The sequence below is a fragment of the Flavobacterium fructosi genome (assembly GCF_042787335.1).
GTDB lineage: Bacteria > Bacteroidota > Bacteroidia > Flavobacteriales > Flavobacteriaceae > Flavobacterium > Flavobacterium fructosi.
Genome location: NZ_JBHZQA010000004.1, coordinates 115,344 through 173,014, shown reverse-complemented (window position 1 = coordinate 173,014; position 57,671 = coordinate 115,344). Strand labels below are relative to the sequence as shown.

The following is a 57,671-nucleotide window of genomic DNA, read 5'->3' as shown; positions in this document are numbered from 1 at the left end:
CGGCTTGTATTTTTATGACAATTCGGTGGTGGAAATAGCCAAAAATATTAAACCAAGTGCTCGTGGGGAATATGAAATTACTGATGTGAATAAAGTATATTTGGAAAAAGGTGCGTTGAAAGTGGGCATTTTAAGCCGAGGTACGGCCTGGCTAGATACCGGAACTTTCAATAGTCTGATGCAAGCGGGACAATTTGTACAGGTTATTGAAGAGCGTCAGGGACTGAAAGTGGGCTGTATTGAAGAAATTGCCTGGAGACAGGGTTTTATTTCAGAGCTAGAACTGAAGGATTTAGCTGAACCTTTGAAAAAATCAGGTTATGGGGAGTACCTTTTGGGCTTGTTGAAACACAAGTTGTAAGCATTTCGGACGCAGTTTTTAGATAATTGATTTCAGGTTATAGATTACATATAGTTTAAGATATGGTATACATTGCATTAATTATTTTATTGGTTGGTACTGAACTTGTTTATTTCAAAATTGCGGATAAATACAATATCATTGATAAACCCAATAGTAGGTCATCCCACACTTCCATTACTTTAAGAGGAGGAGGGATTATTTTTCCGATAGCTATTAGTATCGCTTTTTTTTTGGGATACGTTTCCTGGGCAGTAACCCTTGCGGTAGTAATGGTTGCGGTGGTTAGCTTTATTGATGACATTAAGCCGTTATCCCAATTGCCTCGATTTGTATCGCATTTTATCGCAGTTGGCTTGGTTTTTTATGAGTTAAACTTGTTTTCAGAATCCCTTTGGATGCTTCCAGTTGTATTTGTATTACTGATAGGTTGGGTAAACGCTTTTAATTTTATGGACGGCATTAACGGAATAACGGTTTTATATGCATTAACCGCAATAGTCAGTTTTTCTTTTTTACCCCTAAATGAAGCGAGTTTACCTTTGTTAATTACCATGGGATTATCCTGTGTTGCTTTTGGATTTTTTAATGTTCGAAAAAAAGCTAAAACATTTGCCGGAGATGTAGGCAGTATCAGTATGGCCCTGTTTCTGGGTTATTTTATGATAAAAACAATTATAGAATCCGGACAGTTCGGATTTACACTTTTCTTTGCTGTTTATGGGATTGATGCTGTTATTACCATTATCAGCCGTTTGCTTAAAAAAGAAAATATATTTCAGCCGCATCGTTCCCATTTGTATCAATATCTTGCCAATGAAATGGGTTATTCGCACATTCTAGTTGCCTTTATTTACGCAGCACTGCAATTAATAATTAATATACTGGTTATTTATATGGACGCCAGAGGATGTTTGACCCTGCTCTTTATGGGTGGATTTCTAGTACTATTAACCTTTATGTATTTACTGGTCCGAAATTTCGTCACTCGTAAAATGGTTTTGAGAAATTATTAATTCGTTTTTCGCTTGGATTTTTTATCATGGTAAAACGTTTCTTTGATATTATTTTCTCCCTCTTCATACTTCTCTTCTTTTTTTGGGTTGTATTGGTTTCTTGGCTGCTCGCAGTTATAGATACCCGTACCAATGGAATCTTCCTCCAGGCGCGTATTGGCCAATTTGGTATCCCATTCAAAATTTACAAACTCCGTACCATTCAAGTTTCATCGTCTTCCGGCGATGCCCGTATTTCAAAAATAGGGAAGTTTCTTCGTGGCTATAAACTAGATGAGTTGCCTCAGCTCTTTAATATTTTAATAGGGGAGATGAGCGTTGTAGGGCCACGACCAGATTTGCCTGGTTACTATGATTTATTAGAAGGTGAAAATCGAAAAATTTTGGAATTGAAGCCAGGATTAACAAGTGAGGCGGCTTTAAAATACAATAATGAGGCCCAATTGTTAGAAAAACAAGTAGTGCCTTTACTGTATAACAATAAGACCATTTTTCCGGATAAGGTGCAGTTAAATTTAGACTATTATTGCCATCGCAGTTTTTGGGGAGATATCAGGATTATTTTGAAAACAATTTGGTTTATTTTTTTTTAGAAAGGTTTAGTGTAACCAACAGTTTAGAATATAGAATTGCAATGACAGTTGTAGTTTAATTTTATTTAATTTAGCATAATACGATTGTATCGTTTTTATTTTAAGAAGATGCACAAAGACAAAATTTGGCTATCGTCCCCACATATGGGAGGTGGCGAACAAAAATACATACAAGAAGCATTTGACTCGAACTGGATTGCTCCTGCAGGCAATAATATAAATTCTTTTGAGCAAGACTTGGAAACTTACCTAGGTTCTGACAATGTAGCGGTTTTGAACTCCGGTACCGCAGCAATTCATCTAGGTTTAATTCTTTTAGGGGTTCAGTCAGGGGATGTTGTACTATGTCAAAGTTTGACTTTTTCAGCATCGGCAAGCCCCATTTTATATCAAGGGGCAACACCTATTTTTATTGACAGTGAGACTGAAACTTGGAACTTATGTCCAATTGCGCTGGAAGAAGCTATCATAAACAGTATAACTAAAGGTAAAAAACCAAAAGCAATAATAGCGGTTCATCTGTATGGTGTTCCTTATAAAATTGATGCTATAAGAGCGGTGGCCGACAAGTATTCCATTCCCATTCTTGAAGACAGTGCAGAAGCTTTGGGAAGTAGCTACATGGGTAAAAAGTGTGGTACTTTTGGAGATATTGGCATTTTTTCTTTTAATGGAAGTAAAATAATAACCACGTCAGGTGGAGGAGCGATTGTCACTCACTCGAAAAAAATAAAAGACAGGGCAATTTTTTTATCTACACAGGCAAGGGATGCTGCGCCACATTATCAGCATAGTGAAATAGGCTATAATTACAGAATCAGTAATATCTGCGCCGGTATTGGTCGCGGTCAAATGGAAGTTTTGCAGGATCATATTGACTTGAGAAGAAATATGCATGCATTTTATGTCGATTTATTTAAAGACATAGAAGGCGTTACCGTGTTCAGCGTGCCCAATACTAATTATTTTTCGAATTACTGGTTGAGCACTATTTTAGTGTATCCCATGGAAACCAATGGGATAAGCAGGGAAACTTTGCGACTGGCATTAGAAGCAGCAAATATAGAATCCAGACCTTTATGGAAACCGATGCATTTGCAACCTGTTTTTTGCAGTTATTCTTATTATGGTAGCACTATTTCTGAAACACTTTTTAACAATGGCCTTTGTTTGCCTTCCGGTTCCAATCTTTCTGATGGGGATCGAGATCGGATAAAATCGGTTATTGTAAATTTATTTCGACGCTAGAAATAAGAACTTTATTTTTAAATAAAACATAAATTTTAACTAATCGTAATAAAGTGATGTTCATCTTTTTTCTTTTTTTTTAATCAAAAAAAACGAAATGGATTGCTTCATTTTCCTTTATTAACTTATTTAATCTTATTTTTGTTGATACAAAGGCATTAATCTTTTAAAAAAAATAAATTTTGGATACCACTGAAAATACTAGTTCATCATCGGTAAAGTCAAATTTTTTTTCAAGAGCAAATTTGAAATTTAACATTTACAACTTAAGTTATCTGCCCAGGTGGGTAATTGTTTTGATGGATTTCTCCGTCTTAGTATTGTCCTTTTTTTTTACTATATTGATATTTAAGGGAACGGGATTAGACTATGTCATCACACCGCACACGGCTATGTTTATTTGCGCTTTTTTTAGTGTTAACCTTTTCTTTTTCTGGTTGTTTAGAACCTATTCCGGAATTATCAGACATTCTTCTTATATTGATGCGGTGAAGCTTTTGTTTTCACAAATGGCTGTTCTGGTGCTATTTCTTTTGTTTAACTTGGTATATGAATTTTTATATGGTGTAAAAGCATTTTTAAATACTGCTTTTTTTATCAATATTGTGCTTTCCTTTTGCGGCTTGTTCTTGTATAGGGTCATAATTAAACAAACTTTTGAGGCTTATTTCTCTGAAATTGGAAAAGAAAAATTAATACGGACTATTATTTATGGTACGGATGCCAATGCCATATCCGTAGCGAATGCCCTAAAATTTGAAACACCTTCTCGTTTTAAAATTGTTGGATTTGTCGATAAAAATAATCAGAACGCTACAAAACGAATGTTGGATCTTCCTATATTAATTAAAAAGAAAAAATTGCCACCACTCATGCGTTCCGTAAATGCTCAGGCAGTTATCATTGCCGATAAAAGCATGTCTAAAGAAGAACAATTAACCATCGTAGACCAGTGTTTAGAATTCAATTATAGTGTTTTTACAGTGCCTCTTATTTCAGATTGGCAAAATCAAAAAGAGATATCACAAAAAGTAAAGAGCATCCAAATTGAAGATTTACTGGAGCGAAAACCTATTGTATTAGATAATAAATCAATATCTAAGCAGTTGAAGGATAAGACTGTCCTGATTACCGGTGCTGCCGGGTCTATTGGAAGTGAGATTGTGCGACAGGTATTAAGTTTTAATCCTAAAACAATCATTATCTTAGATCAGGCTGAAACACCGTTGCATCATATGTATTTAGAAATGCAAAATACAGGTTCCAATACAAAAATACACACTGTAATTGCGGATGTAAGGAATAAAAGTGCCATGAATATGGTTTTCAGAGCGCATCTTCCTCAGGTGGTATACCATGCCGCAGCCTATAAGCATGTGCCTTTGATGGAAGAGAATCCCTCACAAGCGATTCTTACCAATATAGAAGGGACTAAAAACATTGCCGATTTGTCCTGTTTGTATAAGGTTAAGAAATTTGTAATGGTCTCTACTGATAAAGCAGTAAACCCAAGTAATGTAATGGGGGCCAGTAAAAGAATTGCTGAAAAATACGTCCAGTCGTTGCAGTTAAAAGTTCAAAATGAAGGAGATAAAAATGTTACCAAATTTATCACCACCCGTTTTGGAAATGTTTTAGGTTCTAATGGGTCTGTAGTGCCTTTGTTTACCAAACAAATCGCTGCAGGAGGTCCTGTGACGATTACTCATCCGGATATTATTCGGTATTTTATGACTATACCTGAAGCGTGTCAATTGGTTTTAGAGGCGGGGTCTATGGGGAACGGAGGGGAAATTTATATTTTTGACATGGGGAAACCGGTTAAAATTATTGATTTGGCTAAAAAGATGATCAAGTTGGCCGGATTTATACCGGATAGGGATATTAAAATTCAAATTGTTGGTTTAAGACCAGGGGAGAAATTATTTGAGGAATTGCTTAATGACACTTCAAAAACAGTAGCTACGCATCACGAAAAAATTATGATCGCCGAGGAAATTCAAGATGAGTTTGAAACATTACATACTGATATTGAAGAACTTATAGAAAAAGCAAACTCTTTTGGAAATGATGAAATTGTAATGCAAATGAAAAAAATTGTACCTGAATTTATAAGTATGAATTCTACTTTTCAATTATTGGATAAGTAATATAAAACAAAGGTTTTGAAAAAAAGTCTGTAATGAATTAGTTCTTTGCAGACTTTTTTTGTTTACACCACGCCTAAAGGGTGTTGTTATTGTTTTTTGCTATTCACTAATTTTTTCTTTTGTCTTGATTGCAGATGAGTTAGTACTTTATTGGAGTTCGTGAATCTATGATTTTAAAATAAGCAAAAGATGTTTGTGGCTTATTATTGTTTTTTGGCATTCATGAATCTTTTCTTTTGTCTTGATTACTCACCTGGTAATACTTTATTGGAGTTCGTAAATATTTGATTTCAATAGAAACAAAAAATATTGATGGGTTATTATTGTTTTTTGGTATTCATGAATTTTCGATTTCAAGCCTGAAAATAAAAAACTTAAAAACTACCTTAAAGTTCCGCTCCGCACCCTGAGCCGTTTGTCTTGAGGACTTAACTCGAGGAGTGCTACCTTCACTTCTTCGTTGTTTTTTAATGCTTTTTATGTAAGGGCGAGTTAAAAAAGTTTACGTTTAGATAGATAGTACTTTATCTGTCGGCTAGGTGGTGACTCCCTGCGGCTAGCGCTGAAATTGCTATTTCACTAACTTTTTTTCTATTTTTAAACTAGATAGTTATTATTATAAGATTCAAAGCAGTAATTACAAGAGGGATGTATTGTTAAACTTCTATTAAAAGCAATAGTAGTTGAACTGTAATTTACACTAACTTGAAAAACTGATTGTTCGTTATTGCTTCTTTTAATGGGGCCAAGTCTTTTATTTTTACTTTTTGATCAAAAGCAGCAATATGATTGTTATGATGTACATCGGAGCCTACATACGTGTACATTCCTTTTTGTAGCAATTGCTCCGATATTTTAGTGATTTCGGCGCCATAGTAGCCTACAACCGACAGTAAATTTAATTGAAATAAACAACCCGCTCTTTTTAATTTTTCGTATTCACTGAAATTATTATGGTAAAAGAGATAACGCTCCGGATGGGCTAGAACCGGAATATAGCCTGCCACCTGCAAGTCAAAAAGTATGGAATACAATTGGATCGGTGCATTGATGTAAGACATTTCGACTAATACATAATTAGCTTTCAATGTTAACAATTCGTGAGATTGGAAAAGATGTACAAACTGATCATCCATCAAATACTCAGCTGCAGCATTAAAGGGAACCGTGATTTTGTTTTTTTCTAATTTTAAAACGGTAGTTTCTTTATTGGAATGGATTTGATCATGAGTGTTGTCCCAAACATACTGAATAATATGAGGTGTAGTAATAAACTGGGAAACCCCAAAGCCCTGTAGTGCTTGTGTAAGCCGTAACGTATCCTCAAAAGTTCGAGCACCGTCATCAATACCCGGCAAAAGATGGGAATGAATGTCGATATGACCATCAGGAATTAAATCTTTAAGTACGGGTTTTGATTTGAAGAATGTAAACATTAGACAAAGGTAGAAAAAAATGTTTAGTGTTCCGTTTTTAGTGTTCCGTGATCAGTATTCAGTGATTACTATTCGGGGTTTACTGATTGGCTTGAATTAGGATAGGTAATTAGGGTTGCGGTGTTGTTTTTGTGGTGCAGAAATTTGTGTTTTTTTGGTTTATGTATTACTATAAAATTTATTTAAAACAGTATTAATATTTAGTCTAAATAAGTTTGCTGATATAAAAATGGAACTTTATATTTGTGATGTTATTTTTAATTATTCTAAATAAATGAATGAAAAATACTTTTTAATTGGATTAGTAGTCATGATAACACTATCTAGTTGTACTTATGATTCCGAATATGTACCTGTTGCTAACAATAAAACAGCGATCGGAAAATTAATTTTCTTCGATAAAAACCTCTCCAATCCTATTGGTCAAGCGTGTGTTTCTTGTCATGCGCCTGAAACTGGCTTCAGTGATCCTTTGCACAAAGACATTTCAGAAGGCGCTGTAACAGGAGCTTTCGCAAACATCAATTCTCCAAATTTAGCCTATAATGTATTTTCGCCGGAGCGTAGCTACAATACTACAGATGAGACTTATATTGGAGGCTTATTTCTTAATGGAAGATCTCCAAACCTAAAAGAACAACTCATTCATCCCTTTATTGGTGCAGTAGAAATGAATAATGGTAGTATTGCAAATCTTGTTTTCAAAATAAAAAAAGCTTCTTACTTTTTTGAATTAGAAAAGGAGTACGGTGTAGCAAAGACAGATGAAGAATTGATATCCTACATTGCCGATGCATTAGCATCTTTTGAAACATCAAAAGAAGTGAATTCTTTTACCTCAAAATTTGACTATTTCAACAAACAGTTGATCAAATTTACGGAGGATGAAAAGAAAGGATTAGCCATTTTTCAAGGAAAAGGAAAATGTGCACAATGCCACGTTTTAGAACCTGACGAAAGAACGGGGAAAATTTTGTTTACGGATTTCAGCTATGATAATATAGGAGTGCCCAGAAACGAAAAAAATCCATTTTACAACCAATCAACAGCCATAAATCCTGCTGGAGCTAACTTTATTGATTTGGGCATCGGCGCTGTCGTTTCGCAACCAGAACACAACGGAAAATTTAGGGTTCCAACATTACGAAACATTGCTATTTCATCGCCATATTTTCATAACGGATCCTTTAAAACCTTAAAAGAAGTCATTCATTTCTATAATGTTCGAGATGTAAACCCAAGCGAATTTGCTACTCCCGAAGTACTTGAAAACGTAAATAGAGATGAATTAGGTAATTTAAAAATGACTGCCCAAGAAGAAAGTCAACTAGAAACATTTCTTGGAACGCTTACCGATCATTACCGAAAATAATTTTTAATACTACAAAAACCACAATATGAATTTCAATAAAATAATTTTTACCTTTCTCACTTTAATGGGATTACAAACCATAAAAGCACAAGAAAATACCGAATACTCCCTGAAAGAAGTTATTGTCAAAGGCTTTAAAACCGTAAATGGGATTGGTCACTTGCCCGATAGTAAAGACGGAATCATTTACGCTGGTAAAAAAAGTGAAATCATTCTTGTTGACAGTCTCGATGCCAATAAAGCAGTCAATAATACCAGACAAATACTAGGAAGAATCCCCGGTTTAAATATTGTAGAAACAGAGAGTAGCGGGTTTACTGCCAATGGAATTGCAACACGTGGACTTAATCCGTCACAAAGTGTAGAGATGAATACCAGACAGAATGGGTACAACATCAGTGCTGATATTTATGGTTATAATGAATCGTATTACATTCCGCCAATGGAAGCTGTCAATCGTATCGAAATGGTTAGAGGTGCCGCATCGTTGCAATTTGGATCACAGTTTGGGGGTTTAGTCAATTATGTTACTAAGGATGCTCCAAAAAACAAACCTTTTGAATTTATCACCTCACAAACAATAGGGAATTATGGATTGTTTAATTCCTTCAATTCTGTTGGCGGGAATTATAAAAAAATAGGTTACTACGGTTTCTTACAATACCGTAATATGGAAGGGTACAGACCCAATAGTCAGCAATCGCAAGTTTCGGGATTTGGGAAAATACAATACAATCATTCTGAAAAATTAAATTTTGGTGTTGAATATTCTTTGCTTCGAAATAAAATAAAAATGCCTGGAGGTTTAACTGACAGTTTATTTTATGCTAATCCAAAAGCTTCTACAAGAGCACGAAACTGGCTAAAAAGCCCTTGGAATATCATTACGGCTTACGCCAATTATACGCCTTCGGAAAACAGTACTTTGAGCATTAAATCTACCTATTTATTTAGTGGTCGTTCTTTGGTTTGGAGAAATGAAGATGGAGGAGCCGAAGCCACAGATGGTATCGACCCAATAACGGGAACCTATGTCTCAAGAGAAGTAGGTATCGAAAAAATGAACAATACTACAACCGAAGTACGCTATTCCCAAAATTATACTTTAGGGAGTCAAAAATCAACTTTTGCTGGTGGTGTCCGTCAAAGTTATGCATGGTTTAAGCGCCAAGGAGGCGGAGAAGGAACGACAAATAGTGATTTTGATTTATCCATAACAGGCGATTGGGGGTATGACTTGGATTTTAGTACTGCAAATCTAGCTCCGTTTGTAGAAAATATTTTTAAACTCTACAAAAATTTTACCATCACCCCTGGCTTTCGATTTGAATATTTAAGAAGTAGTGCCAAAGGACATAAAGAAGTAGAAGGCGACGTACAGCTTACAGATGAAGTTAGAAATAGAACTTTTGCACTGGCGGGGCTTGGATTGGAGTTAAAACCAGGAAAAAATACTAGTCTTTATGCCAATATTTCTCAGGCATACCGTCCGATAGATTACAGCCAGTTAGAACCTTTTGGCACGAGTTCAAGAATAGACCCTAACCTGAAAGATGCAAAAGGATTTAATAGTGATTTAGGCTACAGAGGAACCATCAGGAACTACCTTAATTTTGACATTGGAGGATTTTACATGGCGTACAACAACCGTATCGGGGTAACATTAGCAACCGATCCAATTACTGGAGATTATTATTCTATCAGAAAAAATATTGCCAATAGTGTACACCAAGGAATCGAAAGTTATATCGAGTTTAACATTCTAAAATACTTTAACTCCCAATCTGATTTTGGCTTCAGTATTTTCAATTCCTTTTCCTATGTAGATGCCAAATACACCACAGGAGAATTTAAAGGAAAAAGAGTTGAAGCCGCCGCCAAAACGATAAACCGTGTAGGTTTAATTTTTAGCACTGGTAAATTATCGACAACTTTACAGTACAATTATGTTGGAGATGCTTTTGGAGATGCTTCCAATGTCATGACTAGCGAAGATCCGGTTGCGGGTTATATTCCTGCCTACACGGTTTTGGACTGGAGTGCTTCCTACAAATTACAAAATTTCGCAATCAAATTAGGCGCTAATAATTTGGCAGACAAATCCTATTTCACTCGCAGAACCGATGAATATCCTGGGCCAGGTATTATACCCGCCGTGGGACGAAGTTTTTATCTTGGATTTACAGCTAAATTTCAGTAAACAAAGTACTTATATTTCAATTTTTAAACACACATTTCTTTTTTGATATGCGTGTTTTTTATTTCAGAAAGGTATCGATATACTTTGATGTACCATGTTTGCCCAAAGTCCGCTGTCTTGACGCGTTGGTTTACTTGCTCATTATATATTTTTTTAGCGATGGTTGCTGCGTTAAAAAACTGCAAATGAGCAAGCCATACTTTGGATAAATTTAACTCGTAACGCCACATTAAAAACTCGTCCTTGAAGTGGTGCATATACTTGTCTAAAGGTCGGTGTGTCTGTTGGTGGAATTAAAATGTTTTAAAATCGGGTTTGCCGAATATCAAGCAAATTTTTACGATTGGTGATGATGCTGATATAGTTGAAATATTTTTTTGCAATCAACACAAAAGTTACACAATCCTTTTTGATAAGTCTTACTTACCGCTATAAAATAGAAAGAGATGCCTAGGCATCTCTTTTAGAGTGTTATTTATCCGTCGTTGTTTCGTATTTATATCCAAACCGTTACAATCTAATTTTAATTCCGCCATTCAATATAAATCCGTCTGTTGGCGTGTAAACTTCTCTAAATTGTGGATTTTGAATTGTTCCCGAATACATGTTTTCCCATTTCGATTGTCGGCTGTCCAAAAAGTTTTCAAGATTCAAAAATATGCTGAAATACTTTAATTTGGATTCTCCAGAAACTCCCATAACCCAATAATCCCCAACTTTTTCGTTATTTGTCAAATACTGATTCCCAACATAAAAAACTTCGTAAGCGATTCGCAATTTCTCTTCCCGTTCATACATTACATTTGCATTTATTCTATGTTTTGCCGTTAAAGGGTTTATAGTTGTTGTGTTATTAAAATTTCTATTTGCGTCAATGTAGGTATAACCAATGTAACAGGAAATATCTTCAAAACGAAGCTTTACGTTTGTTTCAAATCCTTTAGTTTCTATAATTCCGTTGGCATTTTTAAAGGCATAATTTATAGAAAACGGAATTGGATTAAGAACCAACGGGTTTTTGATAATGGTGTAAAAAACCATTTGGTTTATGGCAAAACTTAGCTCTTCAAAAAGGATAGTTTTGTAATTGACATCTGCATTTAATCCATATGATTTTTCAGAATTGACTTTTGAAAAGTCCAGTGAATTTATATTTTGAAACGCTTTTTCTTCGGTTTCTTCCGAGAAAATGGTAGGTGATTTGTAGCCTAAACCACCGCCAAATCTTGAAGATAATTTTTCGTTGATTTTGTACAGTAACGACAAACGAGGCAAAACAAAAACATTACTTCTGTTTGTAATCTCTAAACGTAAACCGCTTTCCAAAATAAATTTTTCAGTTATATTCAGATTGTTTTGAGCAAAAACTCCTAAAGCTGCATTGTAATAATCTAATTTATCAGCGATTAAATTAATTTGTTTGAAATTATCCGAAACTAAATTGGCTCCCAAATTCCATTCTGATTTTTCGTTTGGAATGAGATAATTGGCTTCTGTAAAAGTGGCTACTTGCTGACCCTCAAAATTATATGCTTGCTTCTGAATTTTGCGATTAAAATAACCAATACTATTTTTAATTGTCAATATATTTTTATTGACAAATGTTTTTTCAAACTTTGCTTGTGTTGAATATCGGTTACTATTGTTTCGCTCAAAAAAAGTATGTGTAGCATCTGTATTATTATTATAAATCACTTCCATATCTCCACCTATTCGGTTTTCAAATCCTGCATTAACACCGAAGCTAAATGTTGTTTTTTCGTTTGGATAATAGAAAAATTTTGGGTTTATCGTAAATCTCTCGAATTTTGGAATATCCGAAAAGCCATCGTAATTTACATCGGTTGCTTTTTGAGAATTACTTGAAGCATAAATTGTAAGTCCGGATTTCTTGTATTTTTCAGTATAAAAACCACTTAAATCCAACGCTTGAGTTTGATTTATATTCGCCAAAAATGAAATTTCTCTTGTGTCGGTTGGTTCTTTTGTAATCAAGTTTATCAATCCCGCAATGGCTCCGCCACCATAAAGTGTTGAAGTGGAACCTTTGATAATTTCTACCCGTTTTAAATTCAATGGTGGAATTTGCAAAATACTCAAACCACTTGCAAAACCTGAATACAAAGGAAATCCATCTTGTAAAAGTTGCGTATATTTTCCGTCTAAACCTTGAATACGAATACTCGCACTTCCTGAAACTTGGGAAGTTTGTTGCGTTTGAATTCCTGTACTTTCAGTAAGCAACATTTTTATATTCCCTGGTTGCATTGAAGATTTTTCTTCTAATTCGCCCGAAACAATCGCTTCGATTCGAGTTGGAGTGTTTTTTATTGTTCGGCTACTTCTTGTTGAAGTAACTTTAACTTCTTCTAATTCTTCCGATGTTGGTTCTAAAAATATTTCAATAGTTTCATTTTGAGGGAATAAAATATTTTTTTCCATTTTTAGGTAACCAAAAGAGCTGAAAACAATTGTTTGCTTACCGCTGGGAATGTTTTCAATTACTACCAATCCTTTTTCATCAGAAGTGGAGCCGTTTTGAGTTCCAGTTAGAAATACGGAAACGCTGTCAAGTGCTTTTTTTGTTTTTTCATCTTTGATGATGGCTTTAAAAGTGTTTTGGGCTGTTGCTAAAAATGGAAATAGCAAAAGAAGGAATATTATTTTTTTCATTTTGAATTTAAATAGAATTGTTCTGAAATAGTGAAACCGACAACTGCGTAGCAATTGCCAAAAAAGTCAAATCAGAAAATCATCAAATCAAGAAAGAAGAATATAGAATAAAAAACTTATCCCGTTCTGGAAAGAAAGAGCTTTTATAAAATGATATGCATTTAGATGCAGGTATAATTCCATTTAAATGAAATTGAATTGGCCTGTCATAATTAATGACGCAATGCGGCATACTTTGCGCTACACTGTTTACAAAAATCTGGTTATTAAATTGTTGAATATAGGCGTGGCTTTCATTTTCAAAATTAGCCTTCTCCTCGATATCTGAAAATTCAAATATGGTATTGGCATAGCAACACGATATCAGAATTAGAAGTACTATCTTAGTATAACTTTTCATTGCCACAAATGTACAAACTATAATTTTATTTTGTTGGTACATTGACCGCAATTCATAAATGAAGGATTAAGTTATAATCATAAACGATTTTCTAATCAAAACATACAGATGCCTCTCCGCATCTTTTATATATCTGTACGCTAAATTATCACAACTCCTTAACAGGCCAAAAATCTTTTGGAGGACAATTAAAAATTTCAGTGATTTCATTTGAATGCTTACTATTAGACTTAGCATTTTTACATTATGATTCAATTTTACCCATAAAACTGACGCCTTTACCTAATTTTAGAAATATTTATTCTTTTGCGAGATTATTGGCTTTTCTCATTTCTTTTACCCTTTGAATAATATACTTTTTTATTTCTGTTAAGTTATTTTCCAAACAGTACAAATATATAATAAGCATCTATTTTATATGTATTTATAAAAATACAAGCTCGTAAACAGTTGATCTTTTCGGGGATATTACTTTTCGCATAATAACAAAAGTGCGCACTTATTAAGAGCGCACTTTTGTTTTAGACAAGTTTTTGATTTTTTTTAATAAAATCTATTAACTAAATAAAAAGAGTCATTTAAAAATGATTTCAGATGTTTTTTTACACTGGGTTGATTTTTAAATTACACAATAAATAAATTAGCTATTGTAACCGTTTCTTGCGTTGTTAATGGCTCGTCAAATGATTCTGTTCCTGCATCAACACCAAATAATGCTGCGGTATTGAAACCTGCCTGGTTGGTGTTTTCCTCCCCATTATATACAGGTTGGGCCTGAACCGGTAAACCGCCACGATCATTGCGGATAATCCATCCTTTTTGACCACGTAATCGTCTTACTTCAGAGGCATGACGCGCTTCGACAGAATGGATCTGCAAGGCTGCGGTCAGTAAATCAGGCGTTGAAATTAAATTTCCAGCTTGTCCTTTGTATGCTCGTACGCCAGTATCTTCAAAAGCTTGTGCCAATGCCAAAAACGTTGCGTAATCACTAAATGGCTGAAAAAGTCCACCAACTGTAAAGTCAAATGTCGGTTTTGCAACAACGTTCGGACTTCCAGGGCCACCTAACGCGTTTATTAAGAAGGTAACATGATCTGTTTCATGTTCTGATATTTGCATAAAAACTTTTTGATCTCTTCCGCCTGTAGGGATCACACCCGAATCTAATCCCATAATATAATATTCTTTTTCAAGGTATTCTAATGTCAGAGCAAGTTGTAAAGCACCAGTTGGTGTACTTGGCGTAGGGCTGATGTCTGCAGCATAGGCAGCATTTGTAAATGTTGACAATCCAAATGGAATAGCTGCTAAAGCTAAATTTTTCCCCAACTGACCAAATTGTGTAAAACTTTCTCTTCTGGAGCCTTTACTTTGCATTAAACCTTCATTAGCAAAAGACTCTATAAATTTTAATATGTTCATAATTTCTATTTTTAAAAGTTAATTGTTTTACGGTAAGTATAATGCAGTGAATGGAGTTGTAATAAATCCATCAGCAATGGCGAGGACTTCCGAAGGATTTTTCTTAACATCCAGGCCTGTTGTAGGATCTACTACATCATCCCCGGCAAAATCTTTGGAATTGGGATTAATTAAACTTCTGATTGCAGAAGCATGTCTTGCTTCAACCGAAACTATTTTCCCTGCTAATAACAAATATTCCGGATTTGAAATTAATCTTCCCGCACCGTTATAAGCGGCAACTCCAGTATCTTCCAATGCTTTAGCTGTAGCTAGAACTTGACTGCGACTACTAAAATTTAAACCTCCATAATCAAAGGCTAAATCAGGAAGTAATTGTTTTTTTGGATTTGGAAGCGCTGCGCTCAGAGTTGCTTTAAAGAAGTCTCGGTGTATTACTTCATGATGATACAAATCAATCAAAACCAGCTGATCTTCTGCTGTAAAATTTGAAGTAAAACCACTAGCATTTACGACTTTAGTATAAAAATCGGCTTCTAATTGTTCCAGAGCATATGCATAGGTCAACACTCCCAGATCGTTCCCGCCCAAATCAAATACACCATCTTTTAGCCCAGGGAAATGACCACCACCATATTTTGCCGTTAAATTACTGTCATTAGGGCTAATAAAGATATCGTCGTCTTTGTTACAACCGGTTAATAATAAACCTGTGCCCACAATAGTGAGTCCACTGATTTTAAGAAATTTCCTCCTGTCGGTAAAGGAAGGTTCTACTTCTTTAATCTTTACTAAATTTTTCATAATTTAAACAATTAAAAGGTTACTAATGATATTAATAAATGATACAGTAGGTGTGTTAGATTTGAGAAGAATATTAAACTTATATTATCAAATTACATATAAGGGTTAAAATTTTAATTATGCATTTAAGTTTAAACTTGTTATTATTTATTGTTTATAATTTCGTTTATTTTGCCCCGGTTTTTTTCATAACTTTCATTACATCTTCTTTAGTTAATCCTGTGGTATTTATGTCTGGATCTGCGGTGTTTTCTTGTGTTGAGAAAGTTAGCTTTTGCATATATATTGGGTTGCCTCCATTCATTTTTTCTTTTACAATATCTCCATATGCTTTTCGTGCTTCTTCAACAGATTTTTTACCTATAATAATATCATTAGCCAGGTTTAATGCTAAGAAGTTATTCCCTTCTTTATCGCAGCGTGCGCTCATAGTTCCTTGTGTACGATCAAATGTTACACTACCATCAAATTTACCAAGTTCGTCCATTATTTCCATAGGTACTTTGTAACTTATGGTGGTCTGCATCATATCGGTATGCTCTATGGGGAAACTATGTTTGGTTTCTTTTTTACTGATGCAGATTTTTTTCCAAACGCCTTTCTTCATCCAGATAAGTTCGTCTTTTGTAATCCCGTCAGGTTTACCGTATTTGTCGTTGATTTCTTTTACCGCCATACGGGAAGCTTCAGGCCAGTTGCTTACATTGGTCATCATCATTAATGCTTTATCCTTAGACATTTTGTTGTCCTGTGCTGATAATTTTCCTAATCCTGCAATGAAGATTAGCGAAAGAATTACTAATGTTTTTTTCATTTTGAATGTTTTTAAAGTGAATCCTGCTTGTCTAAGAATGCTATTTTAAAATTAGTTACGCTTTTACTTTGTGACATTGACAGAAGGATATGCATCATTTTTCCTTTAATTATATCTAAAACTTGTATTTAGAATTGTTACAAAAATCAAGTTTTATTTTAATGCTTTTTTTATTTCAGAAGCTGCTTGTAATAAAGCTGATTTAGCTCCGGGAATTGTACTTATTGGATTTAATAACCCCCAATCGTGAATCATTCCATTATAACGTGTTGCTGTAACTTTTACCCCTGCTTCGTCTAATTTTCGGGCATACGCTTCGCCTTCATCTCTTAAAATATCATTTTGTGCGGTTTGCACCAATACTGGTGGCAATCCTTTCAATTGACTGGTTGTAGCCTGCAAAGGTGCGGCATAAATTTCTTTACGTTGTTTTGGGTCAGTTGTATAATTATCCCACATCCACATCATTAAATTTTTAGTCAGGAATCGATCTTTAGCAAATAAATTATAGGATTCGGTTTCAAAATTAGCATCGGTAACTGGCCAAAACAAAACCTGCAATTTAATAGTAGGTCCTTTTTTTTCTTTAGCCATTATTGCAACCACTGTAGCCATGTTTCCTCCGACACTGTTCCCTGCAACCGCTAGTCTTTTTCCATCAACTCCAATTTCTTTTCCGTGTTCAGCCACCCATTTTGTAGCGTTATAGGCTTGGTTAATAGCTACTGGATAGTGCGCTTCAGGCGATGGCGAATAGTTAACAAACACTGCAGCGGCGCCAGATTCTACAACTAAATCTCTAACCATTCGTTGATGTGTAGGAAAATCGCCAAGCACCCAACCTCCACCATGGAAAAACATAAATACCGGCAATATGTCTTTTGCATTTTCAGGTTTGATGATGTTTAGTTTAATATTTTGACCATCCACAACAATCGTTTTCTCGGTAACAATTATTCCAGATATATCAACTTTTATAGATGATTGTAAGCCACTCAGTACTGCCCGACCTTCTTTAGTTGGTAATTGTTCTATAGGCTTACCAGTTCCTGAATTAAGGACTTTTAAAAAACCTCTGATATTGCTTTCAATGTTCGGATCTTGTGAGGCATCTTTTGTTTGTGCAGCTACTTCACCAGAAAAAGCAATAGCTAACAATAATGTCCCAACTTTTTTTAGTTTTGATTTCATTATATGTGTTGTAAATTTAATGATAGAAATAGAATCTGTAATAAATTCAATGGAATGAAAAATGAGGACTTTTTGTAGCATTCAATCACAGGATATGAATTCTAAACAAAAAATTTACGGTATTTTCAAAGATTAAATGGTATTGCTAAGCTCGATTTGGGGTTTTCAAGCATTTTTTTCCAAAAATAAGGAGACATCACTTAAGAATTCAATTTTTTACTGGAACTATCTTTCTGCTCATTCCAGTTTCCTTTTTACTTTTGGAGTTTTTTATTTTGTTTTGTTTTTTCGAAAATTAAAATTACTAATAAAAATAATATATTACGTTGTTTTACAGATAATTAACAAAAATTTAAATAATAATTTCATTTGGTCGTTTTCTTTGAAAAGATATTTCTTTCTGGAAAAAAGAGGCAACTCTTTCAAATAGCTCTTTTTGATAAATTAGTTTTTTTTAAATTATTGGATTTTTAAATTAAAAATAGAAAGAAAAGGATACTTAGGTATTTTTTTTGTTTTGTAACGATATTGTCATCTCAACGAAGGTGAGATTACACAAGTATCGAGATAATTTAAATGAATCTGATTTATTACTGCTTTAATGAGTAGCGATTTTTTATTTGAAAGCAATTTTTTATTTTGTTCTAATTACTCATAGTTAATAATTTATTGGAGTTCCTGAATCTACGATTTAATGCCACAATATTTTTATCCCAAAATCATCTGACGAATTTTCCTCTTGTGACCCGAGACGCTTGTCTATCCCCTGACTCACAATGTATGTTTCTCATTGAAAGTCATAATATACCATTAGCACATCAGGTTTGGTACTGAAATTACACTTAAAAAAAATCAAATACAAATCACTTTACATATTTATTTAAAATATAATGTGTTACCGGTTTTAAAGCATTGTCATTTTCAGGATGTCTTCCATGAGTATTGAAGAACTCAATTCCATTTTCTGTTTTCGCATACCAAATAATTGCTTCTCCATTTTTAAAAAATACGGTAGTATCACAAATATTAATTTTCTGAAGATCCATGAGGTTTTTATCGAAAGGTTTTATTGTATTAAAATTAACAAGATCATTATCGGATAACTCGCAATCTACCAATTCATAATGATCATCAGACCATTGCATGCATTGTTTTTTTTGAAAAATAAAATAAGAGGTGAATGCGAAGCTTAAAACTATTAAGACAATCAATACCATTTTTTTGGATATTTTTTCTAAAAAGGTATGCTTAAGCGATTGCTCCGTATGTTTAAGGGTATAAATTTCTTCCTTTTTTTTATTGAATCCTGGAAACGCTCCCATTTTCGCAGCATCTTTATTCCAATCACTTTTCGAAAATTTCAAAAATGGCCGTGGTTGAAAATCCACCAAAATTGCTGCTAGGTTTATAGCTTCAACATCTACCAAGTTAGTTTCTCCTTTAAGGAAGGTTTCAATAGGTCTAAATTTATCTGTTTGCTCTTTTAATTTACCACTACAACTTGGACTAAAATCAAATTTAAAAAATGAAGAAAAAACATTTAAATCGTTTTGATTTTGATTCGATTTAAAAATTTCTAAACACAAACTTCTTAATCTTGCCCGAGAAGGACTAATTAAAACGCTTGAATGCGTCCCCTTTTTTTCGATCTCATATTTTGCTTTAACGGCTATTTTATAATCTTCTAAAGTATTGTTCTCCATGAGCTTTTGGGAATTTTTAGGAATATAAAGGAATATTACGGCATTGCAGGAATTCTAGGAATACCCGGTTAATCTATGCGAAAAAGCATCTTTACTTTGCCTCAGAATTAGTTCCTGTTCTATTTCGCGATAGGAACAAATGTACAAAACTAGTTCATAATAGTGTAGCCGAATCGAACTGATAATTTATCCGGGAAGTATAAAACATTCTTTACGGTTTAGGCGCACTACACTTCCCAACAAAATTTGGTATTGCCATTAATAAAATTCAGAAACTATCTGGACGGTACTACTTACGTCTAATTTTAAATTCATAAAAAAATGAAAAAAATATTTCTATTGGGAGCGTTTGCGCTATTAATTTCTACAATCTTTTCCTGCACAGCAGATGGTGTTCAAACAGATAATAAGACCACGGGAATAACAGTGGCAAAAAAGAGTATAAATCAAGCAGCTGTTGGAACAGGACAAGCAAATGCTGTAGACGGCCCTGGAGATCAACCAGTGATTATTACTCCTCCAAAATAATAATGATTTAAAGTACATAATAAATAATTAATTGCTATTTTTCGGGGAAAGTACCTTTCATGCTGCGATCCCCGTTTTTTAGTTTACTTATTTTTCTTTTTATCCTCTCCTGTAAAGAGAAAACAACGGTGTCGGTTACACCAAATCCTATCAAAAAGCAAGCATCCCTTATGCGGGAACATGCTTTGAATAATTTTAATAAGAAAAACTTTAATGGCGCTTTTTATTACTTTAACAAATCAAAAATAACATTTGAAATAATAAAAGATAGTGCCAATATTGCCTATAATCTTATCCAAATGGCTTCTATACAACAAATAAATGGAGACTATTATGGAAGTAAAGAAACTTTGACTGATGCATTACCTTATATACAAAATGACAATAATTATCTTACCGCTGCAAATAATTTTTTTGGAATTGCTGATAAAGAACTTTCCAATTATAATGACGCTATTTTTTATTATAACGAAGCCATAAATGATTCAAAAGATCTATTATCCAAACAAGCCCCTTTAAACAATATCGCCGTTGTTTATATTCAACAAAAAAAATACGATAAGGCTATAAAAGTTTTAAAATCAATCTTAAATAAAAAAATATTAGATAGTGAATCGCTTGTAGAAAGTAAAGCTAGAGTTGTAGATAATCTTGGTTTTGCATATTTCAAAAAGGGAATGGCTGAAAAAGGACTTGCATTAATGAAGGAAGGGATCAAAATGCGAAATCTAATCAATGATTCTTATGGAGGGATTGAGAGTAATCTGCATTTAGCGGAATATTATGCGAAAATTGATTTTCAAAAATCGAATCAATATGCCAAAACTGCCTATCAAACAGCTACAAAATTCAATAGTATTGATGAAAGATTAAAAGCATTATCCTTTATAATTTCGAACGATTTTGGTTCTACAAATGTTCAATATGTCCAAAAATACATTTTTTTAAATGATAGTATCATAAAGATTAGAAACAATTTTAAAAACAAGTTTGCCAAAATTAAATATGATGCCAAGAAAGAGAAAGATGAAAATCAGAAACTTCGTTTAGAGAAAGCAGAGAACTTATTGTATGTGCAAAAAGTAAAATATCAAAGAATCGTATTTGCAATTGGGATTATTTTTCTTGTCATTTTAATACTATATATGATAAGGTATTTTCGTAACAAAAACAGGATTGAAAAAATACAAACTTCCTATAGTACAGAAATAAGAATTGCAAAAAAATTACATGACGAACTTGCCAATGATGTTTATCATACCATCTCATTCGCCGAAACAAAAGATTTAATGCTGGCTGAAAACAAGGAGCAACTGCTCGTAAATCTTGATGCTATATACAAACGAACTCGTAATATTTCAGGCGAAAATAGCAATATCGATACCGGAGATAAATTCGAAATAAATCTCAAAGCTATGCTGTCAAATTATTCAGGAGATACCATAAATGTTATTCTTAAAGATAATCATGATATCAATTGGCTAAAAATTCAGCCTGAAAAAAAAATTGCAGTATACCGTGTCTTGCAGGAATTAATGGTTAATATGAAAAAGCACAGCCAATGTAATTATGTTATTATTGGCTTTGAGACATTACAAAAGTTTGTTCAAATTAGTTATTCAGATAATGGAATTGGGTTCAGTAAAACCATTAAACATAAAAATGGACTGCAAAATGCGGAAAACCGCATAAAAGGTATAAAAGGAACATTTACTTTTGACTCAGAACTTAACAAAGGAATAAAAGCAAAAATTTTATTCCCTAAATAATTTTAAATATGTTTATAAAAGTCTTAATAGCTGAAGATATCGATTTCAACAATATTGCTGTAGTGCAAGTGCTTGAAGAATTGGCGGTTTCAAAAATTGACTACACTAAATATTGTGATGATGCTTTGACAAAAATCAAAAAAGCATATCTCGATCAAGAGCCCTATCAACTGTTAATTACCGATTTATCTTTTAAAGCTGATTACAGAGTAAACAAACTTGATTCTGGAGAAGAATTAATTGCCGCTGTAAAACATTTATATCCAGAAATAAAAGTAATTGCCTTTTCTATTGAAAATAAATCCTTTCTCATAAAGTCACTTTTTGAAAAATTAGACATTAATGCTTTCGTCATGAAAGGACGCAATAGTATTCCAGAACTAAAGAAGGCAATTTTGAACACTTTTCAAAATGATGAAAAATACATATCACCTGAATTAAACCACATACTGCAAAACAAAACGGTTCAAGAAATTGACAATTACGACTTAGAATTAATCAAGTATCTTTCGATTGGAGTTTCTCAAGAAAGCATGGAAGCAAAATTTAAAGAGGTTGGGATTAACCCCAGCAGCAAAAGTACTATTGAAAAACGCATCACCAAACTCAAAATTTACTTTAATGCAAACAATCCGACCCACTTAGTCGCTATTGCAAAAGATTTAGGGCTCGTTTAGTTATTTCTTTTTCGCTCTTCTTTTTTAAATTGGTTTTGAGTTCGTGAATCTATGATTTCAAAAGAAACAAAAAATATTCATCGGTTATTATTGTTTTTTGATATTCATGAATCTTCGATTTCAATCCTGAAAATAAAAAGCTTAAAAACGATTGAAATTAAAAGGAGGACTGCCACTGGCAGTCCTCCTTTTAATTTCAACTATTCCGCAGCCCGAACCGTTCGTCCTGCGGACTCAACTCGCGGAGTGCTGTCACTTCACTTTTCGTTGTTTTTCTTATTCTTTTTATTTAAGGGCTGTCGACGGTTTGTCATCTCGACAAAAGAGCGATCGCACAAGTAGCCATAATTCTAGTTAATTTGATTTATTTATCCCAAAAATCATCGGACAAATTTCTATATCGGGACCCCAGCCGTTTTTATTTCAAACTCGACTCGGTGGTTCAAAGCTGAAATTCTTACCGTGATTTTCTGGTTCGGCAATTATACATTCAGGCGAAAAATAGAGCGTATCTAACCAAAAAAGTGAACAGTATTTTTGACTTAATCTCAGTGTTTATATGAGTTGAGGAAGATAGTAAAAATAAAAAAACCCATCAAAATATTGATGGGTTTTTCTCAGTAGCGGGAACAGGACTCGAACCTGTGACCTTCGGGTTATGAGCCCGACGAGCTGCCTACTGCTCTATCCCGCGATGTGCGTTTGTAATTTCAATAAAATTATTAGTAGCGGGAACAGGACTCGAACCTGTGACCTTCGGGTTATGAGCCCGACGAGCTGCCTACTGCTCTATCCCGCGTTGTTTCGGGTGCAAATCTACAACGAATTTCTGTATTTCCAATATTTTTTTTTTAAAAATGTTTTATTTCATCTATTGACTTGATATAACTACCTTTGCACAATAAATTATAATAAAAATGTCACATAAAGCAGGTTTTGTAAATATCATAGGGAATCCAAACGTTGGGAAATCAACATTAATGAATGCATTTGTTGGAGAACGATTGTCAATTATTACATCTAAAGCACAAACAACGCGTCATAGAATTCTAGGAATTGTAAACGGCGAAGATTTTCAAATGATCTTATCGGATACACCAGGAATCATTAAACCTGCTTATGAAATGCAGGAATCGATGATGAATTTCGTTAAATCGGCTTTTGAAGATGCGGATGTTTTGATTTATATGGTGGAAATAGGAGAGCAAGATTTGAAAGATGAAGCTTTTTTTAATAAAATTATTCATGCTACTATTCCAGTACTACTTTTGTTAAACAAAATTGATACTTCAAACCAAGTGCAGTTAGAAGAGCAAGTTGCTTTTTGGGCCGCGAAAGTGCCTAATGCGGAAATTTTCCCAATATCAGCATTGCAGAATTTTAATGTACCGGAAGTTTTTGGACGAATAATAGAATTGTTACCGGAATCTCCGGCTTATTATCCAAAAGACCAGTTAACGGATAAACCGGAACGTTTTTTTGTAAATGAAACGATCCGCGAGAAAATCTTATTGAATTACAGCAAAGAAATTCCATACGCTGTAGAAATTGTTACAGAAGAGTTTTTTGAAGACGAGAACATCATCAGAATTCGTTCCTTGATTATGGTGGAACGTGAAACTCAAAAGGGAATCATCATTGGGCATAAAGGAGCTGCTTTGAAAAAAGTAGGAATGGAGTCCCGCACCGATTTAGAAAAATTCTTTGGAAAACAAATTCACATTGAGTTGTACGTGAAAGTGAATAAAAACTGGCGAAGCAACGCTAATATGTTAAAGCGTTTTGGGTACAATCAGTAAATCCTAAATAACTTAAAATTGTTTAAAATCAATATTGGAATTCGTTTTCCGGTATTGATTTTTTTTTTAGTCCAGATCGAAAAGAAAACTCCAGAGTGAGAATGCTGTTTTTTCTTGAGTTTTCAGAGCGACCAAAGGAAGCTCCTGAAAGCGTATTAGAAAAAAAGCTTTTCGAAAGAGGAATTGTAGTGAAGTGCTGGAATTGCTCCTAATGTAACTAAGATTTTATAATTTTTAAGAATAATGTTTCTAATTCATTCATTTGATTATTACCGTTTTGCCTGATTTGTTTTGCAATGAGGTACATTAAAAACCAGGAGAAAACCATAAGTACCATGACTGTCAAATCGAATGTTACGGAATTTTTTAAAATATAATCAGAATAGGCTATGCCTGCAAAAATTATAAATACACCGGCAATTATAAAATGAAGAAACATGAAAAAGGTCCATAATGTGGGATCAGGACCAAATAAACCTCTTATGTGAGTTTCAGTGTCGCCTTTAGGTTCTAATTGTAAGTGTAAGTGAGGGGAATAGTACACTTTTTTCGGACCTTTTATATCGAGCCAAATATGTGATCTTTCGATTTTTATCGAATAATCCTCGGAGATTTGTTGTGTGTGATTCTTGAATTTAAGGCACAAATTGTCAACGTTTTCAGGAACATCTTTGTAAAATCGGAGGCGGAGTCTTAGTTCATTATTGTTATCCATAATAATATTATTGTAAGAATTAAATGAGAAGGTATTGCTAATATACCAAAAAAATTGATAATCATGGTATTAAACACTACCTTTGCAAAATATTTGAATTTAGTATTATGAATAACATTGTTGCGATAGTAGGAAGACCTAATGTAGGGAAATCAACCCTTTTTAATAGGCTGATACAACGAAGAGAAGCTATTGTAGATTCAGTATCTGGGGTGACCCGAGATAGAAACTATGGTAAAAGCGAGTGGAACGGAAAAGAGTTTTCTGTGATTGATACCGGCGGATATGTACGTGGTTCTGATGATGTTTTTGAAGGAGAAATCCGTAAACAAGTGGAACTTGCTATCGATGAAGCTGATGTTATCATTTTTGTGGTTGATGTGGAAGAAGGGATTACTCCTATGGATGATGCTGTAGCAAGATTGTTGCGTAAGGTGACGAAACCTGTTTTACTTGCTGTAAACAAGGTGGATAATGCAATGCGTGAAAAAGATGCTATTGAGTTTTATAACCTTGGTTTAGGTGAATATTACACATTTGCGAGTATTTCAGGAAGTGGAACCGGAGATTTATTAGATGCATTGATTGATGCTTTTCCTATAAAGCCAGAGCCAACTCAGGAAGAAGTTACATTGCCTCGTTTTGCAGTTGTAGGGCGTCCCAATGCAGGAAAATCAAGCTTTATCAACGCTTTAATTGGTAAAGAACGTTATATTGTTACAGACATTGCAGGAACAACGCGCGATTCTATTGATACCAAATTTGACCGTTTTGGCTTCGAATTTAACTTAGTCGATACGGCAGGAATTCGTCGTAAAGCGAAAGTAAAGGAAGATTTAGAGTTTTACTCCGTTATGCGTTCGGTTCGTGCAATTGAACACGCAGATATATGTATCTTGATTATTGATGCCACTCGTGGATTTGAAGGTCAAGATCAAAGTATTTTTTGGTTGGCTGAGAAAAACCGTAAAGGAGTTGTAATCTTAGTAAATAAATGGGATTTAGTTGAAAAAGAAACGATGTCAACTCGTGATTATGAAGCTAAAATTAGAGAAGAATTAATGCCATTTACGGATGTGCCTATTCTTTTTGTTTCGGCTTTAACGAAACAACGTTTACTGAAAGCATTAGAAGCAACCGTAAAAGTTTTTGAAAACAGACAACAACGTATCGCTACGTCAAAATTCAACGAATTTATGTTGAAAGTTATTGAAGCGTATCCGCCACCAGCAACAAAAGGGAAATATGTAAAAATTAAATATTGCATGCAATTGCCAACGCCAACCCCACAATTTGTGTTTTTTGCTAATATGCCACAATATGTAAAAGAACCATACAAACGTTATCTGGAAAATAAAATAAGAGAAAATTGGGATTTTTCAGGAGTACCAATCGATATTTATATTAGAGAAAAATAAGAGAAAATCCCGAGAAAATCGGGATTTTTTTTTGCTTAAATTATTTGATAAGAAATAGAATAATTCTAATTCTCTTCTTCTTCTAAAGTTTCCATTGGATGGTCGCCGTACCAATCTTTAAAAGTTCGTAGCGTTGTGTAATCGTCATGCAGTACTGTATAAACCATAAACAAGATTAATGGTAAACCAGTGCAATATAAGGACAGTATTACCGGTAAAGTAACGTTCGTTTGACATAAACCGGCAAATATAAAAACATAAATGGTGGTAAACCACACAAGTTTGATTGCAAAATTTTTCATGGCTATATCTTTTATTAAATTTAAGCCAGAAAATGTAAATATTTAGTTAACGTGTTATTAATCAATGCTTAAAACTGAAGTGAAAGCAAAAATTTTTTAGAAAGATTTTTCTTTAATGATTTCTACAAAAAACACTATGATTTAGATGTTAGTATGTTTTTTAAAAAAAAGTCCTGATTTTTCAGAACTTTTTTGTGGATTGTGCTTTTTAAATGTTTTAATATTTAACTTAAGAAACCTTTTACATAATCTTTGGTTAGTTTCTCTTTTGGGTTTAATAGTATTTCTTCCGTTGGACCAAATTCTATTATTTCGCCCATATACACAAATCCAATATAATCCGAAACCCTACGCGCTTGACGAAGTATGTGTGTTACCAATACAATGGTGTATTTTTCTTTTAGTTGCAAAAATAATTCTTCGATATGCTGCGTAGAAATTGGATCTAGCGCTGATGTTGGTTCGTCACCTAAAATAATTTCGGGTTCGATCGCAAGTCCTCTGGCCAAACACAATCGTTGTTGTTGCCCAATAGATAATCGAGTGGCAGGAGATTTTAAGCGGTCTTTGACTTCGTCCCAAAGATTGACACCTCTAAGGTGTTTTTCTACAATTTCGTCAAGGTCTTTTTTGTTGTTATTTCCATGAATTCGTTGTCCGTAAGCAATGTTGTCATAAATGTTCATCGGTAATGGAAATGGTCTTTGAGAGAGCAATCCCATTTTTTTACGAATGTGGGTTACTTCCACTTTTGGATCATAGATATTTTCGCCATCAACTAGTACTTTTCCTTCAATACGTACATCCGTTTGTCGGTCGAGCAGACGGTTCATCGTTTTAAGAAGAGTTGTTTTTCCACAACCGGAAGGACCTATTAATGAGGTAACTTTTTTGTCTGGAATGTCCAGATTGATGTTCTTTAGGATATGGTTTTCTCCAATATATACGTTTAAATTTTGGATGCTGATATGTGGTTGAGTGATCATATTTTATTTTTTGAAAGGTTTTTACTCGCAATTTTTGCAGCAATACTAATGATTAAAACTATTGTGGTAAGAATAACTGCCGCTGCATACGCTCTGTTTTGAACTTCTTGAATCGGACTACTCAATTGGAAAAATATCGACAAGGGTAAGGTTGCTGCAGGTTGATTAAGAGATGTTGGAATACTATCTGTAAAACCAGCAGTGAAAAGCACACAGGCTGCATCGCCAATCGCTCTGCCAAAGGATAATAATATCGCAGTAATAATTCCAGGGATTGATTGTCGTAATAAGATTTTTGCGGTTTCATAACGCGTGCCACCAAGAGAATATACGGAGTTGCTCATATCTTCAGGTACGACTCTTACCACTTCGTCTATGGCTCGAACCAATATGGGAATAATCATTAGCGTTACCGTTATTATTCCTGCTAAAAGGGACGTTTTTAATCCCATATAAACCATTATGGCGAAACCAAAAGCCCCATAAACAATTGAGGGAATCCCGAACAAAATGTCATAACTCAATCGGGTGATATTCGCTAATAATGAATTTTTTTTTGCATATACGTTGATGTAAATGACAATTGGTATACTCACTAAAAGCCCCCATAAGGTTGAACCGAAAGTAATATAGACAGATCCAATTATAGCGTTCAGAATTCCACCGCCTTTGCCAATATAAAAGCCTCCCTCCGGTATTTTTGAAATCATATCCCAACTCAACGATCCAACACCTCTTGAAAAAATGGTGTATAGAAGCAGGAATAAGGTGCTACTAATGATGATTGTACTAAGTATCATCAAAAATTTAAATATGTTTTCTTCTGTTTTTTTCATTTTTGATGGGTTTTAGTTGGTTCTTTTTTCAATTCTGAATAAAATAATTCTAGAAATCGCATTAAACAAAAAGATAATGACAAACAGGAGTAAAGCGGCAAACATCAGCGCCGAGTCATACATGGGGATAGACATCATTTCTCCGTAGTTATTGGCAATAAGAGCAGGTAAAGGATATCCTGAATCGAATACACTTTTAGGGACTTGTGCCAAATTTCCGCAAACCATCAGAACGGCTATAGTTTCACCAAAAGCTCTCGAAATTGCCAGTACTACTGCAGCTACAATTCCATCAATTGATTTTCTTAGAAGTACTTTTTTAGTGGTTTGCCATTGCGTTGCTCCCAGCGCCAAAGACGCATCTCTTAATTCCTGTGGAACGTTGTCAAATACCTCTATCAGAATACTTATAATCAACGGAAAGATCATAATGGCTAAAACAATTCCTCCTGCTAAAACGGAATATCCTGTGGTAAATTCAATAAAATGGGGTGCAATTTTATCCTGAATTAAAGGAACGATTACCAATACGCCCCAAACTCCAAAAAGAACCGGTGGAATTCCTGAGAGTAATTCGATCAATGGTAAAACCAATTTCCGAACCCTGATGTTTGCATACTCCGAAAGATAGATTGCAGTAAGCATGGATAGTGGTAAAGCTATAATTATGGCAATTCCTGTTACCCAAAATGTACCCACTATAAAAGGATAAAACCCAAAAGCTTCCTTAAACGGTTTCCATTCGGAGGACGATAATAGATTCCACAATGAGGTGCTATGCAAAATAGGTAATGATTTGTAAAATAAACCAAGACCCATTAAAACTACTGTAGATATGGAAAGTACGGTGAGAGTTAAAAAAGCTTTACTGAGGAAACGATCTTTTAGTAATCTTATATTTTTCATTTTAATTGTAGTGAAACCACCTTAACCAACTGCGTTTTACTCCGCTCGTGGTTTTAAGGAGTTTTATTAGGATAGATATTGGATATTTAAAAGAGTATTATTTTACTTTTTCTAACTCTTTTGCAATTTTGTCTTTGGAAAACTTGATATAACCTGCTTCCTGAACAAATTTCTGCCCATCAGTAAGAATGTATTTTATAAATTCTTTTACGATTGGATTTTTTGGTTTTCCCACAGTTACAAAATACAGATCTCTTGCTGGTGGTGAAGGATATTTTCCGGCAACAATAGCCGCAATCAACTGATCGATATCATCATAAAAATTTTCATCTGGATCTAATTTTCCATTGTTGTTAAAATCAATTGGAACAGGAACTACTCCGTTAGTTGGTTTATTTGTTTTGGTATCATAGACATACACAATATTATTAAAACCTAATCCTGACGGGTCTCTTTTTACAGCTTGCGCCAATCCAGGATCACCAAATACCGCTACTCCTTGTAAATCTTCTTGTTTTTTATTGAAATATTTTGCCCAAGTTTCTGCTGCTCCCGATGCATCTGAACGTGTATAAACATGTATTGGAGCTTCACTTTTAAAACCTAAAGTATTCCAGGTTTTGTATTTACCAGTAATAAATATATGGTTGAAAGCATCTTTTTTCACTCCTTTTTCATACAACACTTTTCTGTACGGACTCGAAGCGCTGATAGTGGGAATTACAGCATCTTTAGTTACTGCCACGGCAAAAGCACCTTTTTTATACTCTGCTGCATTAAGGTCTCGAGAAACCAATCCTATGTCTGTTACTTTAGATAATACATCGGTTATTCCTTTTCCTGCTCCTCCAGCTTGAATATCAATTTTAACATTTGGGTTAATTTTCTTAAATTCTTCTGCCCATTTTACCGTAATTGGATACAAGGCAAAAGCCCCAGAAATGCTTATATTTCCTTTTAAATCTTGTGCAGTTACTTTTGTGGTACTGGCATTTGCCAATAATAAAATTACTACGGCTACGAACGATATTTTATATGTTTTCATTTTGTTTCTTTTTAGAATTTTTAAAAATTAGAATTTTAATTGCAATTGTGCTATAATTTCGTCTTTATTGATTGAAAATCCTTGTTCCCTTTTATGCTTGTAGTTGACTTGAAATTTTACAAAACTGTTTGGATATAAATTAGCACCAAGAGTGTAGAATGAGGTAATATCATTTTTCGGATTGTTTTTTGTTGGGTCGAATGTATCGTATTTAGCTACAAATTGAAGTTGCTTTGGTAGAATAAAATAACCCACTTGTGCATACCAACCGTCCTTAAGAAGATCTCTATTTACTCCGTTTACAATATAAGTACCTTGTTGTGCTTGTAAATATTCAGCTCTAAATGAGAATTCATTATAATTTACCGATACATCTACGCCAATGCGAATTTGATCTTGGTTTTTAGCCGGTGTTGACCAGGAATCGTGTCCATTAGAATAGGAAATGCCGAGATCTAAAAACTCGTAAGGATGTGCCACAACTCTGGCAGCAATATCTTTAGATTCGTTTTTATCGGCAGCAATGTTTATTCCTTGGCCATCAAAATAAGCCAAATAATAATCTAAAATATAATGGTTTGAGGTTGTTTTGAATAAGCTACCACTAGCTTGCAGTCCGATATCACGACCATTTTGATCTCCTATTGCATCTTTATTTCGACCTGTTAATCCACTTATTTGTGCACGATCTATTGTCTCTAGTGAACTATCAGAAGTAGTGCTTTCTAAAGAATTTGGAATTAGAAATTGTCCAGCGGTTATTTTTAAGTAATCAAAAGGTTTATAGACAAAATACGCATCGATTATTTTTGTATTGATAGCAAAATCAGTTTGTAATCGGTATTCCCATTCTGGTGAAAAATTACCTTTAATGTCTAATCTTGCTCTTCTTATATCAAAGCCATCAGCTTTTTCGGGTTCTTGCAAGGATTGATAGCGTACTTGTATAGCGCCACCAATATTTATGTTCCGACTGGAAAGGACATTAAATAATTTTTGTTTTTCTTTTACTTCTTGTTGTTTGAAAGCATAATCAGCACGAATCGAGTCGGCATCATTTTGTTTAACCAACCCTTTTTGGATTAATAAATTAAGTATATCATCCGATGATTGTGCTTTCGTTATTCCAATAGTAAAAATTGTTATTAGTAGTAATAGTATTTTCTTGATTTTCATTTCTAAGTTTTTTTAATTTTAATTCTACGTGTTTGTTTTTCTATTAATTTGATGGATTTTGTTTTCAAACTAAATGCCACTAAAGTGTTTTTATGCCCGAGGGCACATATAATAGAAACTGCACATATTTTTTAAATTAAAAAAAATGGTGGTATTTAAATCTAGGTTTGGCAAACCTTTTTTAAGAAGAATAATAGTCATTATTATATAAATTATATGTGATTAGTCGAGTTTAAGTTAATTTTTTTTGCTGGCACATAAACATCATGTGATTACTCTTTTCTTTACTTGCAATTAGTTGTTTATTTCCTTTTTGTTCACTTAAAATAACGAACGTGTTTACATGCGTTTTCATATGTTTAAATTTGGATTGTTAATTAAATATTAAATTCATGGCAAATATATAACTAATTCTATAAAATTAGTCGAGTTTAAAAAATATTTTTTTATTTTTTCACTAATGAAGCTATAGTTATTCCTTGCATAGCTTTCAAAGTCTCGTCTCTAATAGTCATAAGTCCATGTCGTAATAGGCATTCTGATTCACTTGTGCAATCAGAACAACGCTCGTAAAAATTTAGGGATGCACATGGAAGCAATGCGATTGCGCCATCAAATAACCGATGAATATCAGCTAAAGTAATGTCGTTTTTAGATTTTAAAAGATAATAACCGCCAAATTTCCCTTGTTTGCTCCCAACAAAATGGCCGCGTTTTAGGTCCAATAATATCTGCTCCAAAAACTTTTTTGGAATGTTAGCAGCTTCAGCGATTTCAATAGTTCTTGAAATGTGATTTTCGTCTTGTTGCGCTAAAAACAATAATGCTTTGAGCGCGTATTTGGCTTTATGTGAAAGCATTTATTGTAATTGATTTATGTATTTTGAATTGATTGTAGTCTTTAATTTTTAAAAATAAAAGTATTATAATTTAAAAGAACCTTTATTTTTTTGAATTAGTAATTTTTGATATCGATGTGTTTATTTCCCAGAAAAAAACGAGAAAGTTAGACTAAGGAATATTGTCATTTACCAATCTCCGCCAGAACCACCACCAGAGAAACCTCCACCGCCAAATCCACCGCCAAATCCACCTCCGCCACCGCCAAAACCTCCACCGGAAGAACCGCCAAAGCCCCCACCGCCACTGTTTCTGCCAAGACTGCTAAGAATAAGAACGTCAAGTAAACTTGGTCCGCCACTTCTGTTACCAGAATTTCCTCCACCGCCACCTTTATTTCTTGAAATTAGTACAAGAATAACGATGATGATAACTATAAACGGTATAATTGGAAAACCTTTTTCTTTTCCTTTAATTTGTCTTCGTTCTCCTTTATATTTTCCTTTAAAAACATCAATTAAGGCATCAGTTCCTTTGTCAAGCCCTTTGTAATAGCTTCCCGCTTTAAATTCAGGAATGATAATATTTCGAGTAATTTCTCCACCAATACCGGCAGTTAGTCGATCTTCAACACCATATCCTGGTGAAATCCATATTTTTCTTTCGGCTTTAGCCAATAAAATAAGGACACCATTATCGTCTTTTGCAGTTCCGCCAATTCCCCATTGGTGTCCCCATTTTGGGGTAAGAATACCTATGTCTTCGCCTTTAAGGGTTTCAATGGTAATTATCACAATTTGAGTTGTGGTCGAATCAGAATATTTAATGAGTTTTTCCTCTAATTGTGCTTTTTCGCTTGCACTTAAAACATTAGCATAATCATAAACAGAAGTTTGTAAACTTGGTTTTTCAGGAATGGTAAATTGTGCAAAACTAATTTGTGTAAGTAAAAAACAAACTAATAGCTTTAGAAAAATTGAGTTATTCTTTTTTAGTAATAGCATTATCCTTTAGATATTTCGTTTGATAATTCATTAGTATCGCCTTCTTGCCAAGGGAAATATTTCTGTAACTGCTCCCCAGCCATTAAAATCCCATCAATGAGTCCTTGTTTGAAATTTCCGTTTTTAAAATGGTTTTTCATAATTTCTTTTGTGGTTTCCCAAAAATCATCTGCAACAAGATCATTTATTCCTTTGTCTCCGCAAATCACAAATCTTTTATCGGCAATGGCAAGATAAATCAAAACGCCATTTTGAAGCTGGGTTTCGTCCATTTTGAGTTCATGAAAAACTTCCAAAGCCCTGTCAAAAGGTTCTTCGGAAGTTGTTTTTTCTATATGTACTCTAATCTCGCCAGAAGTATTTTTTTCAGCCACGCGAATAGCTTCAATAATTGCTTGTTCTTCTTCTTGGGTTAAAAAACCTTCTACTTTTGACATTGGAATATTTTTGAGTTAAGATCAAAGATTTTTGATTTCAGAATTTTTTAATCTGCAATCAAAAATCTTTTATTTTTAAAGGTTGTCTCTTAAAATTAAATTTATTTTTTCCTCCTAAAAAGTTACCTTTAGAATTTTACTTCAACAGGTTTGTCTGCACCTTCAACAGAATTAAAATATGCTTTTTCTTTGAAACCGAACATACCAGCAAATAAAGAATTTGGAAACGTTTTAATGTGTGAGTTGTATGGTTTTACCGCTTCGTTAAAACGAGTTCTAGCCGTTAGAATTTGATTTTCAGTACTAGCCAGTTCATCTTGCAGTTTTAAGAAATTTTGATTGGCTTTCAAATCAGGATATCGTTCTACCGTAACCAATAATCGAGATAATGAACTGCTAACACCGCTTTGCGCTTTATTGAATTCTGCTAATTTTTCAGGTGTAATATTTGTTGGGTCAATTGTAGTTGAGGTCGCTTTGGCACGTGCTTCAATTACTGCCGTCAAGGTTGATTTTTCGAAATCAGCAGCTCCTTTTACGGTGTTCACCAAGTTTCCAATTAAATCGTTTCTTCTTTGGTAGGCCGTTTGTACATCTCCCCAAGATTGCTCAACATTTTGGTTTAAAGTTACTGCCGTATTGTTAATTCCTTTAACCCAGCCATAAATTCCGATAATTACAACTATTGCGATAATCCAAGGTAAAAATTTTTTAAAATCCATTTTTTTTTAATTTAAAGTTTAGTGTTTATTTTTATAAAATCTGCAATTTGAAAATTGTTTCTCTGTAATCCGAATGCTACAGTTGATTTTTAATATTTGTTAAATGTGTTCGTATTGTTTCCAGTTTTCGAATAATTTCAAATTTATCTAAGGTTTTCTTCTGACCTTCTTTTAAATGCGTTTTGGCGCCTTCCAGCGTAAAACCTCTTTCTTTTACTAGATGGAAGATGAGCTGTAAATTAGTTATATCTTCAGGGGTGAACATACGATTGCCTTTTGCGTTCTTTTTAGGCTTCAGAATGTCAAATTCAGTGTCCCAAAAGCGGATTAGCGAGGCATTGACATCAAATGCTTTGGCTACTTCGCCAATGCTGTAATATCTTTTGTCTTTAGATAATTCAATATGCATATCTGTTTTTTATTTTTTGTCCAGTTGAATTGTCACTGAACACTATTTTATGATCTTTTATCTAAACACTACGAACCGAACACTGAAGACTATTTTTATATTAGTCTAATGATTGATTCTCCTGATTCGCTAATTTTGAAATGGCTACATACTCAATTGCAGAAATATTTCCGTAGTAAAAATTGAGCGGATTCACGACATTTCCGTCTTTGTGCACTTCATAATGCAAATGTGGCCCTTCAGATCTTCCGGTGCTACCTACATAACCTATAATGTCACCGCGTTTCACTCTTTGTCCGGCTCTACAATTATATTTACTTAAATGGGCATACAGTGTTTCGTAACCATATCCATGTCTAATTACAACGTGATTTCCAAATCCCGACGTATTGTTATCTGCATTTTTGACTACTCCGTCGCCAGTTGCATAAATAGGAGTTCCTATATTTGCTGAAAAATCCATTCCTTCATGCATTTTTCTTGCCTTTGTAAAAGGATCTGTACGGTACCCAAAACCGGAAGCCAAACGTTTTAAATTCTCGTTCCTTACAGGTTGAATAGCAGGGATTGCAGCCAATAGTTTATTTTTAGCTTTGGCTAAATTTAAAATAACATCCAATGATTTCGACTGAATCACTAATTCTTTGGATAGTATTTCAACTCTTTTCGTTGTATTGATTACCAATTGTGAATTATCATAACCCTGTAGAGCCTTATATCGATTTATTCCCGGCAAACCTGCTTTTCGTACCGAGTCCGGAATTGTGGAGGTGTTAAAATATACCCTATATATATTATTATCCCTATCCTCAATTGCCTCAACGACATCATCAACCTGATCCATTTTTTTATTTAAAATAGAAAAATTCAACTTCAAATTGTCAATTTCGCGCGCTTGTAAACGATCTTTTGGCGTTTCAAAATAAGGGGTGTTCAATAATACAATGAAACACAAAAATCCAAACAAAGCCGATGCCACTAAAAATAAGGCTGCAACACCAAATTTCTTTCTTTTTCTTATTTTTATTTTTCGGTATGCTAGATTTTCGGAATCGTAATAATATTTTACTTTCGCCATATTTTAAAATACCCTATTTTTGCACCTCGTAAAAGGTTAGTCGAACAAATTTAATAAATGTTTCATTTGTTCAACCCTTTTTTTAGGAATAAATAATATAATGTGCCTATTCCAGCTATTCGTTGCATGTTCTCGTCTTGAAATCTTTTTTTCTTATGAGCCAGCAGGAGCTTCCTCGGGTCGCTCTGCCATCTCATGAAAAAATAAATTTCAAAACCGCGAAGCTTTTCACTGTTATCTGGGGCAAAACAAATTAAAAGATTCAATTCTAAATAATCTTTAAATTTTTGAATCTTTAAATATTTAAATTAAAAAAATGACATCACAAGACGTACGTAAACAATTTCTAGATTTTTTCGCATCAAAAGGACACTTAATCGTTCCATCGGCACCCATAGTTCTAAAAGATGACCCAACCCTGATGTTCAACAACTCAGGAATGGCACAGTTCAAAGAATATTTCCTAGGAAATGCCACGCCAAAAAGCAATAGAATTGCCGATACACAAAAATGTCTTCGGGTTTCAGGAAAACATAATGACTTAGAAGATGTAGGTTTTGATACGTACCATCATACCATGTTTGAAATGCTGGGAAACTGGTCTTTTGGCGATTATTTCAAAAAAGAAGCGATTAACTGGGCTTGGGAACTTTTGACAGAAGTCTATAAAATCCCAAAAGAAAATTTATACGTTTCCGTATTTGAAGGAAATCCAGAAGAAAACGTACCAATCGATCAGGAAGCTTGGGATATTTGGAAGGGATTAATTGATGAAGACCGAATCATTCTTGGAAACAAGAAAGACAATTTCTGGGAAATGGGCGACCAAGGACCTTGTGGACCTTGTTCCGAAATTCATGTTGATTTACGTTCAGAAGAAGAAAAAGCTCTAGTTTCCGGAAAAAGTTTAGTGAATAATGACCATCCGCAAGTAGTGGAAATCTGGAACAACGTATTTATGGAATTCAACCGTAAAGCCGATGGTTCTTTAGAGAAACTTCCCGCTCAACACGTTGATACCGGAATGGGATTTGAGCGTTTGTGTATGGCATTGCAAGGAAAAACTTCTAACTATGATACTGATGTTTTTACGCCACTCATTGAAAAAGTAGAGCAAATTACAGGATTGAAATATACTTCAAACGAAGTTTTAAATAGTAGTGAAGAGCAAAACAAAACCAATATTGCTATTCGTGTAGTGGTTGATCACGTTCGTGCGGTAGCTTTTGCTATTGCTGACGGACAATTGCCGTCAAACACAGGTGCTGGTTATGTAATTCGCAGAATTTTACGTCGTGCCATTCGTTACGGATTTACCTTTTTGAATACAAAAGAACCTTTCATTAATCAATTGGTAGCCGTTTTAGCGAATCAGATGGGGGAATTTTTTCCGGAAATCAAATCGCAACAACAATTGGTCACTAATGTGATTCGTGAAGAAGAAGCTTCTTTCTTGAGAACGTTAGACCAAGGATTACAATTATTGGAAAATGTAGTTACCGAAACTAAAGGATCAACAGTTTCAGGAGTTAAGGCTTTTGAATTATACGATACTTTCGGATTTCCAATTGACTTAACAGCATTGATTCTTAGAGAAAAAGGATTCGAACTGGATGAAGCAGGTTTTAACACAGCCATGCAAGCTCAAAAAGCGCGTTCGCGCGCCGCATCTGAAGTTTCGACTGAAGATTGGTCGGTGTTGATTCCTGGAAATGTAGAAACATTTGTGGGTTATGATCAAAAAGAAAGTGATGTGAAAATTACTCGTATCCGTAAAGTAGACAGTAAAAAAGATGGGATTTTATACCAAATCGTTTTAGATAACACACCTTTCTACCCAGAAGGTGGTGGGCAAGTTGGGGACAAGGGAACTTTAGTTTCTGCAAATGAAACCATAGAAATCATCGATACTAAAAAAGAAAATAACCTGATTTTGCATTTTGCCAAAAAATTACCGGAAAATGTAAACGCTAGTTTTATAGCTAAAGTAAACCAGGATTTGAGAAATTTATCTTCTAGAAATCACTCGGCTACGCACTTAATGCACCAAGCGTTGCGAAGTATTCTTGGAACACACGTGGAGCAAAAAGGATCTTTGGTAAATCCAACTTATTTGCGTTTTGACTTCTCTCATTTTGCCAAAATGACGGAAACCGAATTGCAGCAAGTGGAGGATTTTGTAAATGCAAGAATCCAAGAGCAATTACCACTTATCGAAAGACGAAACATTCCTTTTGCACAAGCAGTTCAAGAAGGAGCGATGGCGTTGTTTGGAGAAAAATATGGGGATGAAGTTCGTGCAATCAAATTTGGCGAAAGCATGGAATTATGCGGTGGAATTCACGTAAAAAACACTGCGGAAATCTGGTATTTCAAAATCGTTTCTGAGGGAGCGGTTGCTGCAGGAATTCGTCGTATCGAAGCCATTACAAGTGATGCCGTAAAAGCGCATTTTGCTTCCTATGAAAATACATTGAATGAAGTGAAAATAGCGTTGAAAAATCCTCAGGATATTTTAAAAGCCGTTCATTCGATGCAAGAAGAAAATACCAAATTAGCCAAACAAATTGAGGCTTTGATGAAAGATAAAGTCAAAAATTTAAAAGCGAGTTTAATTGCTGAAATACAGGAAATAAACGGCATACAATTCTTAGCTAAACAAGTGGATTTAAATCCGGAAGGAGCCAAAGATTTGGCTTATGAATTAGGAAATTTAGGAAAAAATTTATTTCTTGTTTTGGCTACAGCCGACGAAGAAAAACCAATGTTAACCTGTTATGTTTCTAAAGAATTAGTGGCGCATAAAAACCTAAACGCTGGACAAGTAGTTCGTGAATTGGGTAAGTTTATCCAAGGTGGCGGTGGTGGACAACCGTTTTTTGCTACAGCAGGAGGAAAGAATGTAGCTGGAATTCAAAACGCATTAGAAAAAGCGGTTGAGTTTGTGAAGTAATAATCTCGTAAAGTTTTTGTCTCGCAAAGGCGCAGAGACGCAAAGTGTTTGTGGATAAATAATAAAAAATATTCATTAACTATAGCTTTGCGTCTCTGCGACTTTGCGAGATTTTTTATTATATTAGCGAGAAATAAAAAATAATGACTGAAAACGAAATTTCAAAAATTGTTGTTAATGTTTGTTATAAAATACACACAAAACTTGGTCCAGGATTATTAGAATCAGTTTATGAAGCTATTTTGTTTTATGAATTAACAAAAAGAGGATTAATAGTTGAAAGTCAAAAACCACTTCCGGTTATCTGGGATGAAGTAAAATTAGATATTGGATTTAGAACTGACTTAATTGTAGAAAATATAGTTATTTTAGAAATAAAATCAGTTGAACAAATTGCTAATGTTCATCCAAAACAACTTTTAACGTATTTAAAAATAACAGGAATGAAATTGGGCTTGTTGATTAATTTTAACGAGCCATTAATTAAAACAGGAATTACAAGAATTGTAAATAATCTCTACTAACCTTTGCGTCTCTGCGACTTTGCGAGAAATAGATATGAACTTCAGAACCCAGATACCCATTCCTAAAAGTAATCATCCAATAGATTACAATTCAAAGATTGTGTCTTTGGGTTCTTGCTTTGTTGAAAATATGGGAGATAAATTCCAGTATTTTAAATTTCAAAACACCATAAACCCTTTTGGGATAATTTTTAATCCGGTTTCTATTGAAAAGTTAATTGATCTTGTTGTTTCCGGAAAGCAATTTACAGAAAACGATATTTTTTTTCATAATGAACGTTGGCATTGTTTTGAGGTGCATTCGGATTTGAGTAATTCAAGTAAGGAGGAATTATTAGCATCATTAAACGCATTAATCAAATCAACAAATCAACAAATAACCGAATCAACACATTTTGTCATCACGTATGGAACCTCATGGGTTTATCGAAATATAGAAAGCGATTCAATTGTAGCGAATTGCCATAAAGTACCTCAAAAACAGTTCAAGAAAGAATTACTTTCTGTTGAAGAAATAAAAAAAAGTATTACAAACACAATCAAATTAATTCATTCGGTAAATCCGGATTGCAACATTATCTTCACGGTTTCGCCGGTGCGTCACATCAAAGACGGTTTTGTTGAAAATCAGTTAAGTAAAGCACATTTGATTTCGGCTATTCACAGTATTCTGAATTCTGAACAATGCAAGCTGAACACCGAATACTTTCCTTCTTACGAAATCATGATGGATGAACTTCGCGATTATCGTTTTTATGTCGAAGATATGTTGCATCCCAGTCAAGTGGCGATAGATTATATTTGGAAACGCTTCAAGGAAACAGTGATTTCAGAAACCGCTTTTTCTACGATGGAAGAAGTAGAAAGTATTCAAAAGAGTTTGTCGCACAAACCTTTCAATCCTGCTTCAAATAGTCATTTGAAGTTTGAATCCAAACTTAGAGAAAAAATCACTAAATTGGAGAATCAATATTCATTCATGAAATTTTAATTATGCTTAGAAGAATACTTATTGGAATAGCAATTATCGGTGGAATCTTTTTATTGTTCAAATACTGTGATTTTAAGAAAAAAGATGATGGAGATATCACTTACAACACGAATCTCATTCAGCAACAAATTCTGAACGTCGGAAAATTAGTCGTTACTGAAGGTCATTTTTCTGAAGTCATCACTTATAAAAACCAACAAAAATACTTGCTGGATATGCTTTCTTTCGAGAAAAAAGCGTTGGTTGTTATCAATGCCGATGTGACTGTATCGTATGATCTGCACAAAATGAAGTACGAAATCGATGAAAAGAATAAAACCATCACCATTGTAAGTATTCCAAAAGAAGAAATAAAAATAAGTCCTGATATTCAGTTTTATGATGTGGAGCAAAGCAAATTAAATCCTTTTACGGGTGATGATTACAACAAAATCAATAAGTCAGTTAAAGCGAATTTAGCCAAGAAAATAGAAAAATCGACGCTTAAAACGAATGCTCAAAATCGCTTAATTAGTGAATTGTCAAAAATATTGATTCTGACCAATACCATGGGTTGGAAATTGCAGTATGAGGGAAAAGTAATCGAAAGCGAAAAGGATTTTGGGCAAAAAATAAAATTGTAATAGTTTTTTTGTCAGGTTGAGCGCAGTCGAAACCATTTTTATAGCTGTTTAAGCCTATTAAAAAATCTCGACTGCGCTCGATTTGACAAACGTAAATTGGAAAACTAAGTTTTCTCTTTGTCGAAAATCAAATCCAAACCACCAGCAATCAAATGCGCTACTTCGGGTCTTTTTACTTTCAATTGATCCAGATAAACCATTATTTCCTGCAATAATTGCGGTTCATTTCTGTCTTTCAAAAGTTCTGTAATTTCAACAGCTAATAACCAATCGTTTGGATGATTAGTGCGTAATTTTTTAAAAATTGGTACCAAAGAAGTTTCTATATCCTTAGTTTCTCTACTATTTCGAATCGTTTGGTATAAAACCTCTAAATCATCACGTTCAGCGGTATGTTTCGCCTTGATGGTTTTGCTTGTTGGTACATGCGAAATTAAATCAAAACTGTTTACATCAGCAGGGCCTGAAAAAGCCGAAATCACTTTTTTACCAACAGCCATGTCGTAAATTCCCCATTCCGGTTGAAACAAAATAGTTTCTTCATGAGTCACGGTACAATTCTTTAAACTGATTAAAATAATCTCTCCGTGCAGGTTTCTAGATCCGGTAATAATTTCCCCTTTTACGGTGATATCACCTTCAAATTCTAAAGTTACAGTTTTATTTTCCGTGATAGAATAAGCGCTTAAATCTCTTGGACTCATGTCTTCAATTGCGAGATTTATGCCTTTGAGTTTCCCAATTGGACTTCCAAAACCTTCGACATGTTTAATTGTTCCATGACCTACTAATTCTTTTTCACGGTATGACAATGCTGTTTTTCCAGTTGTTTGGATGTAAACGGGTTTTCCTTCTTCTTCAATAACATTGGTAAAAACTCCCGAAATTTGAATTCCGGTACTCAATTCAATCGTTCCTAAAGCATTCGAATGAATCAGTTTATTAATTCCTGATAATCCTCCGGTACGCAATGCCATTTTATTGGCAAACTCTTCCAAAACCAAGCTTAAATAAGCAAAATCTGGAGTGACATAAAGTTGCGGTTGCAGCTTTGTAATGTCAAAACTCTGGTTCGCTGCAGACAGGTCGTAAGGGATTTTCTTCACATTATCCGTCATGCACCAGGCACTTTCTCCTATAGACGAAAGAAGTCCAGCACCATAAATTTTTGGATTGTCGATAGTGCCTATTAAACCATATTCCACGGTCCACCAATGCAGGTTTCTGATTTGCGCCATTTCAGATAATTCACCCATGTTGTTCTGCAAATCTTCCACCGCTTTTTCGGCAGCATCAATATCGGCTTGCGGGGTGTCTTCAGCTTCTTTCAGGATAGAAAGCAGTCGGATGGCTTCATACGTTTGGTAGTCTTTGTACGACGAAATGGCTTTGCAGCCTATTTCTCCAAAACGGCGGAGGTATTCCGCATATTCTGGATTGGCAATAATGGGTGCATGACCAGCACCTTCGTGGATAATATCCGGTGCGGGTGTGTATTCTATATGTTCGAGTTGACGAATGTCAGAAGCAATTACAAGCACATTATACGCCTGAAATTCCATAAATGCATTGGGCGGAATAAAACCGTCCACCGCAACGGCAGCCCAACCTATCTCAGTCAGAATGCGGTTCATGCCGTACATGCTTGGGATGTTATCTACTTCGATACCTGTTTTTTTCAAACCTTCCAAGTAGGAACTATGTGCTACTTTTGATAAGTAATCCACATTTTTACGCATCACGTAGCGCCAAACCGCTTGGTTTATTGGTGTATAATCGCTATAATCCTGAGGTTTAATGAATTGTTTTAAGTGCTTTGGCAATCGGTCTAATAAGGGATTGCTTTCTATAGTTGAGTTCATATCGAAAACGTTGTAGTTCTACTGCAAAAGTACGAATTTCAGGAGCTATTTCCCGCTTTTCATTGCAAGTTTTTGCAAACCCGTTTGCTTTTCTAATGTTACCGCAGGAGCTTCCTTTGGTCGCTCTGCGGCAACAAGAAAAACTAAAACGGTTTTCGCATAAAGCTTTTCATTCCACTCGGGGCTAGGGGAGTTGGTGTGTAATTTGAGATTTGGTTTGATTTAAGATGATTTCAGCGGCATTCAGTCATTGCGAGGAGCGAAGCAATCACATTAATACATTCCACTAAGAAACTCCGTTCGGTTTGTAGGCTTATAAAAATTTTAAAGCTGTCAATACAACGATTTAAATAGCTATAACAATCCATTTTTTAAAGTAGGGTTGTATTTCTGTCTGAATTCTATATTAAATAATGCTAATATAATAGTTATTAAAACAACTGTAATTATTCCTAAAATAAATATAGAAATCAAATCTAACTCACCAGGATTGCTTTGGTTTAATCGATAAGAATTAATTATCAATATAATTGCAAACATAAACCAAGTTATAACGCTCGTAACCCAGCCTTTCGATAGGTTTTTGATTAAAAGTATTGCTGATGAAATGGCAATAAGTGATACAAATACTAAAGTTATATTTTTTCTGACTGCCATTAGAACAATGCGCTGATGGTCCACTAATGGGTTTTTCCATAAAAAAGTATAATATTCAGTACATGTTATATAAACAAAAAATAATATGACTAATCCAGAACAAACCTGAATTCCTGCTAGAATAAGTTCAAAGATTCTCCAACTATGTTTCATTGTATTTTTTACTTTAAACGTTTGTATTCTCATTGTTGTGGGCACAGAATGGGATTCCTGTGCGAACGGTTGTGCATATTCGAGCAATCTACTACTTTACTAACTCAAATACCAATACCTGCGTTTTTTGTTTGTCTGAAAAATTATTATCCGAAACAAAAATGATAGATGGATTGCCATTAGCCAAATTTGGTCCAAAAGTAAGTCCTTCGATATTATCTATAAAAATCCCCAAATCATCCATGTTTAGAACTAACTTTTTAGAAGCCAATTCAATTTTTTGATTTTGCAAAGAGCTGTAGTTTTTTACATTGGTCGCTTTTTTCAAATCACATAAAAATACTTTTACCGTGCAGGCTTGCGTACCGGTAGAGTAGGAGCGTTCTACAACTAATAACTGGTTTTTACCATAATACTGAATTGCCGAAACACCATTGACGGCAAAAGCACCTTTCGGATTGGGTTCAAGTGCAATAGGTTCCAGTTGATAGCCGTATTGAGCTGTATTCTTCTTTGTTTTGGCATTAAATTGATACAATCTGATCAATCCTCCTTTTCTGGTATTGGCTTGGTCGCCATCTTCAAAAAGCGGTTCTTCAATATTGGTGTAAATATTTTTGTATTTAAAATCGAAAGAGATTCCTTCTAAAATTCCGTTATTTCTTGGTCCTTTTTCTTCTTTTTGTATTTCTAAATTCTTTGGTAATTTAGCTTTGCCAAGAAAATTACCTTTCAAATCTATAAAATTTAGGGAAGGATTCTGTAAAATTTCCTTGTCTGCGTTAATCACTCGTGCTCCTTCGCTACTCCATACTAAGGAATTTGTTTTTGGATTGTATCGCATATCTTCCGGATCACAAGCTGTTGTTGGGGTAGTATTCCAGTTGCCATAATTTTTTCCGGCTTCATCTTTCAAATAAGTGACGTTTTGAAAATCAATGCTTTTTATCTTGTCTTGGGGCAAATTAATTTTTGCGGTATAAAATCTTGAATCGTTAAAAACGGATCTGTCATCACAGATTAGGTAATACAAATGTTGCTTTGCATCGTAGTCGATTCCGGATAATCCACCAACCGTGGTGTCTTCAAAAGTTTTGTCAAAAGGAATTTCAATGGTACTGACTAGTTTTAATTTAGGAGTTTCGATATTTCCAGTAGTCTGTTTTAAATTGGAACAGGAAAGAAAAACAGTTTGAATAAAGACAAAGAAAAGTATTTTACGCATAGTGTTATTGTGATGATTTAAAAGAAATATAGATTTAACAATCATTTAAAATCTTTGAACTAAAGCTTTAGATTTTCTGCTGCATTCCTGAAATATTCAATTTTATAATTGAACATTTCAGCCATGTTTGTAGCGCGTAGTTTAGCTTCTTCGGCTAATGGACCTACAAATAAACTATCAGTAGTTGCTGTGAAAATTTCCATCCAGCGGTCAAAATGTTCTTTGGCAACCGGTAATTGTTTGTGCGGAGGGAAAGGACTGCCGGAATAAGAGTGAACTTCGAGTAAAATAGTTTGCCAAAAGCGATACATTTTTTCCAAATGTTCGGGCCAGCGGTTACCTATTTTTTCATTGAATATGGGACCAATAAATTCGTCTTTTTGAACTTTAGCATAGAAAGTGTCAACGAGTAACTTTATGTCTTTTAGGGTAGTAATATCTGTAAGGATTGTCATAATTTAGGTATAAAAAAGGCCTACACAAAGGTAGGCCATTTATATAGAAAAATGAATTTTTGACTATTTAGATTTTGGAGGAAATTGAGCCAAAATTTTAGAAACATATTCATTGATTTGACTTTCTTTTTGATCATGATTTTCCGTTAAGTATCCCACACCTTCACCTTCCCAAACGAGTTCTTTTTTCTTGGCATCAATTAAATCAATATAAAGTGTTCCTTCTGTTGATGATGATACATAGGTACGTCCTCCCCAAAGATATGGGTTCCATCCGTAGCCCCAACCATAACCCCAACCGGCGTTGTACTGGTCGACATCTATTCGTTCTCTTTCTTTTGTGAGAATGTTTATCAATAAATCAGGATTTTCACTTTTGGACATTCCTTTTTTAGAAAGTTCATTATCAATGGCATGAAGAATTCTTTTCTTATCAAATTCTGAGATTTGCGCTTTGTCAATCCCTTGTTTATGAAAGGCATAGGTTTTGTATTGGTTAAAATCTACACTTTTATCGTAATCAGAATTTACTCTAATCGAGCTGCAGGAGGCCAAAATATAGAGCAAGGCTATTGGAATAAGTTTAATCGCGTTCATGGTATAAGTATTTGATTGTTAATTCTTTATTATAAAGATACGTCCAAATTTTTAAAAATCCAATAAATTATCGGCAACTCTATTAGGAAGGGTTACCTTCAGTAGAGGCTGCGCTTCCATGGCTCTTTTTATGGCAAAAATAGCACCATCATTACGCGCCCAGCTTCTTCTGGAAATTCCGTTATTGACATCCCAAAAAAGCATGGCTTCTAATCGTCTGGAAGCTTCTTTTGTACCATCAAGAACCATTCCAAATCCACCGTTAATTACCTCGCCCCAACCAACTCCTCCGCCATTGTGTATCGAGACCCAAGTGGCACCGCGAAAGCTGTCCCCAATGACGTTCTGTATCGCCATATCAGCAGTAAAACGGGAGCCGTCATAGATATTAGAAGTTTCTCTGTATGGAGAATCGGTACCGGAAACATCATGATGATCCCTGCCTAAAATTATAATTCCTATTTCACCTTTGGCAATAGCCTGATTAAATGCTTCGGCAATTTTTACGCGCCCTTCTGCATCCGCATAAAGAATTCGGGCTTGTGAGCCTACAACTAATTTATTTTCCTGCGCACCTTTTATCCAGTGAATATTATCTTGCATTTGTTGCTGAATTTCCTCAGGAGCTGTTTTTGCCATTTCTTCTAGAACCTGACAAGCAATTAAATCTGTTTTGGCTAAATCTTCTGGATTTCCCGAGGCACAAACCCAACGGAACGGACCAAAACCATAATCAAAACACATAGGTCCCATTATATCCTGAACGTAACTCGGATACTTGAAGTCAATATGATTTTCCGCCATAACATCAGCACCGGCGCGGGAAGCCTCCAGCAGGAAAGCATTTCCATAATCAAAGAAATAGGTTCCCTTTGCCGTGTGTTTATTAATTGCCGTGGAATGACGGCGCAATGTTTCTTGTACTTTTATTTTGAATAAATCGGGATTATCAGCCATCATTTCATTGGCTTCTTCAAAGGAAATATCCGCTGGATAATAACCGCCTGCCCAAGGATTATGTAAGGAAGTCTGATCGGATCCTAAATCGACATGGATATTTTTGTCATCAAATTTTTCCCAAACATCTACTACATTTCCTAGATATCCGATGGAAACAATTTCTTTATTGGCTTTCGCTAATGTGACTCTTTGTACTAATTCATCAATATTTTCAATTACTTCATTGATCCAGCCTTGACTGTGACGGATGTGCGTGATTTTTGGATTTACTTCCGCGCATACGGTTATGCAACCGGCAATATTTCCTGCTTTTGGTTGTGCGCCGCTCATACCACCTAGGCCAGAAGTCACAAATAGACCTCCTTTTGGACTGCGTTTTATTTTACGGAAACCATTCAAAACCGTAATGGTTGTTCCGTGTACAATTCCTTGCGGACCTATGTACATATAACTTCCGGCAGTCATTTGTCCGTATTGCGAAACGCCCAGCGCATTCATCTTTTCCCAATCGTCCGGTTTAGAATAGTTAGGGATTACCATGCCATTAGTCACTACGACTCTGGGTGCTTCTTTGTGTGAGGGAAACAATCCCATTGGGTGACCGGAATACATGGTCAATGTTTGCTCATCTGTCATTTCCGATAAGTATTGTATTGTCAATAGATACTGCGCCCAGTTTTGGAAAACGGCTCCATTGCCTCCGTAGGTAATCAATTCATGGGGATGTTGTGCAACGGCATAATCTAAATTGTTTTGAATCATCAGCATTATTGCTTTGGCTTGTTCGCATTTTCCGGGATATTCATTAATTGGACGCGCACACATTTCATATTCCGGACGAAAGCGATACATATAGATGCGACCGTATGTTTCTAATTCTTCTGAAAATTCTTTGATTAATTCAGCATGATGTTTGGGTTCAAAATAACGCAAAGCATTGCGAAGTGCTAGTTTTTTTTCCTCTGCAGATAAGATTTCTTTTCGTTTTGGCGCATGATTAATGTCTGCCTCATACGGTTTAGGCTGAGGTAATATAGTGGGAATTCCCTGTTTGATTTCTTCTTGGAAAGTCATTTTAATATTGATTCGTTAGAATATGTCCATAGGAATACTTTATTCTTCGGGTTATTTAAAGTAACGAAACCACTATGGATAACGAATATCCGACCTGTGGTAAGATTTGTATATTTTAACGCTATATTTTAATGATTGATTATCCATGTTTTATGGTTAGTTAATTTTGTGACTGAACATTGCTTACTTCTTATTAATTCCTGTTTTTTTATCGTAACCGTACGGACAATGACGACAGCCACTTTTGCAACAATACCCTCTTTTTAAATGGTGTTTTTCGGTAAAGCATTTATAACCTTCAGGCGTGTAATAAAAGTCTTCGCCTTCAATTAATTTATTTTTATTATTCTCGTCAATCATGTTTGGGGTATTCTATTGTGAAAAATTATTTAGAATATTTCAATTTATACGATTTACTCAAACGATTGCGTTATTCGTTAAAATAATTATTTTAGCAGCAAATTTATAAATTTTATAATCTAAGTTAGAATGAATTCCTTACTATTTTCTCAAACAAATTAAATCATTTGATTGTCATAAATATTTTAATTTTTCAAAAAAAAGCCACTCGGTCAGGAGTGGCTTTCACAGTTAAGCTTTTAATTAGTATATTATTTTTTTGGAAACTAAGGTATCATCGTCTAAAGTGACTTTTACAATTAAACCTGCCGTTGTTTTATTTAAATGACTCAAGGTGTATTTCAAAGTATTTACCTTTTTATAACTATCAATTTTTCGTCCTAATAAATCATATACGGCAACGCTTTTTATCAATTGGTTAAAAGATTGTACCGTGACATTTTGATTGACAATCACATTTACGGCATCAGACTTAGATAAACTAAAGGTATCGGTGCTTAATGTTTTGTCGATGTATCGGAGTACGAAACGATCGTTAAAGTCACCTTTTTCTGTGTTGAAAACGTACGGTTTTTCTTTTAAATTATGAATTACACTCAAGTCTTTATCTTCTAAATAAATGTTTTGAGTATCGAAAAGTCCATCAATATGATCAATTCTAATTGATAATTCCCCAGTAATTTCCGAATTATATCCTAGAGTAACCTGATCATTTTCATCAAATGGTAACGCACGTCCTTGAATCGTTAATTGAGCTTCAGGTATTATGGAGTAGAAAGTAACATCATTGCCTCCTAAAGATTCTCCGTCAAAACTCCGGTCTAATTCTTGTGTAGCACCCGCAACATATCCCACCAATGTTTGGCTGAAGGCTCCTGAGTTGTTGGTTAAATTTATCCAAATACGGTGTCTCTCTATATCAGTAACACTCTTCGGAATGGCTTCATCTTTATTGTTTTTAGTCAACTTAAAGAAATCGCCATTTTTCCCCGCTACACCCACACGCATGCTATTGTTGAAAGTTGCGTTTGCAGTTGTGCCATTTGCCATGCTATTTGCTGCTTTTACAAAGAAGGATTGACCAGAGGCTATATAGCCAGTGGGTGTAGACCCTCCTATAAAAGCAGGTGCTGTAGCAGTGCCTCCTGTTGTATTAAAAACGGCATAATCAGCGTCTGTGTAATTCAAGACAAAATCACCGTAGAAAGGATCAGGAGGTATAGTGCTTGGTTGTGAATTATGCGTCCAAAGATAGAGCGTTCCTTCAATAACCGGAACATTGCCTGCTAAATTTAAAAACGCTGCAGCGTCAAGTGCCGATGGATAAGGGTTTGCTATAAGGTTCCATTCGTCATTCTCAGCATCAACATCTACCGTTCCAATCAAACTTCCCTTGCTTATTGAAGCTGCTATATTTCCATTGTTAGGAGTTCCTGTGAAGGTCGCGGTATAGGATGTTTTAGTTGAGCTGCTAAAAGTATTAGGAGCACGTACAATATACCCTTTTCTTGGATCCATAATGGTAGCTGTCGTTTCGTTTTGCCAATTACCTGCCCCATTAGCAATTGTTGGGACCCAAGAAAACATCAAAGGACTACTAGAGGATAATGATCCTAAAGTAAAATTAGAAGCTAATGTTACTGGTGAACCCCAATACGTAAAATCAAGTTTAGATATCGGTGGCGTAATTCTTTCAATATTTACAATCCCAGTATTTGCAATATTATTTGTTTGAATTAAGCTTGCTTTGTCTCTTATGTTAAAAGTTGCTCCAGGTTCAACAATAATATTATCCGTAACTGTGAGGTTTTTGCCAGATTGTAATTCTAAATTTCCTGCTGGAGCTTTTACTGTCACTGTTTTAGCAAAAGCATCAGGAGTATTCATAATTTTTGAAGCAGTCCCTGCAGGAACAATTACACAAGTACTAGATGTAGGCACAGCTGCGGGCAGCCAATTACTTGCTTTGTTCCAGTCGTTATCTGTTGTTCCTTTCCAGAATTTAGTAGTGTTTTGTACTGTAATTGGCTGCGATGCCGCACAGCCGTTTGAAAGTGTCGCCGTGGCAGTAAAACTATAACTACTGGATTCCAGCTGAGTTGTTGTAGGTTTTATGTATACAGTTGGAACGGCAGTTGAGTATGGTACCGTACATGCTGCATCTGAGTATGCATCTACAGGTGTAGTGCTCGACCAGGAAAAAGCAGTACTCAAAGGAATAAATCCAAATAATTTTACGTCATCTATGGCGATTCCGTCTACCCATTCTCCATAATAACGGATGCGTATTTTCAAACTAGGCTGATTAATATAAGCATTCAAATTGAAAGATAAATTTCCAAAACGAGTTCCAATTCCAAGGTCAGAAGTCCAGCGACTTATCTCTGTCCATGATGTTCCGGCATCAGTTGAAACATCTACAGTTACATAATCTAAAGTTGTTGCAGTGTCGTCTATGTAATATCTTGAATAAAATGCTTTAAATGTTAATGTTAAATCTAAGTACCCAGTTGAATTCACTGATTTCGAGACTAGACCATTATGAGTAACATAAGGGCCCACGTCTGAAGTTGCCATAACAAATCTATTAGAGCCAAAACCAGAGGAAATTGCAGGGAACCAGACTTGTTGTGCGGGAATAAAGGTACTTGTTCTTATTTGCCAAGAGGTTAAAGGATCAGTAGCTACGCCATTGGTAACATAATTCAAGTTTATGAAATCACCAAGAGTTCCGTTTTCAAAGCTTTCATTAATAAGATAGGTTTGTTGCTTATCGCCCGAGGCTGTCAATGCTATAACTCCATTTTCTCCACAAACGATTGGATTTGATGGCGTAAAGGTTAAAGTGGGTATTGGATTTATATTTGCAACAATAGGAGTTCTGACCAGCGATTCACAGGTTCCGTTATTAGCGGTTACATAATAGGTTGTAGTAGCAGTTAGCAAAGGAGTCGTCCAGCTGTTAGTAGCTGTGTTTACGGGTGTTCCTCCAGTTTCGGAAGTGTACCAACGATAGCTGGTTGTACCTGCGGAGCCAGTTACTGATAAGTTTACTTTTCCGGGACCACAATTTATTCCATCAGTTACACTGGTAACGAGAGCCGAACAACTTGCCACTACGGTGAATAAGTAATCTTCGGTTTCACCACCATAATTTATGTTTGCACATGGACCAAATGTAGGTGTGGAATTTGAATCTACAGGATTTTTTGTGTCTCTACTATTAATTCGGATGCGTACTCTATAGTCCCCAAGTACTGCGCTATTAGGAATTGCAAAGCCAAAAGTTGTCGAATAGGTTGCTATTCCTCCCGTATTATAAACGATTTCTCCTGGATCCGCATAGGTACCGTCTCTGTTCCAATCTACCCACGCCTTCATGTAGGAAGTGTTTTTCGCTTGAACAAAGATATTAACTCCCTCACCTTGTGCTTGAATTGGTTTAGACGCTAGTCCGGTATAATCCTGAAAGCCTAACGGAGAAGTAGAATAAGTAGAATTATTTGATGTGTCGTTTAGCGTACCAACAAAGCTTACATTACTAATATAATCATAATTTGCCCATGTGGACGTTGAAACTGATGGAACACAATACGAACTTGCTACTAGCGTGGCCGATGTTCCGTTCAATGGTGTTGTGGTATAGTATAAAGGTCCGCCTGTACACAAAGAATTATAGGAAAACACATGTATGTAATAAGTAGTCGATGGTGTTAGCCCAATAGCAAGGAACGTATTATTATTGTCTATATCAACCACTTTACTACTGCCAATTACATCACCTATGTTATATGTTGTTCCGTTTACCGGCGTTGGTGCAGTATTAACTGTACTTATTGTTACTAAATAATTATTTGCAATTGGATTAGCATAAGTGAATGAACCTCCTATTGAATTTCCAGTTGGGGTTAAAATTAAGACAGTTGGTTGTGCTGAAGGCGTTGCGCAAATTGAAGCGTTTATAATACTGATAGTGTAATCTTCAGTTTCACCATATGTACCAAGCATAGTACAACTCAATCCTGATGCGGACGTAATTGCTGTAGCATACGCATAACGGACGCGCATTCTAGTTGTACCTGCTGCGGCTCCTAGTGGTATAGGAATTGAAATTGTAGTGGTTGAACTAGCAGCGATTGTATTACTGATTAAAAAATACTCCCCGGCATCTGTAAAAATACCATTTTGATTAAAATCAATCCATACACCTGCTCCATGAGTCCCTGAACCTGTTCCAACTTTCAAACTAAAATTATAACTTGTACCTTTAGTTAAAGATGTAGTCTGTGTTCCTGTGGCAGCATAATTAGTATATCCGCCAGTCCCACAAGTTGAAGTGTTGTTTAATGTATTGATGGTTACATTACTGATTAAATCATTTGCGGTGCAGTTTAAGTTTCCTGTTGGAGTACAATAAGTCGCTGTTAGAGTTGTGGTATTTCCAGTTAAAGGTGCTGAAATATTGTACATTGGACCTCCTGAACAGAGAGAATTATATGAAAAGACAAAAATGTAATATTTCTGTAATTGACTAAGTCCAGTAGCTGAAAATGAATTGTTGTTGTCAATATCTGCTACTATATTGCCGGAACCAACAGTATCGCCAATGGCGTATGTTGTTCCATTTGCGGGAGTTGGAGCAACACCTGTGGTATTAATCAAAATTAGGTAGTTATCCACCGCAGGACTCGCTCGGGTGAACGAACCTGTTATGGTATTTCCGTTTGCGGTCAAAGACAATGCTGTTGGTTGGAACAGGGGAGTTATGCATGATGCAGGAGCAACCACATTGACAGAATAATCTTCTGCTTGACCATAACCTGTTCCTGTTTGACAAGGTCCTGTAGGGTAGGTATTTAAATTTTTCATGGTACGCATACGGGTAACACCTATTATTGCTGTTGCAGGGACTACTATATTACCTGTTAATGCAGCCGCATCGATTCCAGTTGAGTTAATAATAGTTCCTAAGTCGTAAATTTCGTTTGCAGTGTTTCCAAAAACTCCGTTATGATCCCAGTCAATATAAACTCGAATGTAATTTGTGTAGTTACCATTAGTATTCCCTTTTACAGAAATTGCATTTGTTGCGGATCCTTGTATTACTGATCCTGTTAAACAAAAGCTTTCATAATCTAAACCTCCAATAGAACTAGCGGAACTGTTGTTAATTCCAGCAAAGGTTACATTAGTTATAGGCAGAGTAGCGTTTGTAAAACTAGGCGTGCAATAAGATAATAGAGAGGTATATGAAATTTTAATTTGACCGTTACCCCCATTTCCTCCATTATATGAATTACTTCCATTTCCGTTGATCGCACCACCACCACCACCACCAGGGGAATTTCCGTTATTTCCATCATTATCAGTACTCCTTCCTGCCCCACCAGTTCCTCCAGAAGGACTATTACCACCAGCTCCGCTTAATGTCATAATTCCAGCCGTCCCAGATCCACCTGACGAATTTGTCGTGCCACCGCTTGCCGATCCTCCAGTTCCCGCTCCTCCAGTATTGGATCCTCCAGATGTGCCGTAGCCAGCTGTTAGTGTGAGAAATGTTGTATTAGAAGTGGAGTTTCCAGCACCAACAACGAAGCTGATAACTTGCCCAGGAGTAACTGATAATGTGCTTGTTGAGTACGCACCACTTCCTCCACCTCCACCATATGTGCTTTTTCCTGAAACATTACCTCCTTTTCCCCCAGGTCCCCAAACTTGTACTGAAATTGAGCTTACGTCGCAGGGTACAGTCCATGTTCCGCTTCCAGTTCCAGTGGTGGTTACTGTTGTCTGTCCATTCATGGTATTCCCGAAGAAAAACATCATCAACAAACTCAAAAAAGTAATTACAGACAAGATTTTAGATTGTTTCTTTTTTGCAACACTTGAGTAAGAATTAGTATCAAGATTCAATGTAATTTTATTATTATCAGTATTTTCGAATAAGTATTTTTGCTTCAAAATGCGGGTATATTTACAGGGGTTTGGTGAAATCGCAAACAAAATATTACATTATCGATAATGTGACAAATAAAACCGATGAACTGCATAAATAGTCGTTGTACAGCATTTTTAATCGATAAATGGAGCATAAGTTTTTGTAATTAATGATTTTACGTAATTTTTTTATAAGAAATAATTACAAAAAATGAATTCTTATGTGAGTTTTTCCGTGCATCTAGGAAGCTGATATTTTACGAGCCCGATAATTTCAAAAAATTGAATTTTTATATGTACTTTACTGTACTTTAGTTCTACATTTAATTTCCACCAATCAATGTTTCTAATTGTCACTAAATATTTAATTCCTAAAGGCTATCGTGGATTAGCTGTATTTCCCTTTGTGTTTATAAAATATAAGGTTGATAAAGAAAATTTGTTTTTTATAAATCATGAAAAAATTCATATTCGTCAGCAATTAGAATTGTTGGTATTTCCTTTTTTTATTTGGTATTTTCTGGAGTATTTGGTTCGATTCATTCAGTATAAAAATGCTGACTTAGCGTATAGAAATATAAGCTTTGAACGGGAAGCCTACGCTAATGAATTGAATTTATCGTATTTAAGAAAACGCTCTTTTTTGCGCTTTTTAGATTATTTAGCAAAAAAATAATACTGATTTTGAGTAAAATAGCAGCAAACATATAGTAATTGGGTTGTTATCACTTAAATCTACATTCGCCAGTTGGTCAATTACAAATTGAATAATTTGTCTAAATTACGATTAGCTGGATTTAATTTATAAATCAGAATCTTTCAGTTTATGTATCAGGATCAAGTTGTTTAAATAATCTGGACTACGATTAAAGTATCTATTTTTAAAATCGATATCGTTTTCGTTGTTTCGAAAACGTTGTAGTTAAGCAATTTATAAAATTATCATAAAATTACAACTATTTTCGCGTTAAATCGAAAGATTAGTCAATTATTGACCTGATTATTTAATTTTCAAAAAAAAAGTTTAGTTAGGGCTTGATGTTGTTTAGATGTATAATTTGTACAAGTATAAATTAGTCAAAATGTATCTAAGGCAGTAGTTGCTTTTAGTGTTCTGCTTCTTGCACTTTTATGGTAGTAAAAGGAATAACAATCGGAACTCAAACAGATCGTGATGGATTTTAATACTTTTTTTATTTAAAAAAGTTGTGATTTTCTGTAGGTTAAGATGGATCTCAAGCAATCAAAAATATATGAAAAATAGTGTTTCGTTTTTATTCTTTTTATTATTACTTTCGAAAGTATCCAACGCACAAGTAGGAATCGGGACAACTACTCCTGAAATTTCGTCGATACTAGACATCCAATCTACTAGTAAAGGATTTCTATTGCCTCGCTTGACTTCAGCGGAACGAGACGCAATAAGTTTACCTGCAACAGGACTTCTTATTTATAATACTACAACTTCTTTATTCAATTTTTATAATTTGGGTTGGAAAGATTTTGTTACAGGTTTAGTTTTGCCAATAAATGGGGGAACTGGAATAGCCAATAATAACTTGTCAACGCTTGCATTACCTGGAGCATTTGCTACCACAATTACAACAACGGCAGTAACAGATATTACATTACCAAAAACAGGAACTTTATTTGGAACAGAAGTAGGAAGTATACTTTCAGCACAAATGCAAAATTCACTGACCGACGAGGTAGGTAGTGGAAAATTAGTTTTTTCTGAATCTCCAACTTTTACAGGCATAACGGTAGCTCCAACAGCAGTTGTAGGAACTAATACTACGCAATTAGCAACTACAGCATTTGTATTGGCTAATTCAAATAATTATAAATCCGTTAATGGTACAGCAGAAACATCTACCAGTTCAGCAGCGGATATTGTAATACCGGGTATGTCACTAAGCCCCTTGCCTGGAACTTATGCTGTCACTTTTAATGGGCAATATACTATTGTGCCAGGCAATAAAGCGGCGCAGGCTGTAGCGGATTTGCAAGCGCTTTACAACCAATTGAATGGTATCCCAGTTACCAATGCTGTCCACGGCGCTGTATTTGGAAACGGGGAGATCCTGCTTCCGGGAGTTTATAGTGTAGCTGGCGCATGTTCCGCTGCAGGTACTCTTACTTTAGATGCACAGGGAAATTCAAATGCTCTTTTTGTTATTAAAGTGGGAGCAGCCTTTAGTATAGGAGCAAGCACAACGATAATGCTGCTGAATGGGGCATCGGCAGCTAATGTTTTTTGGTTGGCTAAAGGAGCTATTACTTTAGGAGCTTTAACTATCATGAAAGGAACCCTCATTGCTAATACTGGTGCAGTTTCCTTAGGAGCTAATTGTACATTAGAAGGAAGAATGCTATCTACTGCTGGAGCCATAGACATTGATTCATCAATGATAACTAAAACTGCAAATAGTTCACATGCCAATTTAGGTGTTTTGTCTTCCTTTGCGATGTTCACTTCTTCTGGTAATGTTAGCAATTCAGGGATTTCAAATATTACTGGAGACATTGGCGTAGGTGCAGGTACTTTTTCAGGTTTTCAAACTGCTACAGTAAATGGTACTTTTGTAAGCCCCGGAATTGATAGTGCTATTGCTACTTTTAGTGTTTATCAAAATGGAGTTTTAATCGCTAACTCAAGTAGAACGAGATCAAGTACTGTAAATACCGTAGATGTGTCTCTGCAAGCGATTGCAACTGTTTTGGCAGGTGAAAACATTGACGTCCGTTGGAATACAGATTCAGGATCAGTAAAGGTAAATAACAGAATATTAACACTAATCAATGTTAGGTAATTTTTACGGAAGTGGTGTGATGCTATGTATAAATATTTTTTTAAATCTTGTTGAAGAGTTTTTTTTAATTAGAAAATGAATAATGATAACGTGCTGGTTGTAATTAGTTTTTAATTATAATTTTCGGGAATTCGAGTAATTTTTGATAGAAAAAGGTATCGAAAAGTAAGAAGTTATTAGTAATGAGGGTTATCGCAATACATTTTTTATTCCTTTTTACTGCATAAAAACACTTGAAATAATATTTTGAATTAGAGTACCCAGCGGGTAACTTTTATATAATCAGTATTGTTTTTTACAGGCCCAAAGTGACATATTTCAAAAGTGTAATGACAGGTCATTTTGATACTGTAAAATTAAAAAATGAGTTGTCAAATTACAAAATATATTGTTTTCAAAGTATTAATATTTTAGATAAATGAGGAATAATACCCTGTTTTTATATGTTTTATTC

48 protein-coding genes and 2 tRNA genes (2 of these 50 cut by a window edge) are annotated in these 57,671 nt (G+C 34.8%); 19 read left to right on the top strand and 31 right to left on the bottom strand.

Going from position 1 to position 57,671, the window contains the following annotated elements; translation table 11 throughout:
- The 5 genes from rfbA to ACFX5D_RS08480 all read left to right on the top strand — a co-directional run.
- Nucleotides 1-361, top strand: the 3' end of a protein-coding gene (gene rfbA, locus ACFX5D_RS08500) for a glucose-1-phosphate thymidylyltransferase RfbA (RefSeq protein WP_379857801.1). Its footprint begins 509 nt before the window's first position; only the last 361 of its 870 coding nucleotides appear in the window; the start codon falls outside the window, past its left edge; it ends in the stop codon at nt 359-361.
- A 62-nt stretch (nt 362-423) separates the two neighbouring features.
- A complete protein-coding gene (locus ACFX5D_RS08495) occupies nt 424-1,377 on the top strand; it encodes an MraY family glycosyltransferase (protein ID WP_379857800.1) in 954 nt (317 codons plus the stop codon).
- Nucleotides 1,378-1,403: 26 nt separating this feature from the next.
- Entirely contained in the window at nt 1,404-1,970 is a 567-nt protein-coding gene (locus tag ACFX5D_RS08490; protein ID WP_379857799.1) for a sugar transferase, read from the top strand.
- 108 nt (nt 1,971-2,078) lie between these two features.
- Complete coding sequence (locus ACFX5D_RS08485; protein ID WP_379857798.1) at nt 2,079-3,218, top strand: DegT/DnrJ/EryC1/StrS family aminotransferase; 1,140 nt, start codon at nt 2,079-2,081, stop codon at nt 3,216-3,218.
- Nucleotides 3,219-3,517: 299 nt separating this feature from the next.
- Nucleotides 3,518-5,368: a polysaccharide biosynthesis protein gene (locus ACFX5D_RS08480; RefSeq protein WP_379857907.1), complete on the top strand. Its 1,851-nt coding sequence runs from the start codon at nt 3,518-3,520 to the stop codon at nt 5,366-5,368.
- Between the two features lie 695 nt (nt 5,369-6,063).
- Here the strand turns inward: ACFX5D_RS08480 and ACFX5D_RS08475 are convergent.
- Nucleotides 6,064-6,804 carry a tyrosine-protein phosphatase gene (locus ACFX5D_RS08475; protein ID WP_379857797.1) on the bottom strand — a complete coding sequence of 247 codons (741 nt, stop codon included), beginning with the start codon at nt 6,802-6,804 and terminating at the stop codon, nt 6,064-6,066.
- Nucleotides 6,805-7,078: 274 nt separating this feature from the next.
- On the opposite strand from ACFX5D_RS08475, the gene ACFX5D_RS08470 reads away from it, so the two are divergent.
- Together ACFX5D_RS08470 and ACFX5D_RS08465 are read left to right on the top strand one after the other, a co-directional pair.
- The gene (locus tag ACFX5D_RS08470; RefSeq protein ID WP_379857796.1) at nt 7,079-8,176 is read left to right on the top strand and encodes a cytochrome-c peroxidase; all 1,098 of its coding nucleotides are present in this window, start codon (nt 7,079-7,081) and stop codon (nt 8,174-8,176) included.
- A 25-nt stretch (nt 8,177-8,201) separates the two neighbouring features.
- Nucleotides 8,202-10,376 (top strand): TonB-dependent receptor family protein, encoded by a 2,175-nt coding sequence (locus ACFX5D_RS08465; RefSeq protein WP_379857795.1) that lies wholly within the window; start codon nt 8,202-8,204, stop codon nt 10,374-10,376.
- Nucleotides 10,377-10,399: 23 nt separating this feature from the next.
- Here ACFX5D_RS08465 and ACFX5D_RS08460 read toward each other — a convergent pair whose 3' ends face one another.
- The 7 genes from ACFX5D_RS08460 to ACFX5D_RS08430 form a co-directional block, all read right to left on the bottom strand.
- Complete coding sequence (locus ACFX5D_RS08460) at nt 10,400-10,633, bottom strand: hypothetical protein (protein ID WP_379857794.1); 234 nt, start codon at nt 10,631-10,633, stop codon at nt 10,400-10,402.
- Nucleotides 10,634-10,886: 253 nt separating this feature from the next.
- The gene (locus tag ACFX5D_RS08455) at nt 10,887-13,049 is read right to left on the bottom strand and encodes a TonB-dependent receptor (protein WP_379857793.1); all 2,163 of its coding nucleotides are present in this window, start codon (nt 13,047-13,049) and stop codon (nt 10,887-10,889) included.
- Between the two features lie 1,024 nt (nt 13,050-14,073).
- Nucleotides 14,074-14,874, bottom strand: a complete 801-nt coding sequence (locus ACFX5D_RS08450) for a ferritin-like domain-containing protein (RefSeq protein WP_379857792.1) — start codon at nt 14,872-14,874, stop codon at nt 14,074-14,076.
- Between the two features lie 27 nt (nt 14,875-14,901).
- The gene (locus tag ACFX5D_RS08445) at nt 14,902-15,678 is read right to left on the bottom strand and encodes a ferritin-like domain-containing protein (protein WP_379857791.1); all 777 of its coding nucleotides are present in this window, start codon (nt 15,676-15,678) and stop codon (nt 14,902-14,904) included.
- A 166-nt stretch (nt 15,679-15,844) separates the two neighbouring features.
- Nucleotides 15,845-16,492, bottom strand: a complete 648-nt coding sequence (locus ACFX5D_RS08440) for a hypothetical protein (RefSeq protein WP_379857790.1) — start codon at nt 16,490-16,492, stop codon at nt 15,845-15,847.
- 153 nt (nt 16,493-16,645) lie between these two features.
- Nucleotides 16,646-17,683, bottom strand: a complete 1,038-nt coding sequence (locus ACFX5D_RS08435) for an alpha/beta hydrolase (RefSeq protein ID WP_379857789.1) — start codon at nt 17,681-17,683, stop codon at nt 16,646-16,648.
- Nucleotides 17,684-18,546: 863 nt separating this feature from the next.
- Nucleotides 18,547-19,386, bottom strand: coding sequence for a hypothetical protein (locus tag ACFX5D_RS08430; protein WP_379857788.1), 840 nt, complete (start codon nt 19,384-19,386; stop codon nt 18,547-18,549).
- Nucleotides 19,387-19,707: 321 nt separating this feature from the next.
- Here ACFX5D_RS08430 and ACFX5D_RS08425 point away from each other — a divergent pair, with 321 nt between their 5' ends.
- From ACFX5D_RS08425 to ACFX5D_RS08415, 3 genes are all read left to right on the top strand, one after another.
- Nucleotides 19,708-19,914 carry a fimbrial biogenesis chaperone gene (locus ACFX5D_RS08425; RefSeq protein ID WP_379857787.1) on the top strand — a complete coding sequence of 69 codons (207 nt, stop codon included), beginning with the start codon at nt 19,708-19,710 and terminating at the stop codon, nt 19,912-19,914.
- A 128-nt stretch (nt 19,915-20,042) separates the two neighbouring features.
- Complete coding sequence (locus ACFX5D_RS08420) at nt 20,043-21,683, top strand: tetratricopeptide repeat-containing sensor histidine kinase (protein ID WP_379857786.1); 1,641 nt, start codon at nt 20,043-20,045, stop codon at nt 21,681-21,683.
- Between the two features lie 8 nt (nt 21,684-21,691).
- Nucleotides 21,692-22,360 (top strand): response regulator, encoded by a 669-nt coding sequence (locus ACFX5D_RS08415; protein ID WP_379857785.1) that lies wholly within the window; start codon nt 21,692-21,694, stop codon nt 22,358-22,360.
- 621 nt (nt 22,361-22,981) lie between these two features.
- Here ACFX5D_RS08415 and ACFX5D_RS08410 read toward each other — a convergent pair.
- Together ACFX5D_RS08410 and ACFX5D_RS08405 are read right to left on the bottom strand one after the other, a co-directional pair.
- Nucleotides 22,982-23,054 (bottom strand) — tRNA-Met (locus tag ACFX5D_RS08410).
- Between the two features lie 32 nt (nt 23,055-23,086).
- A tRNA-Met gene (locus tag ACFX5D_RS08405) sits at nt 23,087-23,159 on the bottom strand.
- Between the two features lie 118 nt (nt 23,160-23,277).
- On the opposite strand from ACFX5D_RS08405, the gene era reads away from it, so the two are divergent.
- Entirely contained in the window at nt 23,278-24,159 is an 882-nt protein-coding gene (era, locus tag ACFX5D_RS08400; protein ID WP_379849615.1) for a GTPase Era, read from the top strand.
- A gap of 217 nt (nt 24,160-24,376) precedes the next feature.
- Here era and ACFX5D_RS08395 read toward each other — a convergent pair whose 3' ends face one another.
- A complete protein-coding gene (locus ACFX5D_RS08395) occupies nt 24,377-24,874 on the bottom strand; it encodes a hypothetical protein (RefSeq protein WP_379857784.1) in 498 nt (165 codons plus the stop codon).
- Nucleotides 24,875-24,981: 107 nt separating this feature from the next.
- Here ACFX5D_RS08395 and der point away from each other — a divergent pair, with 107 nt between their 5' ends.
- Nucleotides 24,982-26,292, top strand: a complete 1,311-nt coding sequence (gene der / locus ACFX5D_RS08390; protein ID WP_073203747.1) for a ribosome biogenesis GTPase Der — start codon at nt 24,982-24,984, stop codon at nt 26,290-26,292.
- A gap of 65 nt (nt 26,293-26,357) precedes the next feature.
- Here der and ACFX5D_RS08385 read toward each other — a convergent pair whose 3' ends face one another.
- From ACFX5D_RS08385 to ACFX5D_RS08330, 12 genes are all read right to left on the bottom strand, one after another.
- Nucleotides 26,358-26,594 (bottom strand): hypothetical protein, encoded by a 237-nt coding sequence (locus tag ACFX5D_RS08385; protein ID WP_379857783.1) that lies wholly within the window; start codon nt 26,592-26,594, stop codon nt 26,358-26,360.
- Between the two features lie 224 nt (nt 26,595-26,818).
- Entirely contained in the window at nt 26,819-27,580 is a 762-nt protein-coding gene (gene pstB / locus ACFX5D_RS08380) for a phosphate ABC transporter ATP-binding protein PstB (protein WP_379857782.1), read from the bottom strand.
- Complete coding sequence (pstA, locus tag ACFX5D_RS08375; RefSeq protein ID WP_379857781.1) at nt 27,577-28,416, bottom strand: phosphate ABC transporter permease PstA; 840 nt, start codon at nt 28,414-28,416, stop codon at nt 27,577-27,579. The genes pstB and pstA overlap by 4 nt, the downstream gene beginning before the upstream one ends.
- 12 nt (nt 28,417-28,428) lie before the next feature.
- Complete coding sequence (gene pstC / locus ACFX5D_RS08370; protein ID WP_379857780.1) at nt 28,429-29,322, bottom strand: phosphate ABC transporter permease subunit PstC; 894 nt, start codon at nt 29,320-29,322, stop codon at nt 28,429-28,431.
- Nucleotides 29,323-29,419: 97 nt separating this feature from the next.
- Nucleotides 29,420-30,367 (bottom strand): PstS family phosphate ABC transporter substrate-binding protein, encoded by a 948-nt coding sequence (locus ACFX5D_RS08365; protein WP_379857779.1) that lies wholly within the window; start codon nt 30,365-30,367, stop codon nt 29,420-29,422.
- 27 nt (nt 30,368-30,394) lie between these two features.
- The gene (locus tag ACFX5D_RS08360; protein WP_379857778.1) at nt 30,395-31,543 is read right to left on the bottom strand and encodes a porin; all 1,149 of its coding nucleotides are present in this window, start codon (nt 31,541-31,543) and stop codon (nt 30,395-30,397) included.
- A gap of 446 nt (nt 31,544-31,989) precedes the next feature.
- Nucleotides 31,990-32,403, bottom strand: a complete 414-nt coding sequence (locus ACFX5D_RS08355; protein ID WP_379849627.1) for an RrF2 family transcriptional regulator — start codon at nt 32,401-32,403, stop codon at nt 31,990-31,992.
- 168 nt (nt 32,404-32,571) lie between these two features.
- The gene (locus tag ACFX5D_RS08350) at nt 32,572-33,387 is read right to left on the bottom strand and encodes a TPM domain-containing protein (RefSeq protein ID WP_379857777.1); all 816 of its coding nucleotides are present in this window, start codon (nt 33,385-33,387) and stop codon (nt 32,572-32,574) included.
- On the bottom strand, nt 33,387-33,824 hold the full coding sequence (locus ACFX5D_RS08345; protein ID WP_379857776.1) for a TPM domain-containing protein: 438 nt from the start codon (nt 33,822-33,824) through the stop codon (nt 33,387-33,389). Before ACFX5D_RS08345 ends, ACFX5D_RS08350 begins: the two co-directional genes overlap by 1 nt.
- Nucleotides 33,825-33,952: 128 nt before the next feature.
- Nucleotides 33,953-34,546: a LemA family protein gene (locus ACFX5D_RS08340; protein ID WP_379857775.1), complete on the bottom strand. Its 594-nt coding sequence runs from the start codon at nt 34,544-34,546 to the stop codon at nt 33,953-33,955.
- 76 nt (nt 34,547-34,622) lie between these two features.
- Entirely contained in the window at nt 34,623-34,955 is a 333-nt protein-coding gene (locus ACFX5D_RS08335; RefSeq protein ID WP_379857774.1) for a MerR family transcriptional regulator, read from the bottom strand.
- A gap of 100 nt (nt 34,956-35,055) precedes the next feature.
- A complete protein-coding gene (locus tag ACFX5D_RS08330; RefSeq protein WP_379857773.1) occupies nt 35,056-36,033 on the bottom strand; it encodes a M23 family metallopeptidase in 978 nt (325 codons plus the stop codon).
- 316 nt (nt 36,034-36,349) lie between these two features.
- Here ACFX5D_RS08330 and alaS point away from each other — a divergent pair, with 316 nt between their 5' ends.
- The 4 genes from alaS (at nt 36,350) to ACFX5D_RS08310 (ending at nt 41,124) form a co-directional block, all read left to right on the top strand.
- Nucleotides 36,350-38,986: an alanine--tRNA ligase gene (gene alaS, locus ACFX5D_RS08325; protein ID WP_379857772.1), complete on the top strand. Its 2,637-nt coding sequence runs from the start codon at nt 36,350-36,352 to the stop codon at nt 38,984-38,986.
- Between the two features lie 143 nt (nt 38,987-39,129).
- Nucleotides 39,130-39,510, top strand: a complete 381-nt coding sequence (locus ACFX5D_RS08320; protein ID WP_379857771.1) for a GxxExxY protein — start codon at nt 39,130-39,132, stop codon at nt 39,508-39,510.
- 34 nt (nt 39,511-39,544) lie between these two features.
- Nucleotides 39,545-40,501, top strand: a complete 957-nt coding sequence (locus ACFX5D_RS08315; RefSeq protein WP_379857770.1) for a GSCFA domain-containing protein — start codon at nt 39,545-39,547, stop codon at nt 40,499-40,501.
- A 2-nt stretch (nt 40,502-40,503) separates the two neighbouring features.
- The gene (locus ACFX5D_RS08310) at nt 40,504-41,124 is read left to right on the top strand and encodes a DUF4230 domain-containing protein (RefSeq protein WP_379857769.1); all 621 of its coding nucleotides are present in this window, start codon (nt 40,504-40,506) and stop codon (nt 41,122-41,124) included.
- Nucleotides 41,125-41,228: 104 nt separating this feature from the next.
- Here the strand turns inward: ACFX5D_RS08310 and ACFX5D_RS08305 are convergent, their stop codons facing one another.
- The 8 genes from ACFX5D_RS08305 to ACFX5D_RS08270 form a co-directional block, all read right to left on the bottom strand.
- Nucleotides 41,229-42,986 (bottom strand): aromatic amino acid hydroxylase, encoded by a 1,758-nt coding sequence (locus tag ACFX5D_RS08305; protein WP_379857768.1) that lies wholly within the window; start codon nt 42,984-42,986, stop codon nt 41,229-41,231.
- A 354-nt stretch (nt 42,987-43,340) separates the two neighbouring features.
- The gene (locus tag ACFX5D_RS08300; protein ID WP_379857767.1) at nt 43,341-43,829 is read right to left on the bottom strand and encodes a hypothetical protein; all 489 of its coding nucleotides are present in this window, start codon (nt 43,827-43,829) and stop codon (nt 43,341-43,343) included.
- Nucleotides 43,830-43,887: 58 nt separating this feature from the next.
- Nucleotides 43,888-45,021, bottom strand: coding sequence for an esterase-like activity of phytase family protein (locus ACFX5D_RS08295; RefSeq protein ID WP_379857766.1), 1,134 nt, complete (start codon nt 45,019-45,021; stop codon nt 43,888-43,890).
- Nucleotides 45,022-45,080: 59 nt separating this feature from the next.
- Nucleotides 45,081-45,476, bottom strand: coding sequence for a group III truncated hemoglobin (locus tag ACFX5D_RS08290; protein WP_379857765.1), 396 nt, complete (start codon nt 45,474-45,476; stop codon nt 45,081-45,083).
- Between the two features lie 63 nt (nt 45,477-45,539).
- Entirely contained in the window at nt 45,540-46,073 is a 534-nt protein-coding gene (locus ACFX5D_RS08285) for a DUF4136 domain-containing protein (RefSeq protein ID WP_379857764.1), read from the bottom strand.
- A 51-nt stretch (nt 46,074-46,124) separates the two neighbouring features.
- Entirely contained in the window at nt 46,125-48,107 is a 1,983-nt protein-coding gene (locus ACFX5D_RS08280) for a urocanate hydratase (RefSeq protein WP_379857763.1), read from the bottom strand.
- Nucleotides 48,108-48,290: 183 nt separating this feature from the next.
- The gene (locus ACFX5D_RS08275) at nt 48,291-48,467 is read right to left on the bottom strand and encodes a DUF5522 domain-containing protein (RefSeq protein ID WP_379857762.1); all 177 of its coding nucleotides are present in this window, start codon (nt 48,465-48,467) and stop codon (nt 48,291-48,293) included.
- Nucleotides 48,468-48,710: 243 nt separating this feature from the next.
- The gene (locus ACFX5D_RS08270) at nt 48,711-54,428 is read right to left on the bottom strand and encodes a GEVED domain-containing protein (RefSeq protein ID WP_379857761.1); all 5,718 of its coding nucleotides are present in this window, start codon (nt 54,426-54,428) and stop codon (nt 48,711-48,713) included.
- Nucleotides 54,429-54,744: 316 nt separating this feature from the next.
- Here ACFX5D_RS08270 and ACFX5D_RS08265 point away from each other — a divergent pair, with 316 nt between their 5' ends.
- The 3 genes from ACFX5D_RS08265 to ACFX5D_RS08255 all read left to right on the top strand — a co-directional run.
- Entirely contained in the window at nt 54,745-55,080 is a 336-nt protein-coding gene (locus ACFX5D_RS08265; RefSeq protein ID WP_379857760.1) for a hypothetical protein, read from the top strand.
- Between the two features lie 577 nt (nt 55,081-55,657).
- Nucleotides 55,658-57,217: an ice-binding family protein gene (locus ACFX5D_RS08260; protein ID WP_379857759.1), complete on the top strand. Its 1,560-nt coding sequence runs from the start codon at nt 55,658-55,660 to the stop codon at nt 57,215-57,217.
- A gap of 418 nt (nt 57,218-57,635) precedes the next feature.
- Nucleotides 57,636-57,671: the start of an ice-binding family protein gene (locus ACFX5D_RS08255; protein ID WP_379857758.1), read on the top strand. It continues 1,560 nt past the right edge of the window; 36 of the gene's 1,596 nt are visible here — the first part of the coding sequence; the start codon lies at nt 57,636-57,638; its stop codon lies beyond the right edge, outside the window.

Coding starts and splice junctions, on each gene's coding strand:
- ACFX5D_RS08495 (WP_379857800.1), top strand. CDS start 424: ATGGTATACATTGCATTAATTATTTTATTGGTTGGTACTGAACTTGTT.
- ACFX5D_RS08490 (WP_379857799.1), top strand. CDS start 1,404: ATGGTAAAACGTTTCTTTGATATTATTTTCTCCCTCTTCATACTTCTC.
- ACFX5D_RS08485 (WP_379857798.1), top strand. CDS start 2,079: ATGCACAAAGACAAAATTTGGCTATCGTCCCCACATATGGGAGGTGGC.
- ACFX5D_RS08480 (WP_379857907.1), top strand. CDS start 3,518: ATGGATTTCTCCGTCTTAGTATTGTCCTTTTTTTTTACTATATTGATA.
- ACFX5D_RS08475 (WP_379857797.1), bottom strand. CDS start 6,804: ATGTTTACATTCTTCAAATCAAAACCCGTACTTAAAGATTTAATTCCT.
- ACFX5D_RS08470 (WP_379857796.1), top strand. CDS start 7,079: ATGAATGAAAAATACTTTTTAATTGGATTAGTAGTCATGATAACACTA.
- ACFX5D_RS08465 (WP_379857795.1), top strand. CDS start 8,202: ATGAATTTCAATAAAATAATTTTTACCTTTCTCACTTTAATGGGATTA.
- ACFX5D_RS08460 (WP_379857794.1), bottom strand. CDS start 10,633: ATGCACCACTTCAAGGACGAGTTTTTAATGTGGCGTTACGAGTTAAAT.
- ACFX5D_RS08455 (WP_379857793.1), bottom strand. CDS start 13,049: ATGAAAAAAATAATATTCCTTCTTTTGCTATTTCCATTTTTAGCAACA.
- ACFX5D_RS08450 (WP_379857792.1), bottom strand. CDS start 14,874: ATGAACATATTAAAATTTATAGAGTCTTTTGCTAATGAAGGTTTAATG.
- ACFX5D_RS08445 (WP_379857791.1), bottom strand. CDS start 15,678: ATGAAAAATTTAGTAAAGATTAAAGAAGTAGAACCTTCCTTTACCGAC.
- ACFX5D_RS08440 (WP_379857790.1), bottom strand. CDS start 16,492: ATGAAAAAAACATTAGTAATTCTTTCGCTAATCTTCATTGCAGGATTA.
- ACFX5D_RS08435 (WP_379857789.1), bottom strand. CDS start 17,683: ATGAAATCAAAACTAAAAAAAGTTGGGACATTATTGTTAGCTATTGCT.
- ACFX5D_RS08430 (WP_379857788.1), bottom strand. CDS start 19,386: ATGGAGAACAATACTTTAGAAGATTATAAAATAGCCGTTAAAGCAAAA.
- ACFX5D_RS08425 (WP_379857787.1), top strand. CDS start 19,708: ATGAAAAAAATATTTCTATTGGGAGCGTTTGCGCTATTAATTTCTACA.
- ACFX5D_RS08415 (WP_379857785.1), top strand. CDS start 21,692: ATGTTTATAAAAGTCTTAATAGCTGAAGATATCGATTTCAACAATATT.
- era (WP_379849615.1), top strand. CDS start 23,278: ATGTCACATAAAGCAGGTTTTGTAAATATCATAGGGAATCCAAACGTT.
- ACFX5D_RS08395 (WP_379857784.1), bottom strand. CDS start 24,874: ATGGATAACAATAATGAACTAAGACTCCGCCTCCGATTTTACAAAGAT.
- der (WP_073203747.1), top strand. CDS start 24,982: ATGAATAACATTGTTGCGATAGTAGGAAGACCTAATGTAGGGAAATCA.
- ACFX5D_RS08385 (WP_379857783.1), bottom strand. CDS start 26,594: ATGAAAAATTTTGCAATCAAACTTGTGTGGTTTACCACCATTTATGTT.
- pstB (WP_379857782.1), bottom strand. CDS start 27,580: ATGATCACTCAACCACATATCAGCATCCAAAATTTAAACGTATATATT.
- pstA (WP_379857781.1), bottom strand. CDS start 28,416: ATGAAAAAAACAGAAGAAAACATATTTAAATTTTTGATGATACTTAGT.
- pstC (WP_379857780.1), bottom strand. CDS start 29,322: ATGAAAAATATAAGATTACTAAAAGATCGTTTCCTCAGTAAAGCTTTT.
- ACFX5D_RS08365 (WP_379857779.1), bottom strand. CDS start 30,367: ATGAAAACATATAAAATATCGTTCGTAGCCGTAGTAATTTTATTATTG.
- ACFX5D_RS08360 (WP_379857778.1), bottom strand. CDS start 31,543: ATGAAAATCAAGAAAATACTATTACTACTAATAACAATTTTTACTATT.
- ACFX5D_RS08355 (WP_379849627.1), bottom strand. CDS start 32,403: ATGCTTTCACATAAAGCCAAATACGCGCTCAAAGCATTATTGTTTTTA.
- ACFX5D_RS08350 (WP_379857777.1), bottom strand. CDS start 33,387: ATGCTATTACTAAAAAAGAATAACTCAATTTTTCTAAAGCTATTAGTT.
- ACFX5D_RS08345 (WP_379857776.1), bottom strand. CDS start 33,824: ATGTCAAAAGTAGAAGGTTTTTTAACCCAAGAAGAAGAACAAGCAATT.
- ACFX5D_RS08340 (WP_379857775.1), bottom strand. CDS start 34,546: ATGGATTTTAAAAAATTTTTACCTTGGATTATCGCAATAGTTGTAATT.
- ACFX5D_RS08335 (WP_379857774.1), bottom strand. CDS start 34,955: ATGCATATTGAATTATCTAAAGACAAAAGATATTACAGCATTGGCGAA.
- ACFX5D_RS08330 (WP_379857773.1), bottom strand. CDS start 36,033: ATGGCGAAAGTAAAATATTATTACGATTCCGAAAATCTAGCATACCGA.
- alaS (WP_379857772.1), top strand. CDS start 36,350: ATGACATCACAAGACGTACGTAAACAATTTCTAGATTTTTTCGCATCA.
- ACFX5D_RS08320 (WP_379857771.1), top strand. CDS start 39,130: ATGACTGAAAACGAAATTTCAAAAATTGTTGTTAATGTTTGTTATAAA.
- ACFX5D_RS08315 (WP_379857770.1), top strand. CDS start 39,545: ATGAACTTCAGAACCCAGATACCCATTCCTAAAAGTAATCATCCAATA.
- ACFX5D_RS08310 (WP_379857769.1), top strand. CDS start 40,504: ATGCTTAGAAGAATACTTATTGGAATAGCAATTATCGGTGGAATCTTT.
- ACFX5D_RS08305 (WP_379857768.1), bottom strand. CDS start 42,986: ATGAACTCAACTATAGAAAGCAATCCCTTATTAGACCGATTGCCAAAG.
- ACFX5D_RS08300 (WP_379857767.1), bottom strand. CDS start 43,829: ATGAGAATACAAACGTTTAAAGTAAAAAATACAATGAAACATAGTTGG.
- ACFX5D_RS08295 (WP_379857766.1), bottom strand. CDS start 45,021: ATGCGTAAAATACTTTTCTTTGTCTTTATTCAAACTGTTTTTCTTTCC.
- ACFX5D_RS08290 (WP_379857765.1), bottom strand. CDS start 45,476: ATGACAATCCTTACAGATATTACTACCCTAAAAGACATAAAGTTACTC.
- ACFX5D_RS08285 (WP_379857764.1), bottom strand. CDS start 46,073: ATGAACGCGATTAAACTTATTCCAATAGCCTTGCTCTATATTTTGGCC.
- ACFX5D_RS08280 (WP_379857763.1), bottom strand. CDS start 48,107: ATGACTTTCCAAGAAGAAATCAAACAGGGAATTCCCACTATATTACCT.
- ACFX5D_RS08275 (WP_379857762.1), bottom strand. CDS start 48,467: ATGATTGACGAGAATAATAAAAATAAATTAATTGAAGGCGAAGACTTT.
- ACFX5D_RS08265 (WP_379857760.1), top strand. CDS start 54,745: ATGTTTCTAATTGTCACTAAATATTTAATTCCTAAAGGCTATCGTGGA.
- ACFX5D_RS08260 (WP_379857759.1), top strand. CDS start 55,658: ATGAAAAATAGTGTTTCGTTTTTATTCTTTTTATTATTACTTTCGAAA.